Source organism: Photobacterium lucens, from assembly GCF_009873615.1.
Classification (GTDB): domain Bacteria; phylum Pseudomonadota; class Gammaproteobacteria; order Enterobacterales; family Vibrionaceae; genus Photobacterium; species Photobacterium lucens.
Genome location: NZ_SSMG01000471.1, coordinates 1 through 57,671, shown reverse-complemented (window position 1 = coordinate 57,671; position 57,671 = coordinate 1). Strand labels below are relative to the sequence as shown.

Below are 57,671 nucleotides of genomic sequence, written 5' to 3'. Positions count from 1 at the left end.
CGTGAGATAAAATCCATCTCTAGTAGCGCATCAATATCACCTAACTGTGGCAACTCTAATGGAAAGAATAGGCCTTGATTACGACCTAAACCTTGACGTACCGCCTGACCAAATGAAACCTGCTCTGCGTGTTCTTTTAAGTTATATAACTTCATTGTTAAAGCTCACTTCCTGTTACTTTTGCGCCCAAGCTGTCAAGACGACAGACATGAACAAATCCTTCATCATTTTGAACATAATGTTCTTCAAGCCAACGTGCAAGTCGTTTAGCTACGTCTAAATCGGTACAAATACTAAACATGGTTGGGCCTGAGCCCGAAATCCCACTCGCAATCGCTCCAGCATCTAATGCATATTGACGTGCTTTAGCAAAGCCTGGCAGTAGTTTTTCACGATAAGGTTCTGCCACCACATCTTTGATCATTTTAGCGGCTAACAACGGTTGATTTGAGTGACAAGCGTGAATAAAGCCCCCTAAGTGACGACCATGAGCAATCACATCTTGGCGACGATATTGCGCTGGTAAAATAGCACGGGCTTCAGCGGTCGGTACTTTGATCCCCGGATACGCCATCACCCAATACCAATCATCAAAACAAGGTACTTTTTGGCTGATAATACCTAGCTCTTCAACCATAAATTGCAAGCCACCCAAGTAGCATGGAGCAACATTATCATAGTGAAGACCACCTGATATCTCGCCTTCCATTTCACCCATTAGCGCTAATAATTCGGTTTCATTGAGCGGTTGATCATGAAAACGATTAAGTGCATCAAGGGCAGCCACAATCGAACATGCGCTCGAGCCTAAGCCCGAGCCAATAGGCATGTTTTTCTCAAGAGTAACCGACACAGGTAATAGTTTGATTGCTTTTTTATCTAGCTCACGGGCAAATACCTGCCAGCAGCGATAAACAATATTTTCTTCAGCTTGTTGCGGCAATTTATCAACAAATGCACCAACACACTGCAAGCTAAATGGCGTATCACCCTCAGCCACTTTCACCCGATCACCTAACAAGGTGCCATCAATAGGAGAAACCGCTGCACCTAATACATCAAAGCCTACGCTGACGTTACCAATCGATGCAGGAGCATAAACAACAACACTCATCTTATACTCCTCGCTTCCAACCTAATGTACGCATCAGATCGGCAAACACACCCGCAGCAGTCACTTCAGTACCTGCACCGTAACCACGCAGTACTAATGGAATTGGCTGGTAGTAACGGCTATAGAAAGCAAGGGCATTTTCACCATCTTTGATCTTAAACATTGGATCATCAGGGTTAACCGCAACAATTTTCACCGAGCACTTACCGTTATCAATTTCACCAACATAACGCAGTACTTTGTCTTCTTTTGCTGCATCTTGGGCAAGCTTAGTAAAGTATTCATCCGCTTGTGGTAAGCGTGCCATAAACTCATCAACCGATCCTGATGCATCAAAACCCGGTGGCAGCGCTTGTTCAACATTCACATCAGAAAGCTCTAACGCTAAACCTGATTCACGAGCCAAGATCAACAACTTACGCGCCACATCCATACCCGATAAATCATCACGAGGATCTGGCTCTGTAAAACCGTTATTACGTGCAACCGTTGTCGCCTCGCTAAAGCTCATACCTTCATCTAACTTACCGAAAATGTAAGACATAGAGCCAGAAAGAATGCCAGAGAAACGCTGCAGCTCATCACCAGCAGCCATCAGATTTTGAAGGTTTTCGATAACTGGCAGACCAGCGCCAACTGTGGTGTCGTACATAAACTTACGACGGCTTACACGTGCTGCTTGACGCAATTGTTGGTAGTACGCCATGCTCGCCGTATTTGCCTTTTTATTAGGTGTGATCACGTGGAAACCTGCAGATAAGAAATCAGCATATTGCTCTGCGATGGTTTGGTCTGACGTACAGTCGATGATCACAGGGTTAATAATGTGATTACGTTGAACAAGTTGGATCATACGAGCAAGGCTTAATGGCTCGCTCACTGCACCCATTTGATCGCGCCAGTTATCTAAATTGAAACCGTCACTATTGAGTAGTAAGCCTTTGCTGTTTGCCATACCGCAAACACGGATCACAATGCCATCATCTGCGAGTTTGCTTTGCTGACGTTGGATCTGATCAACTAATTCACCACCGACACCACCAACACCAATCACGAACACATCAAGGAAGTGCTGACTGTTAAATAGATTTTCATGACACGCTTTCACCGCTTCAGATACTTTGTTTTGTGGAATAACCGCTGAAATGGCACGCTCAGAAGAGCCCTGTGCAATCGCAACAATGTTCACATCCACTTCAGCCAGTGAGGTAAAGAAGCGAGAAGCGACACCGTGAGAAGTACGCATACCGTCACCAACTAAGGTCACGATAGAAACATCATCCGAAAATTCAACAGGCTCTAATAACCCTTCTTTAAGCTCTAGCTCAAAGCTTTCACTTAATGCCTTTTCAGCTTGAGCACGATCCGAAGTTTCAATACAGAAACTGATACTGTATTCAGAAGAAGATTGAGTGATAAGTACAATCGATACACCAGCAGATGACATCGCACCAAATACGCGTGCCGCCATACCAACCATACCTTTCATACCCGGACCTGATACGTTAACCATGGTGAGATCTTTTAGGGTCGTGATCCCTTTAATCGCTAACTGATCTTCACCGGTATCTTGACCAATTAATGTACCTGGTGCTTGTGGACTAAAGCTATTTTTGATCAGACATGGAATTTGGAATTGAGCAATAGGTGCGATGGTTTTCGGGTGAAGTACTGAAGCACCAAAGTAAGAAAGCTCCATCGCTTCTTGGTAGCTTAATGATTTAAGTAAACGCGCATCAGGCACTAGGCGAGGATCGCAGCTGTAGACACCGTCAACATCAGTCCAGATCTCACAGCAATCTGCACGTAGACAGGCAGCCAGTACAGCAGCTGAGTAATCAGATCCATTACGGCCAAGCGTCACTAACTCGCCTTTACTATTACCAGCAGTAAAGCCCGGCATGATGCAGACATGACCTTCAGGTAATGGCTGACGACGGAAGTTTTGCGTTGAGATCTCAATGTCTACATGCGCTTCAAGGTAACTCCCTTCCGCATATAAGTATTGAACAGGATCAATAAGGCTAGCAGGTTGCCCTTTTGCTTCAAGTACCGCTTTCATTGCCGCAATTGAAATACGCTCGCCCTTACTGATAATCGTCGCATAGACATTATCAGGGCAGAGACCTAATAACTTAATGCCGTGAACATACTCTTTTAATTGACCTAATGAACTTGCTAGCTTGGCATCTAACGCTGCTTTATCAAAACCTGGCTCTAGGGTTTTCAAACCACTAAATAGCTCAACAAAAACTTGCTCAAGATCGGCAAGTTGAAGTGATGCATCGCCAGTTTTAACAGCGTTATCAATCACAGAAACCAGCTTGTTTGTCACTTTACCCGGTGCAGATAGCACCACAGAGACGTCACCTTGCTGAGCATTATTCGCAATAATATCAGCAGCTCTTAAAAATCGCTCTGCATCGGCTAATGATGAACCACCAAACTTAAATACTCGCATTCCCTACTCCCGAGTCTCTATCCTGAACTATCTAGTGCTTTAACCTAGATATACTCAAATTATGTGAATTAAAAATCGTTAAAAAAAAACCCGCAGCTCTTATGAGTTGCGGGCTTATTGTTAATCTTTGCGCGTATCAGCCCGCACTAACACCTAAAATGTTAATGGTAATAATCGTGCGTGTAGTGCCGTTAAAGCTGAATACTTTTTTCATGTTGCTATGAATTCTCTTTTTGCTGATAGTTTACGTTTACAGCAATCATGGGTTAGAGTCAATAATATCTTCACAATTACACAACACAACAGACAGCAAAGTTTTACCATTAATCAACCGTTCTCATTAACAATTGTCACTTGCTATATTGGTAGCCTAATGTGCTATGTTGCATAATTCATATATTACCGATACACCAAGAGAGGTACGCCATGAGTACAGCGATGGAATCTTTAATAGCTCACACTATATTGCAAGGCTTTGATGCTATGTATGGTCGCTTTCTTGATGTTACAGCTGAAGCTCAACAGCGCTTTGAAAAGCAACAATGGGGTAATGTTCATCATGCATTAAAAAAACGGATCAGCTTTTATGATCACCATGTGGAGCTGGTTACCAATCAAATCCAAATCATGCTCGGTGAACGTTATGCTAACCATGATTTTTTAATGGCCGTAAAAATCGCTTATCAAGATTTATTATTGGATTATCCTCGTTACGATATTGCTGAAAGCTTTTTCAATTCCGTTTATTGTCGTATTTTCAAACACCGCAACATCAATCGTGACAAGTTGTTTGTGCATACATCACAAGAAGATCGCGTTCCCCCTTACCCAACCTCATTAACACGACATTACCAAGTTCAAACAACCCTACGTGCGATGTTTGAACGTATGCTTGATGACACTCCATTCACCCTACCATGGCAAAATAAAGCGCGAGATATCGACCACTTACTTAACTATTTGCAACGAGATCTCGGCGCAAAATTCGATCAAGGCACGACATTAGAGCTCATTCGTGAACCTTTCTACCGTAACAAAGCCGCATATTTAATTGGTAAACTGACCTTTGCTAATGGTGATTTTTCACCTTTTGTTATTCCTATTTTTAACGATCATAACCATGAAATTTATCTCGATGCTTGTATTTGTGATGTGAACGATATCAGTATCATCTTCGGCTTTGCCCGTTCCTATTTCATGGTTTATGCGCCAGCACCAGCAGCACTTGTGCGCTTTCTCTCACAACTGATTCCCAATAAAACACTGGCAGAGCTTTACACCGCTATTGGCTGTCAAAAACACGGAAAAACAGAGCTATATCGTGAATTTTTAGCTCATTTAGCAACAACTAATGACAAGTTCGTTATTGCTCCGGGGATCAAAGGAATGGTGATGTCGGTCTTTACCCTGCCTTCTTACGACTTTGTTTTTAAAATCATTAAAGACAAATTTGCGCCACAAAAAGACATTAACCACAATACGGTTAAAGAAAAATATCAGCTGGTAAAAGAGCACGATCGTGTTGGCCGCATGGCTGACACCCAAGAATACAGAAACTTTTGTTTCCCAAAAGAACGTTTTAGTGACGAGCTTATTGCAGAATTACAAGCAATTGCTCCTTCGATAATCACTATTACCGACGACACCATTATGATCGCGCACCTCTATATGGAGCGTCGCATGGTGCCATTCAATCTCTATATCGAAAATGCGAGTGATGACGAACTGCGCTACGCTATCGATGAATATGGCAAAGCCATTAAGCAACTTGCCGCAGCCAATATTTTCCCCGGAGATATGCTATTTAAAAACTTTGGGGTAACGCGCCATAAACGGGTGGTTTTCTACGACTACGATGAAATTACCTATATGACAGAAATGAATTTTCGAAAGATCCCGCCACCACGTTATCCTGAGGATGAGCTGGCAGCTGAGCCTTGGTATAGCGTTGGAATTAACGATGTTTTTCCTGAAGAATTTCGCACTTTCCTGTTAATTAATCCCAAAGTCAGAACGCTATTTGATGAACTGCATAGCGATCTCTTTGATGCCAACTACTGGCAACAACTTCAGCAAAATATTAACGATGAAAATTACCCCGATGTGATCCCGTATCCTGAGGAGTATCGCTTTATACACCATTACATCAGCGATAAGGATAGTGCCACCTCTCTGTAATAAAGAAAGTACTATTTACATAAACAGGCGTTGTAGATCATACATTGAAAAACTCATTGCATATTTCTCACATCTGCAATGCCATTTTCAACGGCGATCCCCTACAGTTAGAAGCATAAAATAATAATTAGAGAATAAGCTGATATGGCAAGATTATTTTTAGGGATTATTTTTTGTTTGGGCTCTCTTTTTCAGCCGGTAATGGCAACAGAATTTGAAGACTTAGGCTTAACTTATGACGGTGGTAAAAAGCTATCGTCAGGCTGGTTTCTATCTTCACAATCACGTCATCAACAAGCCTTTGATGTTTGGCAGATCGACAGCGGCTATTCATATCCAATATCGAAAAATACGCAGGTTTATTTGAGTACCCAACTGACCTCAACCACAGAGCAACAACATGGGTCTCGTGGTATAGCCTCTGGCGTAAAATACAACCTAACACCTAAAGTAAGCCTGCAAAGTGAAATTAATACAGCAACAATGGCTGAAAAAACCAAAGTCGGCATTGAGGTTAGTAGCCAATACAAAGTATCAGATAAATTAAATCTACGTGCTAGTGTCGATTATGAAGAGCTTGAACAAGTAATTGAATTAGGGTTGGGATTCAACTTTTAGTTATGTTAGTTCAGAACTGATAAATCTAATGCTGTTTTAGACAGAATAATGCCATTTAAATCAGCATAAATGTAATCCCCTGGATACACTAAATCTTCATTGATATTCAATGTAACATTTAGCTCTCCCATTTGACGCTTAATGGTTTTTATTGGGCAAGCTCCTATCGCTTTAACACCTAAATCCAGCGTCGCTAATGTACCGACATCACGTACAGCACCATTTACAATAATTCCCTGCCAATGATTTTTAATCGCCAACAGTGCCAATTGATCACCAAGTAGCGCACGACGACAACTACCATGACCATCAATCAATAACACTTTACCAGTACCATCCTGAGACAAAATATCACGGACTAAACTATTATCTTCAAAGCATCGTAGTGTCACGCATTGACCATAAAAAATCGGCTTACCGCCATAATCATTGCACGTTAAAGGAAGAAAATGGATCGCTTGTTCATAGTGATCGCAGAGATCAGGCAATAAATCTTTCATGATTTCCTCCTTGAGTAACACAGGCATTGCGAATAGATACTTAACAATACTCATGAGTACATTAACAACCAACCTACCCATTTATGGTTAGCCGCATAAAAGCAACACTAATCTCTAAAAGTATCTTTTATATCCAATACACTTAATGAAGCATGTCATATCACCGATTTTCCATACTAAATAGAGAAAAATCATATTTAGAGTAATGACACATAAAACATGCAACTAGTCGATGACAATGTTACAATTAAAAACATAACGTAAATGACATGTTGTCGTTAATGTAAGTTATAGCTTCAAAAACACACAATCGGTATGTTTTTTATTAATTTTTAATGTTGAATTAAGCAAGCCTCAGTGATTTTATCAATATTGTTAAATATAGTGATAACGAGCGCTAATACTTCACTCTGTTTGATATAAATCAACAAAGTTATAAATAGCTATACTAAACAAACGTACAATATTGTTAGAGAGCTGTTAAGTGAATACAATCGCTGCATTAATTAGGGAGAGTGTAGCCAACACCTCAGTTAATGAGGTATTTCGATAGCATTTACTATTACTATCGGAAAAAGGATGGTGTACCAACATAGGCAGCGATTTCGTAACCAATAAGTATTTTCGTTAATACTTTGCCTATATGTGAATTATTTTTATAGAATTTAACTTAACTCTGTTCATCGCAGATTTAGTTTTTGATATTAGGTACTGCCAATGCAAACCCCTCACATTCTTATCGTAGAAGACGAGCACGTAACACGTAACACCCTAAAAAGTATTTTTGAAGCGGAAGGTTACACTGTTTTTGAAGCAAACGACGGCGCAGAAATGCACCAGATGTTATCTGAAAATCCTGTTCACCTAGTGATCATGGATATTAACCTACCAGGTAAAAACGGTCTTCTACTAGCTCGTGAGCTTCGTGAACAAGGCGATATGGCGCTAATGTTCCTAACAGGTCGTGATAACGAAGTTGATAAGATCCTAGGTCTTGAAATTGGTGCAGATGATTACATCACAAAACCTTTCAACCCTCGTGAACTTACTATTCGTGCTCGTAACTTACTAACTCGTGCAATGAACCAAGGTCTTCCAACTGAAGATAAGAAGTTAGTTGAGCGTTACGAGTTCAACGGTTGGTCTCTAGAAATTAACAGCCGTTCACTAGTAAGCCCAAACGGTGATCAGTTCAAACTTCCACGTTCTGAGTTCCGTGCCCTACTTCACTTCTGTGAAAACCCAGGCAAGATCCAAACTCGTGCTGATCTTCTTAAGAAGATGACAGGTCGTGAGCTTAAGCCACATGACCGTACTGTTGACGTGACTATCCGTCGTATTCGTAAGCACTTTGAATCAGTTGCTGATACCCCAGAAATCATCGCAACTATCCACGGTGAAGGTTACCGTTTCTGTGGCGATCTAGGCGAAGAGTAATTCGTTTAGTTACCAATAAAAAAGGCTCCCTTGGAGCCTTTTTTTATATCTGTGATTAATGTACAGTTTCTATTTTACTTGCCGTACTGCTTAAGCCACGCTTTCAATACATCAATATCGTTTTGATAGCAGTTTTTGATCTCATCAACCCAATCATTAATATTTTCCCACCAAGCTGGTAGCTCTGGCGATTGCGCTTTTTGCGCCACTTGCTGAATGTGTTTTAGACCAATAGAACCTGCAGCACCTTTGATTTTGTGCGCTTCGAACTTAATCCCGTCTTGATCTTTCGCGACCATATTGGAGTCTAAAATCGCAATGTAATCTGGCATCATTTTTTCGAACATTTCGATACTGGCATAGACAGGTTTAGTACCAACAATATCAACATAAGACGTCAGCATTTCAAGATCGAGCAATTTATCAATCATGCTCTCACTTGGGCCAGATTGCTCATGGTCAGATTCTAATTGCTCAGCAACTTCATCTTCTTCATAGCTACAACTTAGTACAAGATTTTCGATCACACTGGTGATTGCTTTAACACTTAATGGCTTACTGATCGCTTCATCCATGCCTTTTTCAAGGTATTCGGTTTTATCGCTGATCACGTTTGCAGTTAGTGCAACTAACGCTGGTAAATCTTGGTATTTTTCACGTAACTGCTGCGCAATATCAAAACCTGTCATGTCTGGTAATTGAATATCTAACAGCACTAGATCGTAATCTTCAGGTTTGAACATGGCTAAGGCTTCATCACCTCGCATTGCTACAGTTACTTCATGACCTAGACTTTCTAGTAATGATTTTGCGACCGTGATATTTAACTCAATATCTTCAACCATAAAGATACTTAAACCCGTTAGCTCAGGTTTCACTTCAGTCACAATTTCTTCTTCAATCACATCTTCGACTAGCGGTACGCGAATTTTCACTCTGAATGTACTGCCTTCGCCGACTTCTGAATCCACCGTGATGTCACCGCCCATCAATTGCACTAACTGGCGAGATACCGCTAAACCAATTCCCGTACCCACAGCATGAATATTGTCATCACCCTGTTTTACTTGGTAATACATGGCAAAGATATTATCGATTTCAGACTTAGGAATACCAACACCGCTGTCTTCTACTTCAAAAACAATATCAGCATCATGTTCATGAATTTCACTGCTTACCGATAAAATCACACCACCGTGTTTGGTAAACTTGGTTGCGTTACCAATTAAGTTCCAAAGCACTTGGCGTAGTCGTGTACTGTCGACTTCAATATTCTTAGGCAGATCCGTTAAACATTCCAAATCAAAGCGTAAGCCTTTTTGCTCTGCCATTAATTGCGAGATATTACCCATTTCATCAACAAATTCATGGAAATCCAACGGCTTTGGCATCAACTCTAATCGACGACGATCGGATTTATCCAAATCAATAATGTCGTTAAAAATGTTACCTAGGGTGATCGCACTAACATGCACTGTACGCAAATAGCCACGCTGCTCATCAGTAAGCTCTGTATCCAGCAACATTCGACTTAGACCAACAATACCATTAAGTGGTGTACGTAATTCATGGCTGATCGTTGAGATAAACGAGGTTTTATCGCTACTCGCCTTCTCTAACGCATCTTCATACTTTTTACGTTCAGTAATATCACGACCAAACCCCATTAAACCTAAGCGGCGACCATTACGACTGTAAAATGGCACTTTGCGCAATTCAAATAGCGCTCGTTTACCATTTGGATAAACCAGCCATTGCTCATCAGTCATCGCATTATTTTCGTGAAATAACTCTTCATCGGTTTTGATGATTTTCTTAGCTACTTCTTCCGGATAAACATCCCACGGCGTTAAGCCCACCAGCTCTTTCTCCGTTTTGCCTAGCAGCTCAGACATTGCACGGTTACAGCCAGAAAACTGGTTCTTTTCATTGCGGTAGTAAATCAAATCAGGGGAAGCATCAAGAAACGACTTCAATAATGCACTTTGCTCCGCTACGGCAAGTTGGGCATTTTCACGCTGATAGACCTCATTTTCGAGATCTTGCATCGCTTCTTCACGGGCTTCCTCTGCTTTTTTCCTTTCTTCAATTTCTAAATTTAGCTGCGAGATATTATCTTGAAGCTGTTGGTTTAATTCCAAATCACGAGAGCGCATCTCTTCTAATTTAGTTACCAATTTAGATAGGCGTTGGCGAGATTCCTCTAATTGATCCACCACCACAGAGAGAAAGTACACCGCCCAAGGCGTGATCAATAAACCAAAGGTTACCGAGCGAACAATATCAATATCATTCACCGAACCATGTAAGATCAAAGTCACACACACTTGGACAATGACTGCTAGTGCAACCAAGCCTAAAGCGAGTAATAAACTAAAACGAACAATCCCCAGCTTAACCAGAAGATCAACATAGAATTGAGCTAAAATTTTGACTTGTTTCATCACTGAATACCAAAAGAAAGAAGACACCGCTAAAACGGATTAAACCCGTTAATGATAAGCGCTCATGCAAATTGCGCCAAAATATACGGTAAAACTTTAACCTTTACCTACAAAAAAGCCCACATAATGCAGGCTTTATTGTTACATCCTATTTTAATTGTGGTAATTCATACACAAATGCATCATCAATAAGGCTACCTTGTGCACCGTGGCGATCGAGACTGCGACCAATTTCAGTCATCGCTAACCAACGGTTCTCACACCACATTGGTGCTAATAAAGTAGGACGTCGAGCCGCGGCTGACACACGGTGATAGACCACATTGGCAGGTGTTAAACGGATCATCTCAGTAGCAATATCGGTGTAATCTTCAAGGCTGATCGGATCTAAACGCTCAGCTTTAAACGCTTGTCCCATCTTACTGCCTTCAACAATATGCAAAGGATGAAGCTTAATACCATCAACCCCTGCTGCAACCACTTTATTAATGGTATCGATATTGTCAGCTTTCGTATCGCCCGGTAAACCAACAATCAAATGGGTACAAACTTTAATACCTAATGCACGAGCACGCTGAGTGATCGCTTCATAGCAGGCAAAATCATGCCCACGATTAATACGCTTTAGGGTTTTATCATTGGCAGTTTGCAAACCAAGCTCTAACCAAATCTCATAACCTTGCTCCACATAACCAGACAATAACTCTAATACCGCATCAGGCACACAGTCAGGACGGGTTCCTACACATAATCCAACGATATCTGCTGTTTTTAACGCTTCTTCATACATCTTCTTCAATGTTTGTACTTCAGCATATGTGCTGGTGTAAGCCTGAAAATACGCTAAATAACGTTTCGCACGATGGATTTCACCAGCACGATCAGTTAGTTGCTGCTGAATAGGTAAATATTGTGTTTTTTCATCGGCAAACGACGCCACATTACAAAAAGTACAACCACCTCGACCAATCGTACCGTCACGGTTAGGACAACTAAAACCACCATGTAATGTTAACTTATGTACTTTCTCGCCATAGCGACGTTGTAAATCTTGACCAAAAGTATTGACGAGTTCGTGGAGTTGCATTGCTTGACCTAATCGTAAATAAGTATGAGTAGCTGTAAAACCGCGATAAATAGCGAGCTGATATAAAAGGACACGCAAGATAGCATCAATCACACGTTTAAAGTTTGTGCTGAGACAAAAATACCGCGTTCTTATTCCTAGTAAGCAAGCAGCTTTTAACGTAAATAAAATACAAAAAGAGAAATGGATTACGAGCAAATACGATAACGACAAGAGTACGTGACACTCAGCTTTTTTGCATGAAAACCCAATTGCGAATAATTATCAGGATTAGAGTGCTATTTTCGTGTTTAACAATGCAACAAAATAGCAATATTATGATGACTAAGTGTTAATTTTTATTGGTAATTAATGTATCAAAATTGTAGGATAGTTACACTTGTGCGCAATTTCTGAACAATAAAAGTGACTTAATCACCCTACATTAAAGTGATTAATTTCGCCCTTTCTCAAGAAATATAGTGTATTCGTTTACCTCACAACGAACACAGCAAAATTAAGTTTGCCAATAAAAAGGCCGTTTCACCTTGCGCAAACACATAATCATTACCGGTAGAACAGGATTGTTCATTTCAATACCTCATGATTGTGACAATAAATTAGGGATAACCAAGCCTTAGGAATATGGCTTGATGCAACTGGAAGGATGTATCTATGACAGATCAAGAGCTGAACGCTCAGGGACTTTATGTGCCTGAAATGGAGCACGATGCCTGTGGTATCGGCTTTGTCGCCCACCTAAAAAACCGTAAATCTCACCAGATTGTTACTCAGGCTCTCGATATGCTTGCGCGTATGGAGCACCGTGGCGGTCAAGGCTGCGATCCATGCAGTGGTGACGGTGCAGGTATTTTGCTGCAAAAACCTCACGAGTTCTTATTAGAAGAAGCACTGAAACTGGGTATTAAATTACCGACCTTCAACCAATACGGTGTCGGTGTGGTGCTATTTCCCAAAGATGAACATAAACGTCAACAATGTCGCGAGATCTTAGAGCGTAATGCGAAACGTCTTGATCTTGAGGTAATTGGTTACCGTGTGCTTCCGGTGGATAACTCAATGATCGGTGAAGATCCATTGAGCACAGAGCCACAATTTGAGCATGTGTTCATTACTGGTGGTGCTAATCTTGATCCTGCGGTACTTGAACGTAAATTGTATGTTCTACGTAACTACACGGTACGAGTTTGCCTTGAAAGCGTATCGAACATTGGTGATGACTTCTACATCAACTCACTGTCATATAAAACGCTAGTGTACAAAGGTCAGCTGACCACAGAGCAAGTACCTCAGTACTTCCTTGATCTGCAAAATCCAACGATGGTAACAGCACTGGCGCTGGTTCACTCTCGTTTCTCTACCAACACCTTCCCGCGTTGGCGTCTTGCACAGCCTTTCCGTTACATTGCGCACAACGGTGAAATCAATACCGTACGTGGTAACTTGAACTGGATGAAGGCACGTGAAGCGATCCTTGAATCGAATCTATTTAGCAAACAAGAAATTGAGATGCTATTGCCTATCTGTCAAGAAGGTAGTTCGGATTCATCTAACTTCGATATGGCGCTAGAACTGCTAGTACTATCTGGTCGTAGCCTGCCGCATGCCTTAATGATGCTGATCCCTGAAGCATGGCAGGAAAATAAGAACCTCGATCCTAAGCGTCGTGCCTTCTACCAATACCACGCCAATATCATGGAGCCGTGGGATGGCCCTGCTTCGGTGTGTTTCACTGATGGTGTTCAAGTAGGTGCAACCCTTGACCGTAACGGTCTGCGTCCTTCCCGTTATACCGTGACCAAAGATGACTTCCTCGTGATGGCATCAGAATCTGGCGTAGTTGAAATTGAACCTGAAAACGTCCAATTCCGTGGCCGCCTACAACCAGGTCGTATCTTCGTTGCCGATCTAGAACAAGGTCGCATCATTTCTGATGAAGAAGTGAAAGATAGCATCGCAAGTGCACAACCTTACGAGCAATGGGTAAAAGACAACCTATTAAGCCTTAAGACGTTGCCAGAAGCGGACAACATGCACCACCAGCCAACACCTGAGCGCTTACTGCATCATCAACAAGCATTTGGTGTCAGCTCCGAAGAAGTGAACGACATCATCGTTCCCTTGGCAAAAACCGGTTATGAGCCATTAAGCGCAATGGGTGCTGACTGGCCATTAGCAGTGCTATCACACCAATCACAGCATCTATCAAACTACTTTAAGCAGCTGTTTGCGCAGGTAACCAATCCACCAATCGATCCAATTCGTGAACGTATGGTGATGTCATTGAATACTTACCTTGGTAAGGATCAAAACCTGCTAACAGAAACACCTGCACACTGCCGTAAAGTTGAACTGGAATCACCTGTTCTTTCTAACGCTGAGCTGGAGAAAATCCGTGCTATCGATAAAGAGCATTTACAATCAAAAACGCTCGATATCGTATTTAGTGCAAGCGGTGAGGAAGGCAAACTAGAACGCGCCCTGAAACGTATTTGTCAGTACTCTGAAGATGCTGTTATTGATGGTTACTCGATCATTATCCTAACTGACCGTGCGGTAAACTCTAACCATGCAGCAATTCCTGCAATGCTGGCAGTCGGTGCTGTTCACCACCACTTAATCCGTAAAGGTCTCCGTGCGAAATGTGACATCGTAGTTGAGACGGGGGATGCTCGTGAAACCCACCACTTCGCCACACTTGTTGGTTATGGTGCGAATGCTGTTAACCCATACCTTGTAACTGAAACGCTGGTTGATCTTCAACGTAAGCGTAAGCTTGATCCTGAAGTACCAACAGACACCTTATTTGATAACTACCGTAAAGGGGTTAACGGTGGTCTATTAAAGATCTTCTCGAAGATGGGTATTTCAACACTACAGTCTTACCACGGCGCACAAATATTTGAAGCACTCGGTATTAGTAAAGCGGTCGTTGATAAATACTTCACTGGTACGGTTTCTCGTATTCAAGGTCTCACCATTGATGACATCGCACAAGAAGTGCTAGTTCGTCACCGTGTCGGCTACCCTACCCGTGAAATCCCAGTACAGGTACTCGATGTTGGTGGTGTTTATCAGTGGAAACAACGTGGTGAAAAGCACCTGTTCAACCCTGAAACGATTTCACTGCTGCAACAGTCAACACGTAACAAAGATTACAGCCAGTTTAAGCAATATGCGAAAGCAGTTGATGATCAAGGCGATAATGCTGCAACACTACGTAGTCAGCTTGATTTCATCAAAAACCCAGCAGGCTCTATTCCACTTGAGGAAGTCGAGTCAATCGAGAATATTCTTAAGCGCTTTGCAACAGGTGCAATGAGCTTTGGTTCTATCTCTTATGAAGCGCACTCAACGCTTGCGGTTGCAATGAACCGTATTGGTGCAAAATCTAACTCTGGTGAAGGTGGTGAAGATCCAATTCGCTTTGAGAAGAAAGACAATGGCGATTGGGAACGCTCTGCAATCAAGCAGGTCGCATCAGGTCGTTTCGGTGTGACATCTTACTACCTAACTAACGCTGATGAGCTGCAAATCAAGATGGCTCAAGGTGCGAAACCAGGTGAAGGTGGTCAGCTACCGGGCGATAAAGTTGATGATTGGATCGGTGCTACTCGTCACTCAACACCAGGGGTTGGTCTAATTTCACCACCACCTCACCATGATATTTACTCAATCGAAGACTTAGCGCAGCTGATCTACGATTTGAAAAATGCTAACCGTGCAGGACGTGTCAACGTCAAACTCGTATCGGAAGCTGGCGTAGGTACGATTGCATCCGGTGTTGCAAAAGCTAAAGCAGACGTAGTACTTATCGCAGGTTTCGACGGTGGTACAGGTGCATCACCAATGTCATCGATTCGCCACACAGGTCTACCATGGGAGTTAGGTCTTGCTGAAACGCACCAGACCCTACTAAAGAACGGTCTTCGTAACCGTATCGTTGTTCAATCTGATGGTCAGATGAAAACACCACGTGACCTTGCTATCGCAACCCTACTGGGTGCCGAAGAATGGGGTGTCGCAACCGCAGCGCTTGTGGTTGAAGGTTGTATCATGATGCGTAAGTGTCATAAGAACACCTGTCCGGTCGGTATCGCAACGCAAAATAAGACCTTACGTGAGCGCTTTGATGGTCGTGTAGAAGACGTTGTGACGTTCTTCCAATACATGGCTGAAGGTCTACGTGAAATCATGGCTGAGCTTGGTTTCCGCACTATCGATGAGATGGTTGGTCAATCTCATAAATTGAAAGTGCGTGACAACATTGGTCACTGGAAGTACAAGAACCTCGATCTAAGCCCTGTGCTTTACATCGAGCAACCACGTAGTGAAGACGGTGTCTACAACCAACGTGAACAAAACCACGGCCTAGAAACAGTACTTGATCGCAAGTTAATTGAACTGGCACAACCGGCACTGACCGAAGGCAAAGCGGTCGAAGCAGAGCTGTCTATCATCAACACCGACCGTAGTACAGGTACTATGCTGTCGAATGAAATTTCGAAAGTGTACAAAGACCAAGGTCTACCACAGCCAATGAACGTTAAGTTCAACGGCTCAGCAGGTCAAAGCTTTGGTGCTTTCCTTGCCAAAGGCGTGAAGTTTGAAGTCGAAGGCGATGCAAACGACTACTGGGGTAAAGGTCTATCTGGCGGTACGCTAGTACTCTACCCTGATGCAAAATCTGACATCGTTGCTGAGGACAATATCGTTGTGGGTAACGTTTGTTTCTACGGTGCAACCTCTGGTGAGTCTTACATTCGCGGTATCGCAGGTGAGCGTTTCTGTGTACGTAACTCTGGTGCACACGTGGTGGTTGAAGGTGTCGGTGATCACGGCTGTGAATACATGACAGGCGGTGTTGCGGTTATTCTGGGTCAAACAGGTCGTAACTTTGCTGCTGGTATGAGTGGTGGTGTTGCTTACGTTTGGGATCAATTTGATGACTTTGAAACCAAACTCAACCCAGAACTCGTTGATCTCGACCCAATCGAGAAAGAAGACCAAGAATTATTACTAAATATGCTAACGAAGCACGTAGCATTGACTGGTAGTACGGTTGCAGAGCTTTTCCTATCTAACTTCGAAGAGAACCTGAAGAAGATGGTGAAAGTGATGCCAAGGGATTACAAAGCTGTACTACAAAAGCGTAAAGCTGAAGCTCAAGACAAGGAAGCGTTGGAGGCCATCAATGGGTAAGCCTACTGGATTTTTAGAATTTGGCCGTGAACTGCCAAAAAAATTGGATCCGAGTGTTCGTATCCAAGATAACAAAGAGTTCGTCTTAAATGACGAGTTCGGTGACAAGATCAATGATCAATCGGCACGCTGCATGGATTGTGGCGTTCCTTTCTGTCACAACTCATGCCCTATCGGTAATATCATTCCTGAATTTAACGATGCGGTTTACCGTGATAGCTGGGAAGAAGCGTGGAACATCCTAAGTTCGACCAACAACTTCCCTGAATTTACAGGTCGTGTCTGTCCAGCCCCTTGTGAAAGCGGCTGTGTACTGGGGATCAACCAAGATCCCATCACTATCTGTAACATCGAAAAGACCATCGTGGAAACCGCTTACCGTGAAGGTTATGCCAAACCAAAAACGCCACGTTCTCGCACCGGTAAAACCGTGGCAATCATCGGCTCAGGTCCTGCGGGGCTTGCTGCTGCCGAGCAGCTAAACAGTGCAGGTCACACCGTGACTGTATTTGAGCGCGATGAAAAAGTCGGTGGTCTACTGCGCTTTGGTATTCCAGATTTTAAACTGGGTATGGATATCATTGATCGTAAGATCAACTTAATGGCAGAAGCTGGGGTTAAATTTGAAGTTAACACCCATATTGGTGTAGATATTAATGCTAAACAGCTTCGCCAAGAGTTTGATGTCGTCCTACTAACAGGTGGTTCAACAGTGCCACGCAACCTGCCAATTCCGGGGCGTGAGCTTAACGGTGTTCACTTTGCGATGGAGTTCCTAGCGCAAAACAACCGTCGTGCTAACGGTATGGATTTAAAAACCAAAGAAATCCATGCCAAAGACAAGCATGTGGTCGTCATTGGTGGTGGTGATACGGGCTCTGACTGTGTTGGTACATCAAACCGTCACGGTGCAGCCAGCATTACTCAGGTGGAAATCATGCCGATCCCACCAGAGAAACGTCCTGCAAATCAGCCATGGCCGTCATACCCAATGATCATGAAGACATCGACATCACATGAAGAAGGCTGTGATCGTTACTGGAACATCTTAACCAAAGAGTTCATCTCTGATGATAACGGTAACGTGAAAGGCTTACGAATTGCAGATATCGTTTGGCAAGATGCAAAACCGGGTGAACGCCCTGAGTTTAAAGAAGTGGAAGGCTCTGAGCGTGTTATTGCTTGTGATTTAGCTTTCTTAGCGATGGGCTTCTTACACCCTGAGCCAACAGGCGTACTTGCTCAACTTGATATTGCTCTTGATGAGCGTGGTAATGTGGCAACCACCGATTTTGCGACTAACCAAGCAGGTGTCTTTGCCGCTGGTGACATGCGTACAGGTCAGTCTCTAGTGGTACGTTGTATCAACGAAGGCCGAGAGTCAGCACGTGCCGTTGATGCTTACCTAATGGGTAACACCAATCTTGAAGCAAAAGCAGATTCATTAATGCTTTCTTAACATTTTTTGTAAAGTAAGCTTCTTTGTTAAAGCCAGCTCTTCGGAGTTGGCTTTTTTATTGTTACGACTCTCAATATTATTTTTTTCGCTATATTTTCTCATTATCCCTTAATAAACCTGCACTTTATTCCTAATAATAAGACGCTCAGCATCAAACATTGCTCAGTATAAATGCTTACAACTTGCTATATTTTCTTATGGTAAAAGAAGTTATCGCTATTTATCTTAACTTCATAATATTTCACTCCATTTGTTATGTCTATTTGACCTTTTTGTAAATTATGGTTACTTTGATGAATCGCAGGAAGCTGAATTGATGATCAGGATGATTATCAGATTGATGCAGTAAACCTGCTTATGACAAGTAGGTGCAAGGGAGAGTTGCAATGTCACTGTATGACCCATCACTGGAAAAAGATAACTGTGGTTTTGGTCTAATTGCTCACACTGAAGGGCAAACCAGCCACAAACTTGTTCGTACCGCTATATCCGCATTAGATCGCATGACTCACCGTGGTGGTATCGCCGCTGACGGAAAAACAGGTGATGGCTGTGGTCTATTAATTAAAAAACCAGATAGTTTTTATCGTATTGTAGCCGAAGAAAAAGGCTGGAATTTATCGCGAGAATTTGCCGTTGGACAGATCTTCTTAAGCCAAGATCCTGTATTAGCAGAGCAAGCACGAACGATCATTAATGAAGAACTAGCCACCGAAACCTTATCGGTTACGGGCTGGCGTGAAGTCCCTGTTAATCCAGCCGTTTTAGGCCCTATCGCTCAAGAATCCCTACCTAATATTGAGCAAGTTTTTATCAATGCCCCAGCAGGTTGGAAGCCTCGCGATATTGATCGCCGCCTCTATATTGCTCGTCGCCGCATTGAAAAACGTATTACCGAAGATAGTGATTTCTATATTTGTAGCCTTTCCACTCAAGTGATTGTCTACAAAGGGCTATTCATGCCTGCAGATTTACCTAAGTTCTACTTAGATTTAGGTGATATTCGTTTAGAGTCTTCCATTTGTTTATTCCACCAGCGCTTTTCAACCAATACCCAGCCTCGTTGGCCGTTGGCTCAGCCTTTCCGCTATCTGGCGCACAATGGTGAGATCAATACCATCATGGGTAACCGCCAATGGGCCCGTGCCCGTGGTTACAAATTTAGCTCACCTCTGTTACCCGATTTACAAACAGCAGCGCCATTTGTGAACGAAACAGGCTCGGATTCGTCAAGCCTAGATAACATGCTAGAGCTGTTCTTATCAGGCGGTATGGATCTGTTTCGTGCTATGCGCATGCTTGTGCCACCAGCATGGCAAAACCACCCTGATATGGATCCTGCGCTACGTGCATTCTATGACTTTAACTCCATGCATATGGAGCCATGGGATGGTCCTGCTGGCATCGTTATGTCCGATGGTCGTTATGCTGCCTGTAACCTTGACCGTAATGGTCTTCGCCCTGCACGTTATGTGATCACCAAAGACAAGTTGATCACCCTCGCTTCTGAAGTCGGTATTTGGGATTACACCCCAGATGAAGTATCGGAAAAAGGCCGTGTCGGTCCGGGTGAATTACTGGTTATTGATACGAAATTTGGCAAGATCTGGCATTCATCAGACATTGATAACGAACTCATGGGACGTCATCCATATAAAGAGTGGATGGACAGCCATGTAAAACGCTTAACCCCATTTGAACAGCTAGGTGATGAACAAGCGGGCGATCGCTCTTTAACTGATGATGAGCTAGCGGTTTACCACAAACAATTTGGTGTGAACCGAGAAGAGCTTGATCAAGTCCTGCGTGTTATTGGTGAAAATGGTCAAGAAGCAACAGGCTCAATGGGTGATGATGCGCCAATGGCAGTATTATCATCAAAAGAGCGACCGGTGACCGATTACTTCCGCCAAATGTTTGCACAGGTAACCAATCCACCTATCGATCCGCTGCGTGAAAAACACGTGATGTCACTTGCAACCTGCATTGGTCGCGAAATTAACGTGTTCTGTGAAACAGATAGCCATGCCCAACGTGTCGCATTTGGCTCGCCAGTACTGCTCTACTCCGATCTCGTTCAGCTCCTTGAGCTCGATGATCAATACTATGCTAACAGCATTATTGATATTAACTACAACCCTGCCGAGAAAGATCTAAAACAAGCATTGATCGATCTTTGTGATGAAGCTGAGCGCGTCGTAAAAGATGGCGCGGTATTAGTTGTACTTTCAGATCGAGGTATCAACAAAGACAAACTCCCAATTCCTGCGGCAATGGCGGTGGGTGCAGTACAAAAACGTCTTGTTGATAACAACCTTCGTTGTGACACCAACATCGTAGTGGAAACAGCAACAGCGCGCGATCCACACCAGTTTGCTGTGCTATTAGGCTTTGGCGCAACAGCGGTTTATCCATACCTTGCTTACGAATCACTCGGTCAGCTTATCGATAGCGGTGCAATCAATAAAACCTACCGTGAAGCGATGACCAACTTCCAAAGCGGCATCAACAAAGGTCTGTTTAAGATCATGTCGAAAATGGGAATTTCCACCATTTCGTCATACCGCTGCTCAATGCTATTTGAAGCGATTGGTTTAAGTGATGAAATCGTTGAGCTGTGTTTTAAAGGCGTTTCTAGCCGAATTGCTGGGGCTGACTTTAGCGACTTCCAACAAGATTTAGTCAATCTATCTCGCAGAGCATGGTTAAAGCGCAAACCAATCGAACACGGTGGACTACTGAAATACGTTCACGGTGGTGAGTTCCACGCCTACAACCCAGATGTCGTCAGTACCCTACAAAAAGCGGTGAAATCGGGCGATTATCAAGACTACTTAGCCTTTGCTAAAGAAGTCAATGAACGCCCTGTTGCAGCTATTCGTGACTTATTTAAGTTAAAAGATGGCACAACCGCGATTCCTCTTGAGCAAGTAGAAGCAGCCACCGAACTGTACAAACGCTTTGACTCAGCCGCCATGTCTATCGGGGCACTTAGCCCTGAGGCACATGAAGCACTCGCCATTGCGATGAACCGCTTAGGAGGTTGCTCTAACTCAGGTGAAGGTGGTGAAGATCCACGCCGCTTTGGTAACGAGCGTAACTCACGCATCAAGCAAGTAGCGTCAGGTCGATTTGGTGTCACGCCACACTACCTTGTCAATGCTGATGTTATTCAGATCAAAGTAGCACAGGGTGCAAAACCAGGTGAAGGTGGTCAGCTACCGGGTCATAAAGTCACCACCGAGATCGCAAAGCTGCGTTATGCGGTACCGGGTGTCACCCTAATTTCACCGCCACCGCACCATGATATTTATTCGATTGAAGATTTGGCTCAGCTGATCTTCGATTTAAAACAAGTCAATCCAAACGCTTTAGTATCAGTCAAACTGGTATCTGAACCTGGCGTTGGCACTATCGCAACGGGTGTTGCTAAAGCGTACGCTGATTTAATCACAATTTCAGGTTACGACGGCGGTACAGGCGCAAGCCCACTCACGTCGGTGAAATACGCAGGTAGCCCATGGGAGCTTGGTCTAGCTGAAACCCAACAAGCACTGGTTACCAATGGGCTTCGCCACAAGATCCGCTTGCAAGTCGACGGCGGTTTGAAAACCGGTCTTGATGTAGTGAAAGCCGCTATTCTTGGTGCTGAAAGTTTCGGTTTTGGTACTGCGCCAATGGTAGCCCTTGGTTGTAAATACTTACGTATTTGTCACCTAAACAACTGTGCGACTGGGGTTGCAACGCAGGATGAAAAACTGCGTCGTGACTTCTTCAAAGGCCTGCCTGAGCAAGTGATGAATTACTTCATCGGTGTCGGTGAAGAAGTACGAGAAATTCTTGCCCAATTAGGTGTTGAAAAGCTTACCGACCTGATTGGTCGTACCGATCTTCTTGAAACTCTGGAAGGCTTTACAGCTAAGCAGACAAAACTGGATCTGAGCCCTATTTTAGCAGCACCAACACCAAAAGAAGGCAAAACACTGTACTGCAGCGAAGCTAATACACCATTTGATAATGCCGAGCTGAGCCAAGCCCTACTAGAGCAAATCCTACCTGCAATTGAAAGTCGCAGTGGTGGTGATTTCTACTTCGATATTTGTAATACCAACCGTTCGATTGGTGCTCGTTTATCCGGTGAAATTGCTCAGCGTTATGGCAACCAAGGTATGTCAGCAAATCCTGTAACGCTACATCTTACGGGTACTGCAGGTCAGTCTTTCGGGGTATGGAACGCAGGTGGTCTAAACCTGAAATTAACAGGCGATGCCAATGACTACGTTGGTAAAGGCATGACGGGCGGTATTATTTCTATCCGTCCTCCGCAAGGCTCTGCCTTTAAATCCAGCGATGCCACGATTATCGGTAACACCTGTTTATACGGTGCTACCGGCGGTAAGTTATTTGCAGCAGGTAAAGCAGGTGAGCGTTTCGCAGTGCGTAACTCTGGCACCATTGCGGTAGTTGAAGGTGCTGGCGATAACGCATGTGAATACATGACCGGTGGTATTGTTGCCATTTTAGGTAAAACGGGCGTTAACTTTGGTGCAGGCATGACAGGCGGTTTTGCTTATATTCTTGATGAAGATGGTGATTTCGCAGGACGTGTTAACCCAGAACTTGTCGAAGCACTACCGTTAGATGAACTAAACATCCACCAAGAACACCTACGTGGTTTAATCGACCGTCACCTACAAGAAACAGGATCATGTCGAGCACAAGAGATTTTGGCGAACTTTGATCAATGGATCCCGAAATTCTATCTTGCGAAGCCGAAGTCAGCAGATATCAATACCCTGCTGGGTCACCAAAGTCGTTCAGCTTCTGAACTACGTCTTCAGGCGCAATAAGGGAGGGAAACCGAATGAGCCAGAATGTTTACCAATTTATTGACGTCGAGCGCATCGACCCACCAAAGAAGCCGCTAAATGTTCGTAAAATTGAGTTCGTTGAAATATACGAACCTTTTACGGAGCAGCAAGCAGGTGCACAGGCGGATCGTTGCTTAGATTGTGGTAACCCTTATTGTGAATGGAAGTGTCCTGTTCATAACTACATTCCTCAATGGCTAAAACTCGCTAACGAGGGGCGTATTATTGAAGCAGTAGAGCTATCTCACCAAACCAACACACTACCTGAGGTGTGTGGTCGAGTTTGTCCACAAGACAGATTATGTGAAGGCTCTTGTACCCTTAATGAAGACTTTGGTGCGGTAACTATCGGTAATGTCGAAAAGTACATTACCGATAAAGCCTTCGAGATGGGCTGGAAACCAGACATGTCAGGGGTTGAATGGACAGATAAAAAAGTTGCCATCATCGGCGCAGGTCCTGCCGGATTGTCATGTGCTGATATTCTTGTTCGTAATGGCGTAAAACCTGTGGTCTTTGATCGCTACCCTGAAATTGGTGGCTTGCTAACCTTTGGTATTCCGTCATTCAAACTTGAAAAAAACGTGATGGTAAACCGTCGTAAAATCTTTACTGAAATGGGGGTTGAGTTTCAGCTCAATACTGAAATTGGTAAAGACATCACCATGGAATACCTGCTGGCAGAATACGATGCTGTTTTCTTAGGGGTAGGTACTTACAAAAACATGCGCGCTGGGTTAGAGAACGAAGATGCAAACGGCGTTTATGATGCGCTGCCATTTTTAATTTCTAATACCTACAAAGTGATGGAGTTAGAGAACAGCGCACCTTTCCTTGATATGAAAGGTAAACGTGTGGTGGTATTAGGCGGTGGTGATACTGCGATGGACTGTGTGCGTACTTCCATTCGCCAAGGTGCTAACGATGTGGTGTGTGCTTATCGTCGTGACGAAGCCAATATGCCCGGCTCTAAACGTGAGGTAAAAAATGCCCGCGAGGAAGGCGTAAACTTTATGTTTAACCTTCAGCCATTAGGCATTGAAGTCGATGACGCTGGCAAGGTTACAGGCGTAAAAGTCGTGAAAACTGCACTAGGTGAGCCAGATGAAGCTGGTCGTCGCCGTCCTGAACCTGTTGATGGTAGTGAGCATGTATTAGGGGCTGATGCCGTGATCATGGCCTTTGGCTTCCAACCTCATGCAATGCCTTGGCTTGCACCATTTGATGTAGAGCTCGATCAATGGGGACGTATTAAAACCTCATATGAAGCGCACTTTGCATATCAAACAACTAACCCGAAAATCTTTGCGGGCGGTGATGCGGTGCGAGGCTCAGATTTGGTGGTCACCGCCATTGATGAAGGTCGAAAAGCGGCTGAAGGGATCTTGGATTACCTTGAAGTATAACCCGTAGAACATATCAAAAAGCGGAGGGGAAACCTTCCGTTTTTTTATTCGTGCCGTTCCTGAGTAACGATTACTTTTGGTATAAATTCTCTCGCTCATGGTACACTTATTCCCATTAATGGCACCTTGGGTGCGTCGCTTGAACAACAAGAGAACGAATCAATGAAAATCGGCATTATTGGCGCAATGGAGCAAGAAGTTGCGATCCTAAAAGCACAACTAGAAAACTGCGAAACCCACAACAAAGCAGGTTGTACTATTTACACCGGTACGCTAAATGGTGCGGATGTTGTCTTGTTACAATCAGGCATTGGTAAAGTAGCCGCAGCAGTAGGTACTGCAGTACTACTTGAAACCTTCCAACCTGATGTTGTGATCAACACAGGCTCTGCTGGCGGTTTTGAATCAAGCCTTAACGTTGGTGATGTTGTGATCTCAACAGAAGTTCGCTACCACGATGCTGACGTAACAGCATTTGGTTACGAAATCGGTCAAATGGCACAACAGCCAGCAGCTTTCCTATCTGACGAAAAGCTGATGAATGTGGCAGAGCAAGCATTAGCCTCTCTTCCAGAACAACCTCACGCTGTTCGCGGTCTGATCTGTACTGGCGATGCATTCGTATGTAGCGCTGAAAAGCAAAACTTCATTCGTACTAACTTCCCATCCGTCGTTGCGGTTGAAATGGAAGCGGCAGCAATTGCACAAGCATGTCACCAGTTCAAAGTACCATTTGTTGTAGTTCGTGCAATTTCTGATGTTGCTGATAAAGAATCACCAATGAGCTTTGATGAGTTCTTGCCACTTGCAGCGAAAAGCTCATCAATCATGGTAGAGAAAATGGTTGAGCTACTTAAGTAATCTGACTTAAGTTAACCACTTTAACGATAACAGCTGTCACGGATGATGGAATCACTTGTTGCGTTACTCACAACCAATAGCTCCCTACTCGCTTTGTGGGGGGCTTTATTATTGCACTGGGTTTTACCCATTCCCTACCCACTTCACCCTATTGTGATTTGGCAACGCCTTGCGCTACTCATTGCCGAACGGGTTAATCATCCCAAAGAAAATCCATCCCAACGTATTCTCGCAGGCTCATTAGCTTGGTTTTTAATGTCAGGCACGGTACTGATTTTATTATTCGCTTTCAGCCAGCTAGTTTGGTATCAAACGATTTTCCAAATGACCTTGCTGTGGATGGCAATTGATTGGCAAACCTCAGCAAAACTCGCCAAACAGTTTAATCAAGCCTATAACCTTGAGCACAAAGGGCGATGCCGAGAATTACTCGCCGATCACGTCAATCGTAATACTGAAAATTTATCACTACTTGGGCTGGGTAAAGCTGGAGCAGAAACCCTATTACTTGGCTACGGGCGCAATGTGATTGGAGTATTATTCTGGTACGCCATTGGAGGTGGCATTGCTGCGATTATGTATCGCTTAGCCATTAGCCTTGCCCGTACATGGTCACCGAGCCGTGAACAATACCGTTTCTTTGGCCTACCAGCGATCCGTATTGCACTTATTTTAGATATCGTACCGCTGCGCCTATTTGCGCTGTTAATTACCCTAGGTCAAAATGCCAAGCTCGCTTTCAAAGGGCTAATGCAACAAGGTGAAAATTGGCAGTTACCTGGGCCTGGCTGGTTACTGGTAGCAGCGGGTCACAAACTGTCTTTATCACTGGGTGGCCCTGCGATGTACAACCAAATAAAAATGGAGCGACCTCGTATTGGCGGCAAAATAGCACCAGCATCGCTTCATCTTGCTCAAATTCAGCAATTAATGACCAGCCGACTATGGTGTTGGATCATCATCGAAAGCGGCTTACTCATTCTTTTTCACGGACTAGCTTAATGCGCTTCCTGCTTCTCATTGTTATTGCTCTATCACCATTTTCCTCTGCCTTTGCTGCACAATCACAACCTGTTCAACGCATCATTAGTTTATCGCCACACATGACTGAACTCGCTTATAGTGCAGGATTGGGAGATAAACTGATCGCTGCCAGCGATTACAGTGATTACCCCGAACAAGCAAAAAAGCTAGAGCGTGTCGCCAACTATCGCGGGATTAAAATGGAGCGTATTCTGGCACTAAAGCCCGATCTGATACTAGCGTGGAAAGGCGGCAACCCAAATCGAGAAATGGCGCGGTTACAACAACTAGGAATTAAGATTTTTTATTCAAATCCAACTCAATTAACAGATATTGCAGATACGATTATCAAACTAGGTCAATTTTCAGATGATCCAAGCATAGCTAAAACAGCTGCGACACAATTTAAGCTGCAATTGGCAAACATAAAAGAGCAATACAAAAACAAACCTAAGGTTCGTTACTTTTACCAATTAAGTGACAGTCCTATTTTGACACTATCTGACGGTAACTGGCCCAGCCCTGTTTTTAGCTTTTGTGGCGGTGAGAATATTTTTGCCAACAGCACAGCTGCTTATCCGCAAGTTAATCAAGAACAAGTTGTTGTACGTCAACCTGACGTGATCTTTGGCTCAAGCCATGCAACATCACAAAAAAATAGCCCATGGTTAAATTGGCAAGGTGAACTGCCAGCAGTTGATAACCACCACCTTTACCAGCTTAATAGTGATTGGTTAAACCGCCCAACATTACGCACGCTCAATGCGATTAAACAAGTGTGTCAACTTCTGGATAAAGCAAGAAACCAGTAATCTTTGCTGTGAAAGGCTTCACTAAAGATAGATTTTATTGTTGTACCTAATACTTTTGTCAGTACAATCGCCTGCCAACTTCCCCACTTCTCAACTTGATTAGGGATCAACATGCTCATCTATATTCTCGATATGTTCGGCACCGCCATTTTTGCGGCTTCGGGAGTACTCATGGCTGGAAGATTACGGATGGATCCTTTCGGCGTCATTGTATTAGCCAGCGTAACCGCCATTGGTGGTGGCACCATTCGTGATATGGCATTAGGTGCAACCCCTGTTTTCTGGATCACTGATACTAATTATCTTTGGGTGATCTTTATTACCTGCATCTTCACCATGCTTGCTACCCAACGTCCTAAACGTATGCCTTGGTATTTTTTACCTGTCGCTGATGCCATTGGGCTTGCCGTGTTTGTTGCTATCGGTGTTGAAAAAGCCCTACGCTATGGTGCATCACCAATGGTTGCGGTGATCATGGGTGTAATCACAGGCTGTGGTGGTGGCGTTATCCGTGATGTATTAGGCCGAGAAATCCCAATGGTGTTGCGTATGGAAGTGTATGCTACTGCCTGTATTATTGGTGGTATTGTACACACTGCAGGCTTATCGCTTGGGATATTACCTTCTGTTGCTGCTGTGATGGGAATCATAACTACCCTCACCATTAGGCTTGCCGCTATTCGCTGGAATTTATCCCTGCCTATCTTTGCCTTACGCAGCTAACAAAAAACCGCCTATCTTGGCGGTTTTTTTATAACGTCTATTTTATTAATACAGCAAATAGCAACTGTTTATTCTTCGATAGAAGTTGCACGACGACGTTTAAAGTGACGAATAACCCACCACGCTAATGCACAAACCAGTACAACAACAACAGCCCAGCATTGCATTTGATATTTATGATAAAACGCTAAAATTGGACCTAATTCATCATGTAAATAAGCTGGTGCAACACCGAAAACAAGCAGCCATACAGTAACAGCTAAGAAATTACCGAGTAGGAAAAGCTGAACTGGCATCTGGGCAATACCACAGCCAATACACATAAATTGCTTAATACCTTCAACAAAACGGCTGATCACTAACCCTAACATGCCGTAGCGATCAATAAACTGGTGAAGTTTGCTTAAGGTACGAGGCTTAATCCATTCTTTTTTGGTTAAGACATGGCCAAACTGACGGCCAATAAAGTAACCAATACTGTTACCAATAAAGCTACTTGCCCAAGCCACAGTTAACACCATTGGCAGAGACATTTTACCGGTAGAGGCAAGTAAACTAGCTACAATCAATAATGACTGACCAGGTGCAGGAATACCCATACCTTCAACAGCAATGGCTAGAGCTAAAATATAGTATCCATACTCGTGCAGTAACGGGGTCAGTTCGGTAATAATATGTTGAATCGATTCCATAGCCAGTCTATGTAATAAAAGTGAAAGGTGATTTTTGATAGTAGCTTGTCTATTGGAGAAGGCATAACGATCAAAGCTAGAAAGTAAGCTTTCACAAAACACAATGCATTAAGATTTAAAGCCAACCTATTATTTATAAAGACTATTTTACAGATAATAAAAAAGGACGCCTAAGCGTCCTTTTCTGTATTCTCAATCACATAAGATCAAATTGATTATTTAATCGTCACGCGAGCAAACTTACGCTTACCTACTTGGAATACATAGTTACCAGCAGCAGGTACTAATTTAGTATCTTCTACTTTCTCACCATCTTGCTTCACAGCGCCTTGACGGATCATACGCATTGCATCAGAAGTTGAGTTAACCAGTGCCGCTTCTTTTAGTAAGTTAGCAATTGGTAGACCTGCTTCGAATTCAAACTCAGGCATTTCATCAGGTAGGTTACCTTTTTGGAAACGACTGATGAACTCTTGAAGTGCAGCTTCTGCTTCTTCTTCAGAGTGGAAACGTGCAATGATTTCTTTCGCTAGTAGGAACTTCACATCACGTGGGTTCTTACCTGCTGCAACGTCAGCTTTAAATTGCTCGATCTCGCTCATTGGGCGGAATGATAGCAACTCGAAGTAGCTCCACATTAGATCGTCAGAGATAGACATGATCTTACCAAACATTTCGCTTGGTGCATCAGCAATACCAATGTAGTTATTTGCTGACTTAGACATCTTCTTAACGCCGTCTAAACCAACAAGTAGTGGCATCGTTAGGACAACCTGAGGTTTTTGACCGTGAGATTTTTGTAGCTCACGACCCATTAGTAGGTTGAACTTCTGATCCGTACCACCTAGCTCTACGTCAGTTTCCATTGCTACTGAGTCGTAACCTTGTAGTAATGGGTACATGAACTCGTGGATCGCAATTGGACGGTTTTCTGTGTAACGCTTTTTGAAATCGTCACGCTCTAGCATACGAGCAACCGTTTGGTTAGATGCTAGACGGATCATACCTTCTGCACCTAGCTCTGATAGCCATGTAGAGTTAAACGCAATCTTCGTTTTAGCAGGATCTAGGATCTTAAATACCTGCTCTTTGTATGTTTCTGCGTTACGCAGTACATCTTCACGAGTTAACGGTGGACGAGTTACGTTCTTACCAGTTGGATCACCAACCATACCTGTAAAATCACCAATTAGGAAAGTGACTTCATGGCCTAGTTCCTGAAAAGTACGCAACTTATTAAGAATAACCGTGTGACCAAGGTGAATATCAGGGGCTGTAGGATCGGCACCCAATTTAATACGTAGTGGACGGTTTTCTTTTAGCTTTTCAATCAGCTCAGCTTCAGGGATAAGCTCATCTACCCCACGCTTTATCTCAACAAGTGCTTGTTCAATGTTGGCCATTCTTGTTCGCTCCCACAAAATTGGCAAAAATAATCAGTAGACCATCTTACTTGAATAGCAGGCTTTTTTGAAACCAGTTAGACTGAACGTCGTTTATTTTTTCGGAATATATGTGAAAAAATCAGTATGAAAGGAACTTCATCGCCTCGCTTCCCAAGGAAGAACCTCTTTTTTATCATTTTAATTAGTTTCGCTACTCTCGGTCTCATTGCATTACCTCCTCCAGAACAAGAGAGTGATCCCGAAACAGAGCGTAAATTTAAAATCGGTGTCGCTTATCCTGTCTCGATCTCATCAGCCTCCACAACAGCCTTTTCCAATACAGAAGAAACCCAAAAGCTCACATGGAAAAAACATGTTATTGAAAGCGGTGAAAGTTTAGCGATCGCTTTTAATAATATTGGCCTTGATGGTAAAACCTTACACGCCTTACTAGAAACTGACGAGAACACCAAACTCCTTGAGCGACTTCGCCCAGGTAATATCATTGAGTTTGGATTTAATAAAGAAGGGCAACTGACGGAACTTCGCCATCCTCGTAATCATTTAGAAACGCTTATCGTTCGCCATAACGGTGAATCATTCACCAGTGAGCTCGATAAAAAAGAAATCGAAACCCATACCAATTTTGCCCATGCCACCATTGAAACTAGCTTCTGGAGTGCCGCTGATAAAGCGGGTTTAACAGCCAATCAAATCATGGAAATTGCAGCACTATTTGGTTGGGATATCGACTTTGCACTCGATATACGTAAAGGCGACAAATTTGAAGTACTGTTTGAACAACACTACCTTGATGGACATCCTGTTGATCGCGGTTCAATTTTAGCAGCTACCTTTACCAACATGGGGCAAACCTTTACCGCGGTTCGTAATGAAGATGGAAAGTACTACGACAAAGATGGTCAAGCAATGCGTAAAGCCTTCTTACGATCACCTGTCAACTTCCGTTATGTTAGCTCTAACTTTAACCCTCGCCGTCTACACCCCGTCACAGGGCAAGTGAAAGCGCACCGTGGCACTGATTATGTCGCACCTGTTGGTACGCCTATTTGGGCGGCTGGTGATGGCGTGGTATTAAAATCTGCCTATAACAAGTTCAATGGTAACTATGTTTTTATCAAGCACAGTACTAAATATGTCACGAAATACCTGCACTTAACTAAGCGTATGGTCAAAACTGGGCAACGCGTAAAACAAGGCGATACCATTGGTACCTTAGGCGGAACAGGTCGTGTAACAGGCCCACACTTACACTATGAATTCTTAGTCAATGGCGAGCACAAAAACCCTCGCACAGTGGATTTACCACAAGCCAATTCACTATCAGGTAAAGAGCAAACTGCATTTAAACAACGTGCAAAGCAACAGTTAGCAAATATCAAGCAGTTGAGTCAGTTAGTGGCCAATAACAGTATTTTGCTAAACTAGCCTCAAATTAAAGACACAAAAAAGCCGACAAAATCTGTCGGCTTTTTTATTGATCCATTGCTAACGTGATAAAACGTTACACACTGAATGATGCACCACAACCACATGTTGTTGTTGCATTCGGGTTATTAACGAAGAAACGCGAACCTTCTAGACCTTCTGTGTAATCAACCGTACCACCAATTAAGTATTGTAGGCTCATTGGGTCAACAACAAGGGTTACACCGCTGTTTTCAATGGTCATATCGCCATCGTTTACTTTTTCATCAAAAGTAAAGCCATATTGGAAACCACTACAGCCACCACCAGTGATGTAAACACGTAGTTTTAGATCCGGGTTTTCTTCTTCAGCGATCAGTGTTTTTACTTTATTCGCTGCAACGTCAGAAAAAGTTAGCGGCAAATTCGCATCGCTCATTACAAAACCTCTCACACACTTCTGTTAATTACGCTGATTATCTAATACCTGACTATGTTGTTCAAGTATTAGCCTCACTTGTTGGAGAGTCATGGCGTAAACGTTCTTTTTTAATTGTTCGGTGTAGCAACTGCGAATAAATCGGTTGGCCGCCTAACATTTGAGCCAGCATAGTCGCACCGAGAGTCGTAATAATCAATGGTAAAATCAGATGATAGTTATTAGTCATCTCAATAACCAACAAGATCCCTGTAATCGGCGCACGTACTGTCGCTGCAAACAATGCCCCCATGCCCGCAATCGCAAACAAGCCAGGATCAATGCCCAAATCTGGGTATAAACCTTGCGTCACCATGCCGTAGAAAGTACCGAATAAAGTACCAAGAGCAAGCATTGGCGCAAAAATACCGCCAGGCGCACCTGAGCCAAAACATAATAAGGTAGTGGCAATACGAGCAAAAAATAACAGCATTAACATGCCAAGGCCGTAATCGCCATTCGTCGCATGTGGGATCAGGAAAATACCGCCGCTAGTTAACTCAGGGAAGTAAAGTAGCAACAAACCAAAACAGCCGCCAATCAAAGTACCTGTAATTAAATAACGTTTATGTTCATTACGATGGATTTTAATAAAGCCATCTAATGCAAAAATAATTAAGCGGTTAAACAGCACACCAAAACCACCAAACAACATCCCTAACACTAAAAATAACCAAAGGGATTTTAAGGCTGGTGCATCATACTGCGGCATGGAGATCACCGCTTCTTGACCACGCAATAAACGAAACACGATATTCGACATTACCGCTGAGATCATCACACATTTTACCGAGATCAAGCTGTAACGAAATTGCGGACGCATCTCTTCGAGCACAAACATAATGCCCGCCATTGGTGCGTTAAAAGCCGCCGCTAAACCGCCAGCAGCACCTGCCGCTAATAACGAGTGACGACCTTCTTTATCTTTAAGCCTAAAAATATCGGAGATCATACGACCGATATTACCGCCCATTTGTACCGTTGGACCTTCGCGACCCAACACCATACCTGAGCCTAATGCACCTAAACCGCCGAAGAATTTCACTGGGATCACACGCCACCAGCGAACCGGGCGCATTTCCTCCATTGCCCCCTCAATTTCAGGAATACCTGAACCGCCCGCTTCCGGTGCAAAACGACTGACTAAGTAGTAACCAATAAAAGCGAGTATCGCACTGACAATAAAGGCCGCCAACCATAACGGTAAGACGCTGGTAATTTCATTGCGTAGCCATTCCGTACGTTGCTCTGTGACCCAATTAACCCCAATTTCAAACATGGTGCCAACAAAGCCAGCAAGGATACCGACCAATGCTGATAAAAAGAGAACAGAGACAGGTGTTTTGTCTCGGGTAAGTAATTGCCTTACCAATGCACGTGGTTGAAGATGAGGAGGCATGTGGATCCCATGCGTTTTATCAGTCATTTTTCGGCCGTATTGTTAAAAGATTGCACGTAGAATGCAGAGAGGATAAATATGAAACTATTAGATCTAAAAGAGTAATCCATGATGTGCATTTATTATACTGCTAATGTTGAAAAATAGCTTTGCAGCTGTGACTTGTATAACAAATTAACAGAAGTTTATTGCTCAGTTAGCGCAAATATCACCCATAAAACGCTCTCCCTAAAGCGGATCCTTTTAGGTACAATAGGCTATCTACAATCTACACACTTCTCTGGCCTACAATCCCTAGGACAGAAAACTATGTGGATTGGATCTACGCCTGACTTTTTTATATAGGATCTTACAATGAGCAGAACGAGCAAATCAGCTGATTTATTTGCCCAAGCACAACAGAAAATCCCTGGTGGCGTAAACTCACCAGTACGTGCATTTGCTGGTGTCGGTGGTACACCACTATTTATTGAACGTGCCGACGGCGCATACATTTTCGATGCTGATGGTAACAAATACATCGACTTCGTTGGCTCTTGGGGTCCAATGATTTTGGGTCACAACCACCCAGTGATCCGTGATGCAGTAATTGAAGCTGCGCAACAAGGTTTAAGCTTTGGTGCACCAACGGCGATGGAAATTACCATGGCTGATCTTGTATCGAAACTAGTACCATCAATGGAAATGGTACGTATGGTGAGCTCAGGTACAGAAGCAACCATGAGCGCGATTCGTCTTGCTCGTGGCTTCACTGGTCGTGACAAGATCTTAAAATTTGAAGGTTGTTACCACGGCCACGCTGACTGCCTATTAGTAAAAGCAGGCTCTGGCGCATTAACGTTAGGCCAACCAAGTTCACCTGGTGTACCAGCAGATTTTGCTAAACACACGTTAACAGCAACCTACAATAACCTTGATTCTGTACGTGAAGCATTTGAAGCAAACCCAGATCAAATCGCTTGTATCATCGTTGAACCTGTTGCAGGCAACATGAACTGCATTCCACCCGTACCAGGCTTCCTTGAAGGTCTACGTGCGATCTGTGATGAATTCGGTGCCCTATTAATTCTTGATGAAGTGATGACTGGCTTCCGTGTTTCTGAAGGCGGCGCACAAGGTTACTACAACATCAAACCTGACCTAACAACACTAGGTAAAATCATCGGTGGTGGTATGCCTGTCGGTGCGTTTGGTGGTCGTCGTGAAGTAATGGAATATGTTGCACCAACAGGCCCTGTTTACCAAGCAGGTACTCTATCTGGTAACCCAGTTGCGATGGCAGCAGGTCATGCTTGTTTAACAATGCTAACAGCTGAAGGTAATGAAGCTCGCTTAGCAGAAACAACAAAGCGTTTAGCTGAAGGCTTTAAAGCATTGGCAGACAAACACGGCATTCCATTAGCTGTCAATCAAGTAGGTGCAATGTTCGGTTTCTTCTTTACCGATCAAGCCAACGTAACTTGCTACGAAGATGTGACTAAGTGTGATATTGAACGCTTCAAGCGTTTCTTTAACTTAATGCTTGAGCAAGGTGTTTACCTAGCTCCTTCAGCATACGAAGCATGCTTTACTTCACTTGCTCACGGTGATGCAGAAATTGAAGCAACGCTTGATGCTGCAGATAAAGCATTCGCGACATTAGCGGCTGAGTAATTTCTGAATTTTTTCAAAAAGATTGAATAAATTAAAATAAAAAAGGTCACATAGGGTGGCCTTTTTTTATGACTATTTTTTAGTATCTAAATGACTAAAAATTAGCTTAACTAAACGCTATAACACTAGGCTTGCTTATTGCCAGAAATATAATGCAAGTAAGGCCATGATGACTAAAATAATTAGCGCAATAGGTGGTCTGCGTTTTTTTTTGTCATCACAGCCACAATTACAACATCCCATAAGCCATCTCCACGATAAAAGGTATAATCATTGACTCTTGTATGATGATTATAATGATAATCTTTATCAATAACAGCGGTAATGATGAAAGCTTATTTATAAAAGGATATAAACCGTGTCACAGCCATTTAAAATCGAGCCTCGCCACTGGCTCCTTATTATTGCTTTATTTGTCGCTGCGTTTGCCAGCTACAAACTGATCGAACCTTACTTAGGTCCGATTGTTCTCGCGTTTATTATTTCATTGTTATTTGCGCCACTGCATAAACGTCTACTTGCGTTAATGCCAACCCGTGCCAATACCGCTGCAATGTTATCGTGTTTTATTCTTACCGTGATCATCGTGATCCCATTACTTATCGTGTTCTCATCGATTGTTCACCAAGGAACAACTGTCTCAAAAGAGAGCTATGAATGGATCACATCAGGCGGCCCGAAAGAGTTATTCGCTCACCCTTACGCCCAAAAAGCATTAGGGTTTATCGATAAATACTCACCGTTCCATAACTTTGATCCACAAGTGGTGATCCAAAAAATCGCCACCACGGCATCACAAGTAGGCTCACAAGCATTAAACATCAGTGCCCATATCTTAAGTGATGCGACGAGTATCTTAGTTAACTTTATGATGATGCTATTTGTGTTGTTCTTCCTACTACGTGACAACGACAAAATGATCGCTGCTATTCGCCACGTGATCCCACTGTCTCGCAGTCAAGAAGATGAAATCATGAACGAAGTCGAGCAAGTGGCAAAATCTGCGGTACTTGGCTCCTTCTTAACCGCTGTTGCACAAGGTATTGCCGGTGGTTTCGCCATGTGGTTATGTGGCTTTCCAGGCTTATTCTGGGGCTCGATGATGGCCTTTGCATCATTAATCCCGGTAGTGGGTACTGCACTGATTTGGCTACCTGCGTCTTTATACTTGCTACTGGTTGGTCAATGGGAATGGGCACTGTTCCTTGCAGGTTGGGGCGTGATTGTAGTCGGCTCAATTGATAACGTTGTGCGACCACTATTAATGCAAGGCAGTTCAAGCATGAACACCTTACTGATCTTCTTCTCCATCATTGGTGGTATCCAACTGTTTGGTTTGATCGGTATGATTTATGGTCCTATTATTTTTGGTGTCACATTGGTTCTGTTCAAAATGTATGAAGTTGAATTTAAAGACTTCTTAGAACAACAAGATAAAAACTAATCTGCACCTTTCATGCCGCTTGCCAAATCGATAGTTGATTGAAAGCGGCATTTTCTTATCTCTCTCTTTGGCCAGCACTGTAGATTTCTTTCCAACCGCTCATAAATATGGAACAATTCGCCCCCAAATTTATGATGTCTACATTGAGGCCAGTTACATGTCTTATTGCGCCGCGAGCCAGGTCGTTGCTCGTCAATCTGAGTTTTTCGAAAATCGTAAAGTCCTTATCGCTGGCGAGTTAAGTGATACCTTCGCATCAGAATTGTGCCAAACAGCACAAACGGTGTCGGTGTTTACCACTAACTATGGCTTCTTCAATGACATTCAACGCTTTAGCAATGTAAGTAGTTACTTCGGAGCAGAACTTACTGAGACGCCAGATATCGATATGATTTTGCTTTACTGGCCGAAAGCAAAAGCAGAAGCAGAATACCTAATGACCATGCTACTTGCTAAGTTTGGTACTGGGGTTGAAGTGTGTATCGTTGGTGAAAACCGCTCTGGGGTACGCAGCGCAGAAAAACTGTTTGCAGAATATGGCCCACTGACAAAATACGACTCAGCACGTCGCTGCAGCTTCTATTGGGGCCGTTGTGATAACACGCCTAAAGCTTTTAACCTTGCTGATTGGTTCCGTAGCTACCCTATTGATATTGCAGGCGTACAGCTAACTGTTCGCTCATTACCTGGTGTATTTAGCCATGGTGAGTTTGATAAAGGCTCTGAATTGCTGCTCAATAACTTACCGAGTCTACACGGTAAAGTACTGGATTTTGGTTGTGGTGCAGGTGTGATTGGCGCTGTAATGAAAGCCAAATATCCAGCTATCGATCTAGAGCTTTGCGACATTAGTGCCCTTGCGATTGAATCAGCGAAAGAGACCTTTAAGGTAAATAACCTAGAAGCAAGCAAGTTCACTGCAACTGACGTGTATAAAACCCTAACCGGCCCTTACCAATTCTTGATCAGTAACCCACCGTTCCACGCAGGATTAAAAACCTTCTATGCGGCAACCGAGCAGTTTATTGAACAAGCTCCACAATACCTTAACCCTCAAGGTCAAATGGTGATTGTGGCAAATAGCTTCTTACAATATCCACCTCTGATTGAAGCAAGCCTAGGTCATTGCGAAATTACTGCTAAAACCAACAAATTCAATATTTACGCCGCAACCAAATAATCGTTAATTTAGTTTTGACGTGATTATCGTAAGGGCGACAGTGTTTCGCCCTTTCTTTTACCCTTTTTACTCCGTTAAAAACGTTAATTCTGTGTTTTTACCCACGCTTCCTTACTGTAATACTTGATCCCTCTAAACAACCCAGTGTAAAAGTATCATATTAATAAATATGGACTTAGTGATGGCTAACGAACGGAAAAATTGTCAAAACGACATCAATATCGTTGCCTTACAATTTAACGTGAATCCCTAATCCGCAATTCAGATCGTATTACAATCATATTATTCAGGCACCGGAATGCAGAATACTACGCGATTTAAACGTCTCCAACATACGTTAATGTTGGCTTTTATTGTGCTCAGCATCACCCCTTTGGTTTTATCAGCCTTATATTTCCTCAACTCACATACCAAAGATCTCGCTGCACAAAGCATCAATCACTTAGCCTCTTTACGCGATAACAAGCAAAAGCAGCTCTACAGCTTTTTTGCCGCTAAAGAATCAGAGGTGAAGAGTTTCGCTCGCTCAGAATTATCCAATAACAGTGGCGGTCGTTTTTATGGCCTTGTGGGTGCTTATCATCAGCTAGGCAATATCGAACCTCAGCTTACCGAGCAAGGGCGTGCGAATTATTTCTCACAAACCCTGACCAAGAAAAACGATAACAACAACCAGACGACCTATGTTGGGCATGAACGTTATCGTTTGATGTATAAGCGCTATAATGCGGTTTATAAAGAATATCTAAAACGCTCTGATTTCAAAGACATCATGTTGGTTGATTTGTCAGGCAACGTGGTTTATTCCGTCCATAATCACAGCTTATTTGGCATTAACTTGCTTAAAAATCAGCAAGCATCACCTGCGCTAAAGCAGACCTTTGAAACCATTAAGCAAAAAACCAAACTAAGCCAAAAACAACCCGATCAAGTACCTGTTACGTTTACCGATTTCAGCCAAACAGCTAATCATGGTGATACAACAGCATGGTTTGCCGCTCCTATTATTCAGCAAGGCTATTTGCACAGTTACGTGTTTATGGAGCTAAGTAACAAAGCCATTTCTGAGCTTATTCAAGATCTGGGTAACAATGCTAATTACGTCCAAACGCTGCTGATCGGTCAAGATCATAAGCTGCGTTTTTCAGCAGAAGCCGATTTACCTAAAACCTTACAAAGTGAGAGCATTAGCCAAGCATTGGCAGGAAAATCAGGGGTGGGTAGTTTTAAAAACTACAATCACATTCCTGTACTCAGCGCCTTTTCGCCGCTCGATATTTTAGGGAACAAATGGGCATTAGTGGTTGAATTACCAGAGAAAGAAGCCTTTGCTCGCATTACCGAGTTAGAGAAAATCTTTGGCATTGGCATGATCACTGCCATTCTCTTAGTGATATTTGTTTCTCACCTACTTTCCAACTCAATCACTGCGCCATTGTTGCGTTTAACTTGGGCAGCAGAGAAAGCCTCTGGTGGTGATTTGGATCAGGTTATTGAAGGCACTGAACGTAGTGATGAAATTGGCCGCCTTGCGATCAGTTTCTCTCGCATGCAACGCTCTATTCGCGAAAAAATCAGTTTGATCAGAACCCAAAACGACGAGCTAGAACAAAGCCTTAAGATTATTCAGCAGAAAAATGATGAGCTACAAACCGCAGATAAACTAAAAGATGAATTTCTGGCGACGACGTCCCATGAACTGCGTACACCACTTCATGGTATGGTCGGTATTGCAGAATCATTATTGGCAGGCGCTAATGGTCCACTGCAAGATCCGCAGCGTCGTCAGCTTGAAATGCTGATCAACAGTGGGCAACGCTTAACGAACTTGGTTGATGATCTGCTGGATTATCACAAGATGCGTTATGGCGATCTTGATATTCATCGCCATGCTATTGATCTATCAGCAGCTGTTCGTTTGGTTTTAGAGCTTTCAAGCCACCTATTAGGTAATAAACCAGTACGTATCATTAACCAAATACCAGCGGATTTACCACTGGTTGATGCCGATGAACAACGCCTAGAACAAGTGCTATACAACCTTGTTGGTAATGCGATTAAGTACACATCTGAAGGGAAAATTATTATCTCTGCCACTGTGCTTGAGCAGCAATTACGAGTACAAGTCGTCGATACAGGTCAAGGCATTCCTAGTGAGCAGCTTGAGCATATCTTTGAGCCCTTGATCCAAGCAAATTCTGGCTCGGCTAATTATCGTCAAGGGGCTGGGCTTGGGCTATCAATCAGCCGCCAACTGATTGAATTAATGGGCGGTCGCTTATACGTCAGCAGCCAGCCAATGGTCGGTACCACCTTTAGCTTTACCTTGAATCTGGCGACAGAGGCGCAAATTAATGCGATTTCTCATGAGTCCACCAGCCAACATTTCCAAGCACCGTCATTAGATTCAAGCAGTTGTGAAAGTAGTAATTTACCAGAAAACCCGAATGGTGACTTGATCCTAGTTGTTGATGACGAGCCTGTTAACCTTCAGATCCTAAACAACTTTTTACGTTTAGCAGGTTATCGAGTGAAAACGGCTGAAAGTGGTCCACAAGCACTCTCAATGGTGGAAGAGCAACGTCCAGATCTGATTTTGCTTGATATTATGATGCCAGAAATGAGTGGCTATGAAGTTTGTACAACCCTAAGAAAACAATACTCTATTTTTGAGTTGCCTATCATGATGCTATCAGCCTTAGGACAGATCCAAGATCGCATTAAAGGCTTTGAGTGTGGCGCTAATGACTATTTAACCAAGCCTTTTAATAAAGAAGAGCTCATTGCACGTATTCAAGCTTACCTACAAGCGAGTAAGACTGAGCATGAAAAGCAAAAGAACCACAGCTTGCAGCAAGAAATCCATCGCAGAGAGCAAGTAGAAATCAGCTTAATTGAAGCGCAAAGCCGTTTACTGGGGTTATTGGATTCCACCACAGAAGCGATCATTTGTGTCCAAAATGAAGGCCGGATTCGTTACGTCAACAGTGCTGCAGGTAAGTTATTTAAACGCCCACCTGAGCAGCTAGAGCGCCATACACTAAGTGATATTTTAGCGGCTGAATTACCAGACACCATCACTGAGAGCCACCATTACAATGGGAAATTAAGCTTCCTGATCGGTGAGCAAGTGCAAACACTGTCAACCGATATCATTAATTTGCCACAAGAGTCTGGGCTAAAGCAGATGTTCGTATTCGACAGTCAAGGGCCATCGGCGGATCACCGTATAGGTTTACTCGAAAATGCAGTAGATATGTTGTCTGAATTTGCCTTTAACGGTGATAAAAACAACCTGCAACAGCTGCGTGAACTGGGCGGTGAGTTTACTCGACTGGCAGACAAGCTCGATAGCAATAGTCAAAATAAAGGGCAACAAATTCGAGAATTACTGGTTGATTCAATGAAGAACACCCTTGAACTCTGGGAAAGCGAATCAAATAAAACCAAATTTGAACTAGCAGAAGAAAGTGGGTTATGGCGCGTTTATCTAGACCGTAGTACGTTACAAACGCGTACTCTAGATAAATACCTTCATATTGAAACGCTACCTAAAACGCCACGCTGGCGCACAGTGATTAACACCATGGATTATGTTCTTGAACGCTGTCATCAACCAACAGCTGCACGTCAAGAGCTCGCCACCATGCGTGATAAACTGCACCATACCATTAGTACCAGCTAAATTATTTATCACTCTATAAAGGCTCCTTGGGAGCCTTTTTTATTATCTCTATAATGACTCTCGGCATCTTTACTTCATCATAGCGACAGCATCAACATCCCCTTAATCGACCAAATAAACAGACTCACAGCGACAATAACCGACGACATACTCACTTATTTCTAGCCTAAAAACATTATCCTTTAGTCTTATAAATTCGTTTTTTTAAATAAGAAAAAATCTCATTAAAAAACGTAAAAATGACCTAAATCACACTCTTATTTCTGCTTACTTTTAAGCCAATTTTGCAAAAAAGCACTCTTAAAAGACCTTAAGAGGAATTAGTTTTTGTTTATGAGAAGCGAATCACAACAAACTTAGACGATAAATTTTCCGCACAGAAAAAACGGTACAAAAAATATGTATTACATAGAAAAACATCTAAAAACCCAAATAAAAACATTAAAAATCAAAAACTTAAAGCAACCGCTTTTAATCGTACTATTTACCTTACGAGCTAGTTAAATGTGATGTAATACACATTTAACATTAAGCTGAAAGCGGTGTAAAAATCAGAAATTAACGTTTTTGACGTGGATTTTAGAAGTTTTAACGTTTTTAACGGGAAGCCAGATTGACGATTTAGCGATTACGGAGAATATTTAAGCCACTGAGAGCTTACAAGGCCATTCATCGGTTCAGCGTTACTCAGTTCCGTTGAAGTAGGTTCGAGGGCTCCAATGATGGAGCAAACTTTAATTTCCATTAAGTGAAACAGAGCAAAGAGTAAGGAACAGCTATGCTTGCCAATATTAACAAAACTAAGTTAGCACTTGCAGTTGTTGCAGCAGCAACCGCTTTCACAGCACCAGTCGCTTCAGCAGCAGAAAAAAGCCAGCTAACAGTCGTACCAGATTTTTACCCTACAATGGTACGTAACTTTAACCCATTCCTAGCGACTAACCTTCGTACAACAACTGAGTTCGTTTACGAGCCGCTCGTTGTATTTAACCAAATGAAAGGTAACGAGCCAGTAATGCGTTTGGCGAAAGACTACTACATGTCTGACGACCTAATGCAAGTAACGTTCGAAATCCGTGACGGCGTTAAGTGGTCTGACGGTAAAGCGTTCTCTGCAGATGACGTTGTATACTCTTTCGATCTAGTGAAGAAGAACCCAGAGCTAGACCAACGTGGTATCAACAAGTGGGTTAAATCAGTGAAGAAAGACGGTAACAAAGTTATCTTCTCTCTAACTGAAGCAAACTCTAACGTTCCATTTGAAATTTCTTTCGTACCAGTTGTTCCTAAGCACATCTGGAGCAAAGTTGAAAACCCAACAACTTTCACTAACGAAAACCCAGTAGGTACTGGTCCATTTACTGAGATCGATACTTTTACTCCTCAACTATACGTTCAGTGTCGTAACCCTAACTACTGGGATAACGCTAACCTAGAAGTTGACTGTCTACGTGTACCTCAGATCGCAAACAACGATCAGCTACTAACTAAGATCATCAACTCTGAGCTAGATTGGACTTCATCGTTCATTCCTGACATCGACAGCACATACGCAGCTGCGAACCCTAATCACAAATACTGGTACCCAGCAGCGGGCACTCAGTCATTCATGTTGAACTTCAAGTCGCCTAAAGAAGGTAACAAAGAAGCAATCAACAATGTTGATTTCCGTCGTGCGTTCTCTATGGCTATCGACCGTCAAACAATCATCGACATCGCGTTCTACGGTGCGGGTACACCAAACGACTACGCATCTGGCCTAGGCGATGGTTTCAAAACTTGGTCTGATGAAGCAGTACACAACAAGTACAAAGCATTCAACACTTACAATGTGAAAGGTGCTAAAGAACTTCTAGCGAAAGCTGGCTTTAAAGATACTGACGGTGACGGTTTCGTAGAAACACCAACTGGTAAGAAGATCGAGCTTGAAGTTCAATCTCCAAACGGTTGGACTGACTTCAACAACACTGTACAGCTAGGTGTTGAGCAGCTTCAAGAAGTGGGTATCAACGCGAAAGCTCGTACTCCTGACTTCGCTGTTTACAACGAAGCAATGCTAAACGGTACTTATGACGTAGCTTACACAAACTACTTCCACGGTGCAGATCCACACCTATACTGGGATAGTGCGTACAACTCACGTCTACAGTCTGGCGACGGTATGCCTCGTTTCGCAATGCACTACTTCAAGAATGCAGAGCTAGACAAGCTACTAGACAGCTTCTACAAGACAGCAGACAAAGCTGAGCAGTTGAAGATTGCTCACGGTATCCAGAAGATCATTGCTGAGAACCAAGTAACAATCCCAGTAATGTCTGGTGCGAACAACTTCCAATACAACGAAACTCGCTTCACTGGTTGGTGGAACGAGAAGAACCCTCAAGGCCGTCCAATGGTATGGGCAGGTGTTCCTGAGCGTCTACTTCAAGTACTGGATCTAAAACCAAAAGCATAATTTCTGCTTAATATTTGCGGTGCACACCTTGTGCACCGCCTCTTCCCCTCAAATCCTTTCTTCTATAAAAGGTATGGCGCCTTGCGTCAGGGGGTTTTACGTCCTGAATTCAGCTCAGGAAGGCAAGCTGGATGTGTAAGGTGTGAGTTATGGGATTTTTTCTACGTCGTTTATCGTTTTATTTTGTCGCGCTAATTTTCGCGGCCACGCTAAACTTTATTATTCCGCGTGCGATGCCTGGTGACCCAGTTACCATGATGTTCGCAAACGCAACTGCGCAGGTAACTCCTGAGCGTATCGAAGCCATGAAAAAGCTATTAGGCTTTGTTGATGGCCCATTGTATGAACAATACTTTTCTTACCTAGCTAACGTATTTACGTGGAACCTAGGTACTTCTATCAAATTTTATCCTCTATCAGTTAATGAACTGCTAGGTGGCGCTGTAGGTTGGTCTCTATTCTTAGCAGGCTCTGCAGTAATCCTTTCTTTCTGTATTGGTTCTGTACTAGGTATTTTCGCGGCATGGAAACGCGGCAGTACTTATGACGCATTCATCTCTCCGGGTATGCTAGTTGTACAAGCGGTACCACCGGTTGTTATCGCAATGCTAGTAATGTTTACCTTTGCTATTGGCTTACAGTGGTTCCCTACTGGTAACGCATTTACCCCTGGCGTTGTTCCTGATTGGACGAGCTGGGCATTCTACAAAGACGTGATGTACCACGCCGCATTACCACTATTCTGTGCGACGGTAATTCAGATTGGTGGCTTCTTGATCAACATGCGTAACAACATGATCAACCTGCTAAACGAAGATTACATCACCATGGCTAAAGGTAAGGGCCTTAGCGAAAACCGTGTGGTATTCAACTACGCAGCACGTAACGCAATGCTACCAAGTGTAACCGCACTTTCTATGGCGCTAGGTATGGCTATCGGTGGTCAGCTGATTGTTGAAATCATCTTTAACTACCCAGGTCTTGGTACGGTGATGCTTAACGCAATCCACTCTCGTGACTACCAAGTTCTTCAAGGCCAGCTACTTATTATGACTATGTTCATGCTGTTCTTTAACTTCATGGCCGACATCCTGATCGTTGTGCTTGACCCTCGCCTACGTAAAGGAGGCAAATAATTATGAAAGCCTTATTTAAATTATTATCAGGTAACCCTAAGGCAATGTTTGGCCTAGGTATCATCAGTGTCTTTATCCTAGCTGCTATCTTTGCGCCGTTTATTACTGAGCACAACCCAGATAAAAGAACAGGTAAACCACACGAATACCCAGCATTTGTTGTAAAAGCTGCACAAGAAAATCCTGAAGGTTGGGTGGCTGAAAACTTAGCAACCAATAAGCGTACCCTGCTGATGTCTAAAGATGCAGAGCACGTATTAGGTACCTCTCGTATGGGTCGTGATATCTGGTCACAACTTGTATACGGTGCTCGTACATCACTAGCGGTAGGTTTCGGTGCGGGTCTAATGGTGTGTTTCTTAGCAACGATCATTGGTATTTCAGCAGGTTACTTTGGCGGTAAGGTTGATGAAATCTTAACAGCAGCGATGAACATCATGCTGGTAATGCCACAGCTCCCACTGCTGTTCGTTATCGCAGCCTTTATCGGTCAAGCAGGTCCAATGACCATTGCGGTGGTTATCGCCATGACCTCCTGGGCATGGGGTGCACGTGTTGTTCGTGCCCAAACCCTATCGCTACGTGAAAAAGAGTTCGTAAAAGCGGCTGAAGTATTAGGTGAATCATCATGGCGCATTATCTTCGTTGAAATTCTGCCAAACCTGATCTCAATCGTAGGCGCAAGCTTCATCGGTTCAGTAATGCTTGCAATCATGACCGAAGCAACACTGTCATTCTTAGGTCTAGGTGATCCAAACACCATCAGCTGGGGTGTGATGCTGTACAACGTACAAACGTCATCTTCAATGCTTGTTGGCGCTTGGTGGGAGCTATTAGCACCATGTCTTGCACTAACCTTGATTGCGATTGGTCTTGCTCTTCTGAACTTTGCTGTCGATGAAATCGCTAACCCGCAATTACGTTCTCACAAAGGCATGCGCCGTTGGAAAAACTTAGCAAAAGAAAATGCTAAAGCAGAAAAAGCACAAGACGCTGTGGAAGCTCCTCAGCCAGCCCTACAAGGGGGAGAAAAATAATGACTAATCCACAAATCTCAATTCGCAACTTGTGCGTTGACTATATTACCGATGCCGGTGATGTACGCGCAGTAAACAATGTCAGCTTTGACATTGGTAAAGGTGAAATTTTTGGTTTAGCAGGTGAATCAGGCTGTGGTAAATCCACTGTTGCATTCTCACTGATGCGCCTTCATAAGCCGCCAGCATTCATCACCGGTGGTGAGGTTATCTTTGATGGCCACGGTGACATTCTGAAGAAATCAGATCTTGCGATGTCAGCATTCCGCTGGAGCGAAATCTCGATGGTATTCCAGAGTGCGATGAACGCCCTAAACCCAGTATTAACAATGGAAGAGCAGTTCTGTGACGTAATTATGCGTCACACGAGCATGACCCGTCAGCAAGCTGTTCGCCGCGCTGAAGGTCTGTTAGAAATTGTTGATATCCACCCTAGCCGTTTACGCGACTACCCTCACCAGTTCTCTGGCGGTATGCGTCAACGCTTGGTTATCGCTATTGCACTGGCGTTAAATCCTAAGATGATCATCATGGATGAACCAACAACAGCACTTGATGTTGTGGTTCAACGTGAAATCCTACAAAAGATTTACGCACTTAAAGAAGAGTTTGGTTTCTCTATCCTCTTCATCACTCATGACTTGTCATTAATGGTCGAGTTCTCTGACCGTATCGGCATCATGTACTCAGGTGAGTTGATTGAAGTTGCGCCATCAAAAGAAATCTTAGAAACACCGTTCCACCCATACACAGAGGGCTTGGGTAGCTCATTCCCTCCGCTGACTGGTCCAAAAACGAAGTTAACAGGTATTCCAGGTAACCCATTGAACTTACTTGAAGTCCCTCAAGGTTGTCGCTTCCAAGCTCGCTGTAGTAAAACAACAGAAGCTTGTTTTAAAACGCCAACCCAGCTAACTCAAATTGAACCAGGACGTTTATCAAACTGCCACCTATTCACTAAACGTGGTTAATAAAAAATAGGCAGTATTTAGGAGGCATTATGAGCAAACCTACCGGAAACCCAATTATTGAAGGTAAAAATCTGATCAAAGATTTTGCCGTTAATAGTAACTCTCTTAAAAAATCAAAGATGCGTGCAATCAACGACGTATCTTTCAAAATGTACAAAAGCCGTGGTCTATCTGTGGTTGGTGAATCAGGTTCTGGTAAATCAACTACTGCGAAAATGATCGCAAAGATGTATGCACCAACAGATGGCACTATTGAATATTTTGGTCGTGACATTCAGTCCATCACTAAACATGATGACTTAATGAAATACCGCCAAGGTGTACAAATGGTATGGCAAGACCCGTTCGGTTCTTTAAACCCTACTCATACTATTTTCCACCACATTGCTCGCCCATTGCTGATCCACAACAAAGTGAAGTCAGGCAATAAGAAAGAGCTAGAAGAAACGGTATACAACCTACTAGAGCAAGTTGGCCTGATCCCGCCAAAAGCGACAGCTGCGAAGTTCCCCCACCAGCTATCAGGCGGTCAGCGTCAACGTGTTAACTTAGCACGTAACATCGCTGTTGGTGCTGAAGTGGTACTTGCTGATGAACCAACGTCAATGCTTGATGTATCTATCCGTGCAGGTGTTCTTAACCTGATGGAAGAGATGAAGTTCGAACGTGAAATGGCACTACTTTACATCACGCACGACATCGCAACAGCACGTTATATCGCAGAAGATCTAGCAGTAATGTACGTCGGTCACATGGTTGAATGGGGTGATACGGAAGAGATCATTCACGATCCACAACACCCATACACCCAGTTACTGGTATCAGCAGTGCCTGATCCAAGTAAATCAATCCATGAAAAACTAAAAGGTAACAAAGGCGAGATCCCACTATGGACACCAGAAAGCGCAGGTTGTCCATTTGCAGGTCGCTGTACTCATGCGACAGATAAATGTCGTGAACAACTACCAGGTGTGACGCAGTTATCTGATAACCACTTTGTACGTTGTTACTTATACGAAAACTAATAATAGCTCGTTACTAAAAACGACTTATCCGCGTTATTGGTCGCCTTAGCTGTTAAATGGTGGTTTCAATACGTTGAAACCACCTTTATTTGGCGACACTAGGAGGATCCATGCAGCTGTTAACTAACCATCTGGGTTATGAGCGTTTCAACGTAAAACACGCTTTATTACAAACAAACTCTGAGTCTCTAACAGGTACCGCAGAGTTAGTCTGTAACCAGACCAACACCACAATTATGCAGCTGCCATTACATGCCTATGGCAACATAGCGCAATGGCATACCGGTAATATTTACCTAATTGACTTCTCTGCTTGCCAACAAATCGGTGAGTTCCGTATTCGCTATGCTAATAGTGAATCCACTGTTTTCACCATTGCTGAAGGTGTGTTAATGCAACAAACATTCAGTGATGTGCTTCATTACTTCAAATCTCAACGCTGTGGCGGTATCTACGATCGTGCCGATCAACAAGCCGTACTATTAGGATCCGATCTAACCGTTGACGTACATGGCGGCTGGTATGATGCCTCTGGTGATGTCAGCAAATACTTAAGCCACTTATCTTTTAGTAATTATTTAAATCCACAACAAACCCCGATGATTGTGTGGAACATGCTAAAAGCCTACGACGAATTAGATCAACAAGCAGATGTGGCGGATTTCACCCGTGTACGTCTACTTGAAGAAGCCACATTCGGTGCCGATTTCTTACTGCGAATGCAAGATCCGCAGGGCTATTTCTACATGACGGTATTCGACAAGTGGAGCAAATCACCACAACAACGTGAGATTTGTGCCTATTCAACCCAAGAAGGCATTAAATCTGACGATTACCAAGCAGGTTTCCGTCAAGGTGGTGGTGTCACTATTGCAGCGCTTGCCAGCATTTCTCGTATTGCTCAACTGGCATCAAGCAAGCGCTTAGGTGCATTTTCAGATCTCGATACTGAGTGCTACCTACAAGCTGCAGAAATGGGGTACTGGCATTTAAAACAGCACAATGTTAGCTACTTAAATGACGGTATCGAAAATATTATTGATGAATACTGCGCCCTTCTTGCTGCGATTGAGCTATTTCGTAGTACCAATCAAGAGCGCTACCTAACAGAGATGCGTGAGTGGGCTACACGCTTAGCTAAACGTCAAATGTCTGATGACACCGTGACACATTTTTGGTCTGCAACTGACAATGGTGAACGCCCTTATTTCCATGCTGCAGAAGCAGGCTTACCTGCTATTGCACTAATGCAGTATTTAAGTGCAGAGACTGATGCCAAGGTTAAACAGCCGATTGAGCAAATATTAGCGCAAGCGCTTCGCTTTGAGTTAGCTATCACGAAAGAAGTGACTAACCCATTTAACTATCCACGCCAATACACAAAAGCCGTAGATAGCGACAAGAAAACTGCTTTCTTTGTCGCTCATAACAATGAATCAGGTTACTGGTGGCAAGGTGAAAATGCCCGCCTCGCTTCATTAGCAACCATGGCTTTTATGGCACAGGATTACGTTCAAGATCCACAGCTTCGTCAAGATCTCATGCACTATGGTCAGCACGCCCTTAACTGGATCGTTGGCTTAAATCCATATGACATGTGTATGTTGGATGGTCATGGTCATAACAACCCAGATTACTTACCGCATCTAGGTTTTAGCAATGCGAAAGGTGGGGTTTGTAACGGCATTACTTCAGGCTTTGAAAACGAACAAGACATTGCATTCAATCCTGAGGGCCAAAAGGACGATATGCTACAAAACTGGCGTTGGGGGGAACAGTGGATCCCTCACGGTGGCTGGTACTTACTTGCAATTACCATGCAATTTAAGGAGCGTCACCATGGCTGATATTCGTTACTTAGTGGGCGTTGATGGCGGTGGTACGTCTTGTCGTGCCCGTATTTGCGATATCAATAGCAACACCTTAGGTGAAGCGAAAACCGGCAGTGCCAATATCTTATTAGGCAGCAGTGTTGCAATGGCATCAATCAATGACGCAATTGCTACCGCAGCTGAGCAAGCAGGACTTAATAGCAGCCATTTTCGTCAAATGTCAGTTGGACTTGCCCTTGCTGGGGCTGAGCAACAAGACGCTTGGTACGCCTTTATGAAGCAACCTCATCCTTATGGTGCAATCACCTTAAACACTGATGCTTATGGTGCGTGTTTAGGGGCTTGGGGCGGTAAAGATGGTGCGATCTTAATTGCAGGCACTGGCTCTTGTGGGATCTTATTAAAAGATGGTCAACAACATGTGGTTGGCGGTCGTGAATTCCCGATCTCCGATCAAGGCGGTGGTGCAGTGATGGGGCTACGCCTGATCCAACAAGTGCTATTAAGTGTAGATGGCATTGTGGAACAAACACCATTGGCACGCTCTGTACTCGAATATTTTAATCATGATGTCGATAACATCGTGTCATGGTCAAAAACGGCTCGCCCTTGTGATTACGGTCAGTTCTCACCAAGTATTTTTGCTCATGCAGCACAAGGTGACAAATTAGCGGTTGAGATGCTATCGCAAACGGCCGCTGATATTGAAATGTGGATGAACGCCCTGATCCAACGTGGCGCCGATAAGATCTGTTTAATGGGTAGTATTGCAGAGCGCATTCATGCTTGGCTCGTTCCACCTCTGCAACAACGCATTGCAACCCCACAAGGGGACGCAATGGATGGTGCGATTGCTATGGCTCGTGGCAATCACAATTTATATCAACTGTAAGGGGGAATAATGAGTTACCGCCTTGATTTCACAGTTATTAATAAAAGCGAATCTGAGTCTCGTTTTGCCTTAAGTTTACATAATTTAACGGATAAGCCACTTAAAGATTGGTCGTTACATTTTTTATTTAATCGCTATGTAAGACCTGCGAGCTTATCTAACGGTGCAGTGAGTCAAACAGGAAGTTACTGCACGATTACCCAAACGGATGATTTAGCGGCAAATGGGCTGTTTTATACTGAGTTTACCGTCGGTACCGCACAATTTACGCTTTATGATGATGGGATCTTAGATGCTTTCATCTCAATCGCATCAGCGGATGAATTCATCCAGCCTATTAGTGTCGATATTAGCCGTATTGATCTCGACCAACCAGCCGTTGAGCGTTACAACACCCCGCTACCAGAGCAAGCGGCTGAAATTGCGTTGCTCCCAAAGCCAAACAAAATGGCAAGGTTGCAAGGCTATTTTTACATCAACCGACATACAACCATTACGACGCCACCAATACTGGCGCAAGGTGCTGTTAATTGGCTACAAGCAGAATTTAAAAAGAGCACTAATGAATCCATTGCGATAAGTCAAACTGGCAATATTCATTATGCCTTAAATAAAGATATTGCCGATGAAGGCTATCGCCTATTAGTTGAAAGCGACAATATTTGGATCCAAGCCAATTCTGCTGCAGGCTTTGTCTATGCGACGTCTAGCCTATTGCAATTAATGCCGAGTCTACCGTCACATAAAGCTGATAGTGCCTATGCTATTCCAATGGTTGATATTGATGATCAACCTCATTATGGCTATCGCGGCATGATGCTCGATTGTGGTCGCCACTTTCACCCTGTAGAGCGTATCAAGCACCTTATTGATCAACTGGCTCGCTATAAATTTAATACCTTCCATTGGCATCTCACCGATGACGAAGGCTGGCGAATTGAAATTGATGCCTACCCTGAGCTTACTCGAATTGGCGCATGGCGTGGTCCAAATGAAGCCATTTTGCCGCAGTTCACTACGATTTCTCAACGCTATGGTGGCTTTTACTCCAAGCAAGAAATTAAAGATGTGATCGCTTATGCCGATGAGCGTGGGATCATGATCATTCCTGAAATTGACATTCCAGGGCATTGCCGAGCTGCAATCTTATCACTACCCGATCTGTTAATTGATCCGGAAGATAAATCGGTTTATCGCAGCATTCAAAACTACAGCGATAACATCTTATCTCCTGCACTTAAAGGCACTTACAGCTTTATTAGTAATGTCTTAAATGAAGTCTGTGAGTTATTCCCAGCGCCTTACATCCATATTGGTGCCGATGAAGTCCCTGTTGGTGTATGGACAGATAGCCCTGCTTGTCAAAAACTGATGGCTGAGCATGGCTACCAAGATCCGAAAGAGCTGCAAGGTCACCTACTGCGTTTTGCTGAAGAGTTAATTGAAAGTAAAGGCAAACGCATGATGGGCTGGGAAGAAGCAACCCATGGTGAGAAGGTCAGTAAAAATACCATCATCTTCTCATGGCAAAGTGAACAGGCTGGATTGGAGTGTATCCAAAAAGGCTATGACATTGTGATGCAGCCAGCGCAAGCTACGTACCTCGATCTAGCTCAAGGTTACTCAGCAGATGAAGCTGGGGTTGATTGGGCTGGCAAGTTACCACTAGATAAAGTTTACAATTATTACCCACTTAGCGATCTCTCAGAACAAAATTCTGAGCGGAAGCACATTTTAGGCATTCAAACCGCACTTTGGTCAGAATTAGTAAATAACCAAAGTCGATTTGAATATATGATTTACCCACGCTTACTAGCTGTCTCGGAGATTTGCTGGAGCGAACCAAAACATCGTAACTGGGATGACTTCAGAGCTCGTTTAAAAGGTCAACTTAGCTACCTGGACAAGGCGGGAATTAATTACCGCCACTGTGAATAACCACGCACAGTAGAGTGAAATTTTTTAAGGATTAGAAAGCAATGAAATACGGTTATTTTGACAACGACAACAGAGAGTATGTTATCACTCGCCCTGATGTCCCAGCACCATGGACAAATTACTTGGGTACAGAAAAGTTCTGTACAGTAATTTCACAAAACGCAGGTGGTTACTCATTCTACAAATCTCCAGAGTACAATCGCGTAACGAAATTTCGTCCGAACGCAACATTTGATCGCCCAGGACACTATGTTTACCTACGTGATGATGTGACTGGCGATTACTGGTCAATCTCATGGCAGCCAGTGGCTAAAAGCCTAGACGAAGCGACATACGAAGTACGTCACGGTCTGTCTTACTCTAAATTCAAATGTGATTACAACGGTATTGAAGCAACCAAAACCCTATTCGTACCGAAAGGCGAAGATGCTGAGCTTTGGGACGTTGTGATCAAAAACACCAGCGATGAAATGCGCACTATCAGTGCATTCTCATTTGTTGAGTTCTCATTCAGCCACATTCAGTCTGATAACCAAAACCATCAGATGAGTCTGTATTCTGCAGGCACTTCTTATGAAGATGGCGTGATTGAATACGATCTGTACTACAACACGAATGAGAAAGAAGGTTACTACTACCTAGCATCAAGCTTTGATCCTGATAGCTACGATGGTCAACGTGACACCTTCATCGGTGCGTACCGTGATGAAGCGAACCCAATTGCCGTTGAGAAAGGTCGTTGTTCTAACCACGTTCAAACCTGTTACAACCACTGTGGCTCACTACACAAGCAATTTACTATCCAACCAGGCGAAGAAGTGCGTTTCAGCTTCGTATTGGGTGTAGGTAAAAATGAAGGCCAACGTCTACGTAAAAAATACCAAGACGTGGCGGCTGTTGATGCTGCTTTTGCAGAGATCAAAGAGCACTGGAACAGCCGTTGTAACAAGTTCAAGGTGACGTCACCAAACGAAGGTCTAGATACCATGATCAACGCATGGACACTATACCAAGCAGAAACCTGTGTGGTTTGGTCTCGCTTTGCATCATTCATCGAAGTTGGTGGTCGTACAGGCCTTGGTTACCGTGATACCGCACAAGATGCGATCTCAGTACCTCACTCAAACCCAGCAATGACTCGTAAGCGTCTGGTTGACTTACTACGTGGTCAAGTGAAAGCAGGTTACGGCCTACACCTATTCGATCCTGATTGGTTCGATCCAGAAATGGCAGATGTTGCACCGTCTAAATCGCCAACAGTTGTACCAACACCAAGTGATGCTGATAAGATCCACGGCATCGAAGATACCTGTTCTGATGACCACCTATGGATCGTGCCAACTATCTGTAAATATGTCACTGAGACAGGTGAAGAGAGCTTCCTTGATGAAGTGATCCCATATGCGGATGGCGGTGATGCAACCGTGTATGAGCACATGAAAGCAGCACTTGATTTCTCTGCTGAATACGTAGGTCAAACAGGTATTTGTAAAGGTCTACGTGCAGACTGGAACGACTGTCTAAACCTAGGTGGCGGTGAATCAGCAATGGTGTCATTCCTACACTTCTGGGCTCTGCAAGAGTTCCTTGAGCTTGCTAAGTACAAGGGTAACGATGCTGATGTTGCTAAGTACACTGAAATGGCAGCAAACGTTCGTGAAGCGTGTGAAACGCACTTATGGGATGACGAAGGTGGCTGGTACATCCGTGGTCTAACTAAAGATGGCGACAAGATCGGTACAGCGCAACAAACTGAAGGTCGTATTCACCTAGAATCAAATACCCTAGCAGTACTGTCTGGCATGGCATCGCAAGATCGTGGTGAGAAAGCAATGGATGCAGTTGATGAGAACCTATTCTCTGAATACGGTCTGCACCTAAATGCACCATCATTCGCAACACCTAACGATGACATCGGTTTCGTAACTCGCGTATACCAAGGCGTGAAAGAAAACGGCGCTATCTTCTCACATCCAAACCCATGGGCATGGGTAGCAGAAGCGAAACTAGGCCGTGGTGATCGTGCAATGAAGTTCTACGACGCACTTAACCCATACAACCAAAATGACATCATCGAAAAACGTATTGCAGAACCATACTCATACGTTCAGTTCATCATGGGTCGTGATCACCAAGATCACGGTCGTGCAAACCACCCATGGTTAACAGGTACCTCTGGTTGGGCATATTTTGCGGTAACTAACTTCATCCTAGGTGTACAAACTGGTTTTGCAGGCCTTACTGTTAATCCTTGTATTCCAACTAACTGGCCTGGCTTTGAAGTAACACGTGAGTGGCGCGGTGCAACATACAACATCAAAGTTGAAAACCCGAATGGTGTAAGCAAAGGCGTTAAGTCTATTACATTAAACGGTGAAGCTGTTGAAGGCGCAATCGCACCACAAGCTGAAGGTTCAGTAAACACTGTTACAGTGGTAATGGGCTAATAATGTTAGGGGGTGGATTTCACCCCCTCTTTAATTTGAGAGAGAAATAGGAGTTCCTCCATGATCCAATTTGGAACCGGTGGATGGCGTGCCTTCATTGGTGAAGAGTTTACTCAAGCCAATGTTCGTTTAGTTGCTCAAGCCATTGCCAACATCATGATCAAAGAGTCAGTCACTGAAAATGGCTTCATTATTGGTTACGACCGTCGTTTTCTATCTGACAAAGCTGCAACATGGTTTGCTGAAGTATTAGCAGGCAACAACATTAAATGTAGCTTCATCAATAAGTTTGTCCCAACACCAGTGGTAATGTTTAAAGCCAAAGAAACTGGGGCAACCTACTCTGCATGTATCACAGCATCTCACAACCCTGCCGATTACAACGGCATCAAAGTCTTCATTGAAGGTGGTCGTGATGCTGATGAGATCATTACTCAAAAAATCGAGCAACAAATTGCCGTGTTAACCGATGCTGATGTCAAGCGTGTCGATTTTGAGCAAGCAGAAAACGATAAGTTAATTGAAGTGATCAACCCGATGAACGAATTCGTTGATTCGATCATTAACTTTATCGATATGGAAGCGATCAAAAAAGCTAACTTACGTGTGCTTATCGATCCAATGTTTGGTGTGGCGAAAAACGCCCTACAAACCGTCCTAATTACTGGTCGTTGTGACGTTGACGTGATCAATGACAGTGAAAACCCAGGCTTTGGTGGCTTAATGCCATCACCAAGTGCTGCAACACTGTACCGTTTGAAACACCTCGTAGCCAACGAAGGTTATGACATCGGTATTGGTACTGATGGTGACGCTGACCGTTTAGGTATCATTGACGAGAAAGGTAACTTCATTCATCCGAACGAAGTGCTACTACTACTTTACTACTACCTACTCGAATACAAAGGCTGGAAAGGCTCAGTTGTTCGTAATATCGCAACGACACACCTACTTGATAAAGTAGCAGCTGCCTATGGTGAGAAATCGTTTGAAGTGCCTGTTGGCTTTAAACACATCAGCTCACAAATGGAAGCCGATGATTCTTTGATCGGTGGTGAAAGCTCTGGTGGTCTAACGATCCGTGGTCATATCAAAGGTAAAGATGGCGTATTCGCATCAAGCCTATTGGTTGAAATGATCAGCTCTACCGGTAAGAAATTATCTGAGTTGCTTGATGAGATCTACGGACGCTTTGGTTATGCCTATACAGCAGAAGGCGATTGTACCTTTAAATCGGCTGATCGTGACCGCCTGTACAACAAGATCTATGTAGAAAAAGCACTGCCTGATTTTGACTATGAAATCGAAAAAGTTAGCTATGCCGATGGGGCTAAAGTTTACTTTAAGAATGGTGGTTGGGCGATTGCACGTTTCTCAGGTACAGAGCCATTACTTCGTATTTTTGTTGAAATGGAAGATCAACCGCAAGCCGAAGCGGTACTTGCACAATTAAAAACATTCCTTTCTGTTTAAAAACATAGCTGTTGTTTTAGCAGATCAGTAGTTTCGATCTTTGCTAGAGGGTAACCGTCAGGTTACCCTTTTTCTTCTGTAATCTACTCAATCTCACGCCTCAACAATAAAATTCGATCTCCTGCACATTTATAAAATGCGCCTTAACATTCCTGAAAATTCACGCTTGCCATCACATACAAAACGCTATTTTGAGTTCACTATTAATAGGTATTCCAATTATCGTAAAGAAGAGGGATCGGTATGAAAAAGCTTATATTCAGCGTTATTATTTTAATGTTAGCAATATTATTCACCGAACATTTCCACTCTTTTACCATCGGTTTTAGCCTTGCCATTATTGCAGTTGGCGCCAGCTATCTCATTGCATACCAAGCAATACGCCAACCTCAATATGTTATGACATATTTAGTACTTGCCGTTATCACTAAACTAGCTATTACCGTTAGTGGTGTTATTTGGGTATTTTCAAGTAGCTTAATTCACTCACCTATTACCTTTTTAGTTGCTTACGCATTCTTCTCAGTACTTATCACTTATTTCGTATCGCATTATCGTGCATACCAACGGAATAAAAGTGATCAACAACAAAAGGAGATCCTTCATACAGGTTTATATGAGCAAATTTAGTCAATAACTATCAAATCAGAGCAAGGAGGTAACCCATTTATCATTACCAATGCTCACCGCTTTTTGAGAGATAAAAGCCAAATAAGATAGGAAAGGAGGTCCTCACATCATCTTCACTATTTTTATATCTAATAAATAACAACAAAGCCTCACTGTTTCCAGTGAGGCTTTTCAATAAGAGCAGAATGATTACCCGCAAGAAATGAAAAGCCCCGCTATGATGTGACCCCATAAAGTTGGACATTTCGGTTAAGCGGCTTGTAAGGCCTGATTTCGATATTCAATCGGAGTCAGG

At 43.4% G+C, this 57,671-nt stretch carries 37 protein-coding genes (1 of these 37 running past the window's edge); 27 read left to right on the top strand and 10 right to left on the bottom strand.

The window, feature by feature from the left end; genetic code table 11:
• The 3 genes in view from thrC to thrA are tightly spaced (at most 2 nt apart) and all read right to left on the bottom strand, a layout consistent with a single transcriptional unit that may run on beyond the window.
• Nucleotides 1–155, bottom strand: partial view of a threonine synthase gene (thrC, locus tag E5A76_RS19400; protein WP_161119923.1) — the start only. It extends 1,129 nt beyond the left edge of the window; 155 of the gene's 1,284 nt are visible here — the first part of the coding sequence; it begins with the start codon at nucleotides 153–155; its stop codon lies off the left edge, out of view.
• A gap of 2 nt (nucleotides 156–157) precedes the next feature.
• Entirely contained in the window at nucleotides 158–1,114 is a 957-nt protein-coding gene (gene thrB, locus E5A76_RS19395; RefSeq protein ID WP_053987944.1) for a homoserine kinase, read from the bottom strand.
• Nucleotide 1,115: 1 nt separating this feature from the next.
• Nucleotides 1,116–3,575: a bifunctional aspartate kinase/homoserine dehydrogenase I gene (thrA, locus tag E5A76_RS19390; protein ID WP_161119922.1), complete on the bottom strand. Its 2,460-nt coding sequence runs from the start codon at nucleotides 3,573–3,575 to the stop codon at nucleotides 1,116–1,118.
• 426 nt (nucleotides 3,576–4,001) lie between these two features.
• Between thrA and aceK the strand changes: the two genes are divergently transcribed.
• Complete coding sequence (aceK, locus tag E5A76_RS19385; protein WP_053987946.1) at nucleotides 4,002–5,753, top strand: bifunctional isocitrate dehydrogenase kinase/phosphatase; 1,752 nt, start codon at nucleotides 4,002–4,004, stop codon at nucleotides 5,751–5,753.
• A 144-nt stretch (nucleotides 5,754–5,897) separates the two neighbouring features.
• The gene (locus tag E5A76_RS19380; RefSeq protein ID WP_053987947.1) at nucleotides 5,898–6,371 is read left to right on the top strand and encodes a hypothetical protein; all 474 of its coding nucleotides are present in this window, start codon (nucleotides 5,898–5,900) and stop codon (nucleotides 6,369–6,371) included.
• A 5-nt stretch (nucleotides 6,372–6,376) separates the two neighbouring features.
• On the opposite strand, the gene E5A76_RS19375 is transcribed toward E5A76_RS19380, so the two are convergent.
• Nucleotides 6,377–6,871, bottom strand: coding sequence for a putative 4-hydroxy-4-methyl-2-oxoglutarate aldolase (locus E5A76_RS19375; RefSeq protein ID WP_161119921.1), 495 nt, complete (start codon nucleotides 6,869–6,871; stop codon nucleotides 6,377–6,379).
• Nucleotides 6,872–7,588: 717 nt separating this feature from the next.
• Between E5A76_RS19375 and arcA the strand changes: the two genes are divergently transcribed.
• Nucleotides 7,589–8,308, top strand: coding sequence for a two-component system response regulator ArcA (gene arcA, locus E5A76_RS19370; protein WP_161119920.1), 720 nt, complete (start codon nucleotides 7,589–7,591; stop codon nucleotides 8,306–8,308).
• 74 nt (nucleotides 8,309–8,382) lie between these two features.
• On the opposite strand, the gene arcB is transcribed toward arcA, so the two are convergent.
• Nucleotides 8,383–10,752, bottom strand: a complete 2,370-nt coding sequence (arcB, locus tag E5A76_RS19365; protein WP_161119919.1) for an aerobic respiration two-component sensor histidine kinase ArcB — start codon at nucleotides 10,750–10,752, stop codon at nucleotides 8,383–8,385.
• Nucleotides 10,753–10,900: 148 nt separating this feature from the next.
• On the bottom strand, nucleotides 10,901–11,839 hold the full coding sequence (locus tag E5A76_RS19360) for a TIGR01212 family radical SAM protein (RefSeq protein WP_161119918.1): 939 nt from the start codon (nucleotides 11,837–11,839) through the stop codon (nucleotides 10,901–10,903).
• A 654-nt stretch (nucleotides 11,840–12,493) separates the two neighbouring features.
• Here E5A76_RS19360 and gltB (E5A76_RS19355) point away from each other — a divergent pair.
• From gltB (E5A76_RS19355) to E5A76_RS19320, 8 genes are all read left to right on the top strand, one after another.
• Complete coding sequence (gene gltB / locus E5A76_RS19355) at nucleotides 12,494–17,041, top strand: glutamate synthase large subunit (RefSeq protein WP_161119917.1); 4,548 nt, start codon at nucleotides 12,494–12,496, stop codon at nucleotides 17,039–17,041.
• The gene (locus E5A76_RS19350; RefSeq protein ID WP_161119916.1) at nucleotides 17,034–18,500 is read left to right on the top strand and encodes a glutamate synthase subunit beta; all 1,467 of its coding nucleotides are present in this window, start codon (nucleotides 17,034–17,036) and stop codon (nucleotides 18,498–18,500) included. Before gltB (E5A76_RS19355) ends, E5A76_RS19350 begins: the two co-directional genes overlap by 8 nt.
• A gap of 386 nt (nucleotides 18,501–18,886) precedes the next feature.
• On the top strand, nucleotides 18,887–23,350 hold the full coding sequence (gltB, locus tag E5A76_RS19345; protein ID WP_161119915.1) for a glutamate synthase large subunit: 4,464 nt from the start codon (nucleotides 18,887–18,889) through the stop codon (nucleotides 23,348–23,350).
• A gap of 14 nt (nucleotides 23,351–23,364) precedes the next feature.
• The gene (locus E5A76_RS19340) at nucleotides 23,365–24,777 is read left to right on the top strand and encodes an FAD-dependent oxidoreductase (RefSeq protein ID WP_161119914.1); all 1,413 of its coding nucleotides are present in this window, start codon (nucleotides 23,365–23,367) and stop codon (nucleotides 24,775–24,777) included.
• 162 nt (nucleotides 24,778–24,939) lie between these two features.
• Nucleotides 24,940–25,638: a 5'-methylthioadenosine/S-adenosylhomocysteine nucleosidase gene (gene mtnN, locus E5A76_RS19335; protein WP_161119913.1), complete on the top strand. Its 699-nt coding sequence runs from the start codon at nucleotides 24,940–24,942 to the stop codon at nucleotides 25,636–25,638.
• A 45-nt stretch (nucleotides 25,639–25,683) separates the two neighbouring features.
• Entirely contained in the window at nucleotides 25,684–26,640 is a 957-nt protein-coding gene (locus E5A76_RS19330) for a cobalamin biosynthesis family protein (protein ID WP_161119925.1), read from the top strand.
• Nucleotides 26,640–27,473, top strand: coding sequence for a vitamin B12 ABC transporter substrate-binding protein BtuF (btuF, locus tag E5A76_RS19325; RefSeq protein ID WP_161119912.1), 834 nt, complete (start codon nucleotides 26,640–26,642; stop codon nucleotides 27,471–27,473). The genes E5A76_RS19330 and btuF overlap by 1 nt, the downstream gene beginning before the upstream one ends.
• 111 nt (nucleotides 27,474–27,584) lie before the next feature.
• Nucleotides 27,585–28,196 (top strand): trimeric intracellular cation channel family protein, encoded by a 612-nt coding sequence (locus tag E5A76_RS19320; protein ID WP_023931025.1) that lies wholly within the window; start codon nucleotides 27,585–27,587, stop codon nucleotides 28,194–28,196.
• A 68-nt stretch (nucleotides 28,197–28,264) separates the two neighbouring features.
• Here the strand turns inward: E5A76_RS19320 and E5A76_RS19315 are convergent, their stop codons facing one another.
• The gene (locus E5A76_RS19315; protein ID WP_045065920.1) at nucleotides 28,265–28,888 is read right to left on the bottom strand and encodes a DedA family protein; all 624 of its coding nucleotides are present in this window, start codon (nucleotides 28,886–28,888) and stop codon (nucleotides 28,265–28,267) included.
• A gap of 215 nt (nucleotides 28,889–29,103) precedes the next feature.
• The gene (tyrS, locus tag E5A76_RS19310; RefSeq protein WP_008988484.1) at nucleotides 29,104–30,291 is read right to left on the bottom strand and encodes a tyrosine--tRNA ligase; all 1,188 of its coding nucleotides are present in this window, start codon (nucleotides 30,289–30,291) and stop codon (nucleotides 29,104–29,106) included.
• 126 nt (nucleotides 30,292–30,417) lie between these two features.
• Here tyrS and E5A76_RS19305 point away from each other — a divergent pair, with 126 nt between their 5' ends.
• A complete protein-coding gene (locus E5A76_RS19305; RefSeq protein WP_161119911.1) occupies nucleotides 30,418–31,722 on the top strand; it encodes a peptidoglycan DD-metalloendopeptidase family protein in 1,305 nt (434 codons plus the stop codon).
• Between the two features lie 76 nt (nucleotides 31,723–31,798).
• On the opposite strand, the gene erpA is transcribed toward E5A76_RS19305, so the two are convergent.
• Nucleotides 31,799–32,140 (bottom strand): iron-sulfur cluster insertion protein ErpA, encoded by a 342-nt coding sequence (erpA, locus tag E5A76_RS19300; RefSeq protein WP_008988486.1) that lies wholly within the window; start codon nucleotides 32,138–32,140, stop codon nucleotides 31,799–31,801.
• 61 nt (nucleotides 32,141–32,201) lie between these two features.
• Nucleotides 32,202–33,605 carry a H(+)/Cl(-) exchange transporter ClcA gene (gene clcA / locus E5A76_RS19295; RefSeq protein WP_053987960.1) on the bottom strand — a complete coding sequence of 468 codons (1,404 nt, stop codon included), beginning with the start codon at nucleotides 33,603–33,605 and terminating at the stop codon, nucleotides 32,202–32,204.
• A gap of 327 nt (nucleotides 33,606–33,932) precedes the next feature.
• Here clcA and hemL point away from each other — a divergent pair, with 327 nt between their 5' ends.
• From hemL to E5A76_RS19220, 15 genes are all read left to right on the top strand, one after another.
• On the top strand, nucleotides 33,933–35,231 hold the full coding sequence (gene hemL / locus E5A76_RS19290) for a glutamate-1-semialdehyde 2,1-aminomutase (protein WP_161119910.1): 1,299 nt from the start codon (nucleotides 33,933–33,935) through the stop codon (nucleotides 35,229–35,231).
• Between the two features lie 358 nt (nucleotides 35,232–35,589).
• A complete protein-coding gene (locus E5A76_RS19285) occupies nucleotides 35,590–36,675 on the top strand; it encodes an AI-2E family transporter (protein ID WP_053987962.1) in 1,086 nt (361 codons plus the stop codon).
• 157 nt (nucleotides 36,676–36,832) lie between these two features.
• Entirely contained in the window at nucleotides 36,833–37,855 is a 1,023-nt protein-coding gene (rsmC, locus tag E5A76_RS19280) for a 16S rRNA (guanine(1207)-N(2))-methyltransferase RsmC (protein ID WP_053987963.1), read from the top strand.
• A 298-nt stretch (nucleotides 37,856–38,153) separates the two neighbouring features.
• Entirely contained in the window at nucleotides 38,154–41,540 is a 3,387-nt protein-coding gene (locus tag E5A76_RS19275; protein WP_237459300.1) for a response regulator, read from the top strand.
• A 778-nt stretch (nucleotides 41,541–42,318) separates the two neighbouring features.
• Entirely contained in the window at nucleotides 42,319–43,995 is a 1,677-nt protein-coding gene (locus E5A76_RS19270; protein ID WP_053987965.1) for an ABC transporter substrate-binding protein, read from the top strand.
• Nucleotides 43,996–44,144: 149 nt separating this feature from the next.
• Nucleotides 44,145–45,131 (top strand): ABC transporter permease, encoded by a 987-nt coding sequence (locus E5A76_RS19265; RefSeq protein ID WP_053987966.1) that lies wholly within the window; start codon nucleotides 44,145–44,147, stop codon nucleotides 45,129–45,131.
• Nucleotides 45,132–45,133: 2 nt separating this feature from the next.
• The gene (locus tag E5A76_RS19260) at nucleotides 45,134–46,168 is read left to right on the top strand and encodes an ABC transporter permease (protein ID WP_107166856.1); all 1,035 of its coding nucleotides are present in this window, start codon (nucleotides 45,134–45,136) and stop codon (nucleotides 46,166–46,168) included.
• Nucleotides 46,168–47,139, top strand: a complete 972-nt coding sequence (locus E5A76_RS19255; RefSeq protein ID WP_161119909.1) for an ABC transporter ATP-binding protein — start codon at nucleotides 46,168–46,170, stop codon at nucleotides 47,137–47,139. The genes E5A76_RS19260 and E5A76_RS19255 overlap by 1 nt, the downstream gene beginning before the upstream one ends.
• Before the next feature lie 29 nt (nucleotides 47,140–47,168).
• Complete coding sequence (locus tag E5A76_RS19250) at nucleotides 47,169–48,164, top strand: ABC transporter ATP-binding protein (protein WP_161119908.1); 996 nt, start codon at nucleotides 47,169–47,171, stop codon at nucleotides 48,162–48,164.
• 110 nt (nucleotides 48,165–48,274) lie between these two features.
• Nucleotides 48,275–50,011, top strand: a complete 1,737-nt coding sequence (locus tag E5A76_RS19245; protein ID WP_161119907.1) for a glycoside hydrolase family 9 protein — start codon at nucleotides 48,275–48,277, stop codon at nucleotides 50,009–50,011.
• Nucleotides 50,004–50,888 carry an N-acetylglucosamine kinase gene (locus E5A76_RS19240; RefSeq protein WP_161119906.1) on the top strand — a complete coding sequence of 295 codons (885 nt, stop codon included), beginning with the start codon at nucleotides 50,004–50,006 and terminating at the stop codon, nucleotides 50,886–50,888. The genes E5A76_RS19245 and E5A76_RS19240 overlap by 8 nt, the downstream gene beginning before the upstream one ends.
• Before the next feature lie 9 nt (nucleotides 50,889–50,897).
• Entirely contained in the window at nucleotides 50,898–52,826 is a 1,929-nt protein-coding gene (locus tag E5A76_RS19235; RefSeq protein WP_161119905.1) for a beta-N-acetylhexosaminidase, read from the top strand.
• 41 nt (nucleotides 52,827–52,867) lie between these two features.
• Entirely contained in the window at nucleotides 52,868–55,273 is a 2,406-nt protein-coding gene (locus tag E5A76_RS19230) for a GH36-type glycosyl hydrolase domain-containing protein (RefSeq protein ID WP_161119904.1), read from the top strand.
• Nucleotides 55,274–55,333: 60 nt separating this feature from the next.
• Nucleotides 55,334–56,746: a phosphoglucomutase/phosphomannomutase family protein gene (locus E5A76_RS19225; protein WP_161119903.1), complete on the top strand. Its 1,413-nt coding sequence runs from the start codon at nucleotides 55,334–55,336 to the stop codon at nucleotides 56,744–56,746.
• A 243-nt stretch (nucleotides 56,747–56,989) separates the two neighbouring features.
• The gene (locus E5A76_RS19220) at nucleotides 56,990–57,376 is read left to right on the top strand and encodes a hypothetical protein (RefSeq protein ID WP_161119902.1); all 387 of its coding nucleotides are present in this window, start codon (nucleotides 56,990–56,992) and stop codon (nucleotides 57,374–57,376) included.
• The last annotated feature ends 295 nt before the right edge of the window (nucleotides 57,377–57,671 follow it).

Bases quoted from the DNA above. Each gene is read 5' to 3' on its own strand.
- E5A76_RS19260 (WP_107166856.1), top strand. From the start codon at position 45,134: ATGAAAGCCTTATTTAAATTATTATCAGGTAACCCTAAGGCAATGTTT.
- E5A76_RS19380 (WP_053987947.1), top strand. From the start codon at position 5,898: ATGGCAAGATTATTTTTAGGGATTATTTTTTGTTTGGGCTCTCTTTTT.
- arcB (WP_161119919.1), bottom strand. From the start codon at position 10,752: ATGAAACAAGTCAAAATTTTAGCTCAATTCTATGTTGATCTTCTGGTT.
- E5A76_RS19255 (WP_161119909.1), top strand. From the start codon at position 46,168: ATGACTAATCCACAAATCTCAATTCGCAACTTGTGCGTTGACTATATT.
- E5A76_RS19320 (WP_023931025.1), top strand. From the start codon at position 27,585: ATGCTCATCTATATTCTCGATATGTTCGGCACCGCCATTTTTGCGGCT.
- E5A76_RS19315 (WP_045065920.1), bottom strand. From the start codon at position 28,888: ATGGAATCGATTCAACATATTATTACCGAACTGACCCCGTTACTGCAC.
- arcA (WP_161119920.1), top strand. From the start codon at position 7,589: ATGCAAACCCCTCACATTCTTATCGTAGAAGACGAGCACGTAACACGT.
- E5A76_RS19360 (WP_161119918.1), bottom strand. From the start codon at position 11,839: ATGCAACTCCACGAACTCGTCAATACTTTTGGTCAAGATTTACAACGT.
- E5A76_RS19330 (WP_161119925.1), top strand. From the start codon at position 25,684: ATGGAATCACTTGTTGCGTTACTCACAACCAATAGCTCCCTACTCGCT.
- E5A76_RS19305 (WP_161119911.1), top strand. From the start codon at position 30,418: ATGAAAGGAACTTCATCGCCTCGCTTCCCAAGGAAGAACCTCTTTTTT.
- E5A76_RS19235 (WP_161119905.1), top strand. From the start codon at position 50,898: ATGAGTTACCGCCTTGATTTCACAGTTATTAATAAAAGCGAATCTGAG.
- E5A76_RS19240 (WP_161119906.1), top strand. From the start codon at position 50,004: ATGGCTGATATTCGTTACTTAGTGGGCGTTGATGGCGGTGGTACGTCT.
- E5A76_RS19265 (WP_053987966.1), top strand. From the start codon at position 44,145: ATGGGATTTTTTCTACGTCGTTTATCGTTTTATTTTGTCGCGCTAATT.
- E5A76_RS19230 (WP_161119904.1), top strand. From the start codon at position 52,868: ATGAAATACGGTTATTTTGACAACGACAACAGAGAGTATGTTATCACT.
- E5A76_RS19250 (WP_161119908.1), top strand. From the start codon at position 47,169: ATGAGCAAACCTACCGGAAACCCAATTATTGAAGGTAAAAATCTGATC.
- gltB (WP_161119915.1), top strand. From the start codon at position 18,887: ATGTCACTGTATGACCCATCACTGGAAAAAGATAACTGTGGTTTTGGT.
- E5A76_RS19375 (WP_161119921.1), bottom strand. From the start codon at position 6,871: ATGAAAGATTTATTGCCTGATCTCTGCGATCACTATGAACAAGCGATC.
- gltB (WP_161119917.1), top strand. From the start codon at position 12,494: ATGACAGATCAAGAGCTGAACGCTCAGGGACTTTATGTGCCTGAAATG.
- aceK (WP_053987946.1), top strand. From the start codon at position 4,002: ATGAGTACAGCGATGGAATCTTTAATAGCTCACACTATATTGCAAGGC.
- E5A76_RS19270 (WP_053987965.1), top strand. From the start codon at position 42,319: ATGCTTGCCAATATTAACAAAACTAAGTTAGCACTTGCAGTTGTTGCA.
- E5A76_RS19245 (WP_161119907.1), top strand. From the start codon at position 48,275: ATGCAGCTGTTAACTAACCATCTGGGTTATGAGCGTTTCAACGTAAAA.
- thrB (WP_053987944.1), bottom strand. From the start codon at position 1,114: ATGAGTGTTGTTGTTTATGCTCCTGCATCGATTGGTAACGTCAGCGTA.
- btuF (WP_161119912.1), top strand. From the start codon at position 26,640: ATGCGCTTCCTGCTTCTCATTGTTATTGCTCTATCACCATTTTCCTCT.
- E5A76_RS19225 (WP_161119903.1), top strand. From the start codon at position 55,334: ATGATCCAATTTGGAACCGGTGGATGGCGTGCCTTCATTGGTGAAGAG.
- rsmC (WP_053987963.1), top strand. From the start codon at position 36,833: ATGTCTTATTGCGCCGCGAGCCAGGTCGTTGCTCGTCAATCTGAGTTT.
- erpA (WP_008988486.1), bottom strand. From the start codon at position 32,140: ATGAGCGATGCGAATTTGCCGCTAACTTTTTCTGACGTTGCAGCGAAT.
- thrA (WP_161119922.1), bottom strand. From the start codon at position 3,575: ATGCGAGTATTTAAGTTTGGTGGTTCATCATTAGCCGATGCAGAGCGA.
- hemL (WP_161119910.1), top strand. From the start codon at position 33,933: ATGAGCAGAACGAGCAAATCAGCTGATTTATTTGCCCAAGCACAACAG.
- mtnN (WP_161119913.1), top strand. From the start codon at position 24,940: ATGAAAATCGGCATTATTGGCGCAATGGAGCAAGAAGTTGCGATCCTA.
- clcA (WP_053987960.1), bottom strand. From the start codon at position 33,605: ATGACTGATAAAACGCATGGGATCCACATGCCTCCTCATCTTCAACCA.
- E5A76_RS19220 (WP_161119902.1), top strand. From the start codon at position 56,990: ATGAAAAAGCTTATATTCAGCGTTATTATTTTAATGTTAGCAATATTA.
- E5A76_RS19350 (WP_161119916.1), top strand. From the start codon at position 17,034: ATGGGTAAGCCTACTGGATTTTTAGAATTTGGCCGTGAACTGCCAAAA.
- tyrS (WP_008988484.1), bottom strand. From the start codon at position 30,291: ATGGCCAACATTGAACAAGCACTTGTTGAGATAAAGCGTGGGGTAGAT.
- E5A76_RS19340 (WP_161119914.1), top strand. From the start codon at position 23,365: ATGAGCCAGAATGTTTACCAATTTATTGACGTCGAGCGCATCGACCCA.
- E5A76_RS19275 (WP_237459300.1), top strand. From the start codon at position 38,154: ATGCAGAATACTACGCGATTTAAACGTCTCCAACATACGTTAATGTTG.